Here is a 57,671-nt window from a genome sequence, read left to right on the forward strand (position 1 = left end):
ACAGCTCGTGTGAATAGCGCAGACGATGAGAAGGGCGCATGTTCTGGTTGATGCTTGCATGCTAGTCACCAGTGTGGTCGTACCTTGAAAGGGTGTTAGCGCTAGGCTTTATATCTCGCGTCGTGCAGGAAATCATGATCGCGCCACACCCACTAAGGCCGCCTCAACCTCACCGCCGAGCTGACGGCTGAGCACTCGCTCCAGCAGCGTTGTTCCGAAGCCCTTGCGGTCCGGCACGGCCACGGGGGGGCCGCCTTGCTCCATCCATTCGAACCGGATCTTGCTCTTCTCGACGTCCGCGGCAGGCAAGCTCCATGTGACATGAACGCGTCCCTGCGGACTGGAAAGTGCTCCATATTTCGCCGCGTTTGTCGTCAGCTCATGTACCGCCATCCCAACAGCCAGAGTGAGGTGGGAAGGCATGTCCAGGTCCGGCCCGGTCAGGATGCCGCGTGTGCCGGTCTGATCGTCATAAGGCTCGAGCTCACTGCGCAGAATATCCCGTAGCTGCACGCCCGCCATTTCGTTGTCGAACAAGAGTGTGTGGGTCTGTGCGAGGGACATGATCCTCTGGGTCAAGGAATCCCTGAAGTTCTGAATCGAGGGCGCGTTGCGGGCCGTGGAGTTCACCAAGGCCTGCACCGTGCTTAGTGTGTTCTTCACCCGGTGATGGAGCTCGCGCATGAGCAAGGCCTGCTGCTCCTCCAGACGCTTCTTCTCGCTCATGTCAGAGAACATGCCCAATGCACCCGAGACCTGCCCCAACTCGTCACGCAGGGCGCTGGTGGCGGCCAAGACGGGAATGGCCGCACCGTCCTTACGCCGAAAGCGGATCTCGAACTGCTCGAATTCGCCTGCAAGATTGCGGCCAACCCGCTCGCGGTGGTTCGGCTCATCCTCGGGGAAGGTGAACTCCAGCGCCGAACGCCCGATCATCTCGTCCGGGGTACAGCCCAGCATGGCCGCCATGCGGGCATTCACGAACTGCGTCCGAGCATCCACGCCGATCAACCAGATCCCATCATTGGCGGTCTCGACAATGGTGCGGAACCGCGCCTCGCTGGCACGCAGGGCCTCTTCGACGAGCTTGCGGTCATGGATGTCGGTGCTTGTCCCAAACCAAGCTGTGATGGCTCCTTCGGCATTCCGAACCGGAATGGCCCGGGTAAGGAACCAGCGATACTCACCGTCATTGCGACGGATGCGGGTCTCAATTTCGAAGTTGCATCCGCTCCGCAGCGCGGCGGTCCATGCCTCCATGCAGCAGGCCTGATCATCGGGATGGAGCACCAACTCGGGCCAGCAGCGGACATTCTGTTCGGGTGTGATGCCACAGAAGCTGAACCATTGATCGTTGACGAAGGTAATCGTGCCGTCGGGAGCCGCGATCCAGACGATGGTTGGGATCATGTTGGCAAGGGTACGGAAACGAGCCTCGCTTTCCTCAAGGAAGTCGCCGTGCTTCCGGAGCTGGGTGATCGGGCTGTCACGAGAGAGCAGAATGCTTGTCTGGCCGTCGATATGGGCGATCTTCTCTTCCGTTGCTGCAGTCGATGTGAAGCCCGGATCGGAAGTGAGCATCCCTGTCCGGTCATCGAGCTTTGAGGTGTCGATGACGCTCCGGCCGGTCAACCTTTCTTTAGCCGGTAGTCCGACGAGCTTGTTGTCGACGGTGCGCGGGCGGGAGATCATGGGCATCAATCTATCCTGTGCGAAGGCATGGATAGGGATTAGTTGCCCGTATGGCCCAGATCTAATATATTATTCTTAGCTTTACGATTAGAGAAACCTATCAATGGATCTGCGCCAGCTCCGGTACTTCGTCGCGACCGCGGAGGAACTGCATTTTGGCCGGGCTGCGGAGCGGGTCCACATCGCGCAGCCGGCCTTGAGCATCCAGATCAAGGCCCTGGAGGACATGCTGGGTGTCCAGCTCCTCAGCCGGACCAACCGGGTGGTGACCCTGACAGAGGCGGGCCGCCTTTTCCTCAAGGAGGCCCGCCGCACCCTTGAACAGGCGCAGCATGCCGCCGTCGTGGCCCGTCGGGCCGGACGCGGCGAGATCGGTCGCATCGAAATCGGCTACTCCGCAGACACGTCTTATTCCGGGGTACTGTCAGGAGTCCTGCGGCAGTACAAGCGACGGGTTCCCGACGTCGAACTCGGGCTCCACGAACTCCATCCGAGCACACAGATCGCACAGCTCCTGGAAGGTCGTATCCATATCGGGTTCATAGCCAACTTTGTTGACAGCCCTACCGGGAAGCTGCCGCCAGAACTGGATGCGATCCGCTTGGCGGAATGGCCGCTGAGGGTGGCGCTTCCAGCGGACCATCCTCTTGCGAAGCGGAGCCGAATTCCGCGAGAGGCACTCGCGGACGAACCGTTCATTGTCTACGTCGGATCAGACATTGAACAGGACCGCTCGTTGATCCAGATGGTGATCGGGTTCATGCCGCGTGTCGCATATGAAGTGCGGAGCGGGTTTTCTATCGTGAGCCTTGTCGGAGCCGGGTTGGGAGTGGCCATCGTTCCGTCGTCGGTCAGCTCGGTCAGCATCGGCGAGCACGTCGTCTACAGGCCCATCTCTGGCAACACGACGCAGGTCGGAACCGACGTCGTGTTCCGCCGGGACGCTGACGATCCAGCCGTGGTCAACTTCCTGGAGATCGTCCGGCCGGATCAGCATGATACCAAAGGAAAGCGACACCGGGGTGCCTGATGGGCTCTGAGAACCGATAGCAATCTGAGGGATTGCAGAATGTTACTCATTCCCTATCGGCAGCTTCGAAGCAGGAAGGAGAGCGGCCTCGAGGAAGGCCCAAGCCCGCCGACTACTGTCGGTCTTGCGGAAAGCTACAGCAATGTGACTGGCCTTTGATTCTGATTTGTTACGGAACTGAAACTGAAGTAATGGAGATAGCGGCGACGCTCTGTCTCCGTCGGTGCACTGCCCGATAAGAGTTCTCAGCACGATTTTTCTTGGGCAAGCCATGCTCAGGATTGGCTGAGAGACCCGACACTCGATGGAGCGGTCTGGAGAGTTTCTCCACAGCTGAACCTTGACAGCAAATTATGCCAGACAGCCTGTTGGATGATACTGGGCGGAGACTGGTGGCGAGTATGGGAATGGGTTGCATCCTCGTCTCTCCCGTGCATCAGCCTATCGCGTCAGCAATTCCTGTAACACTCCAGTGTAGGAATACCTTTCCGCTCTGCGACCTGTCCGTTCGCTATGAGCACCGTGAGGACATCCATCCCGCCGTCACGACACTCGGATGCACTATCATCCGCTTCAACCAGTGCAGTTGGCTATATGAGATGCACTTGCTCCGCCGCAAAAAATTCCTATTGCCAAGGGATGTCCCACCTGTGTTGCAAAGGCCGCCCCGGTTCTGCGAGAACCGAGGCAGTCGCGAGCCAGTGAAGCCGCTGCTGCAAGCAAGGAACCGTGCATCATTTCCTGTTTGTTAGCGGCATCGGTCGGTTGAGGACGAGGAGCGCTGATGAGAGGTTCCTGGGCTCGCGCCTCCACCAGAGTATCCGCTCCCGCTATTATAATAGCTGCTTCCGTTGATATAGTATCCGTTGTTGTTATAGTAGCTGTTCGCGCTCGATGCGGCCGCAGTTCCAGTGGCGGCCCCCGCCGCATACGCCCCCCAATCGTAGGGATAATAGTAGCCGCTCCCATAGGATCCGTACCGGCCCCCAAAGGACCCGTACCGCCCACCATAGGATCCGTACCTGCCACCATAATACGCGCCGGCAACGTCACCACCCCGGTTGACCGTGACGTTGCCGGAGCCGACCACGTTCCCAGAGCCCAAAGGACCGTGCGCCGCGACATTCCCGCCACGAACGGGGGCCACCACGTTCCCGGAGCTCACGGGACCGTGTGCGACTCCTTTCCCGGCCCGTACGGGTGCCCCGAGATTCCTGGAACCGACACGACCAGGCGGCCCGAAATTCCTGCCACGAACGGGTGCCGCGACTTTTCCCGGTCTGACAGGGCCGCGGATTGCGCCGCTGCTTGGTGGGCCGGGTGGGCGACCTCTCATCATTGGACCAGCCATCGGCGGACGTGGAAAGCCGCCCATCGGTGGGCCGCCCATTGGCGGGCCTGGAAAGGCAACGGCCATATCCGTCGCTGCGGTTACGGCAAGAAGACCCGCGAAAACCCGGATCAGATGCTTCATCACTGCCTCCTTTGCTATGCCAAGGCATGGAAAGAGTTAGGTGCCAGGTTAACATGGGTCCAATATATTGTTTTTTGACCTATAATATTCAGGACATATCAATGCACCGGCGTCCGCCTCAGTGTTTTGGCTGGATCGTCGAGGAGGTCATGTGAACTTGGCGGCCACGGGCACAGCCGCCGCGGGCGCTGTCATCAAGCAGTTCGGTTCTGATGGGGCCGTCTTCGCGATGGACATGAGAGCCGCCGCATGGTGGGCTTTCGCAGGCCAGATGTTCCAATGCAGACGACGCACTCGGCTCATCGATGCGCAGGTGCACCATCAGAAGGAATCATCCTACCCACGTCCCAGCCGAGACGTTGCTGCTCATCCAGGTGGGATGCGAACGGGGCCGGACGAACCAGGTTCAGCGAGAGGGCATCGAGGCACGGCGGCGTGATCGATGGAGATGCCGTGCTCGGCCATTCTCTCCTCAAGAGGATGCTGGGTGCTTTCTTCTTGGACGCGTGGGAACTCAAGAGGGCCTGATCGCTAGCCGTCTGGATCCTGTGCGAGCCATCAGGCATGGGAGCAGCGGTTCTCCCTATCGGATCAGGTCTGCGAGGGCATCCGCCACTGCCAGCGCGCCATGCTCGCGGATCCGAGCGAGCCTGGCGGCCCGCTCCACCTGCTCAAGACGGTAGAGGTAGGAATCGAACTCGAGCGGCAGAGCCGGGTCGCCCAGGTATTGAGGCTTCTCCCCTCGCTGAGAGTATTCCGCCCGTAGCTCCTGGCCGAGATGCTCTTGGACCGAATGGGGAAGCGGAGGCACATTGCTTCGCGACCGGGCATCGGTCCGAGGCAGCGACGTCTGGGATTTAGTCGTATCATTCATCATCTACTCGCCCCTGGTTCAATGTCTCGGGAGAGGATCGGTCGAGGAGATGGGCTCGTGCCCTGGCAAACGCAGCCGGCAAGATTGGAAGGAGACGACCCTCGGTCTCAACAGCGCGGCTCCTGTCCAAATTGCAAGGAGTTCGCGCTCTGAGCTGCAGAAATCGCCGATAGGCCGGGACGCAGCAGATGGTCTCGGCCAGATCGGGGGTCACTGCCGAAGGCCTATATTTAGCGGCAGTTATCACTCGCGGACGACGAGCGCTGATGAGAGGTGCCCGACCTCGTGCTTCTGCCAAAGGATCCGCTCCCACTGCTCGAGTACCCATCGTCGTTGCTAGAGTAGCTGTTCCCACTGCTGTAGTAACCGCTTCCGCTGTTGTAGTAGTTGTTCGCGCTTGAGGCGGCCGCGGCTCCGGTGGCGGCCCCTGTCGCATAGGCCCAGTAGGGATTGTAGTAGCCGCTCCCATAGGATCCGGACCGGCCGCCATAGAACGCGCTGGCATGGACGTTGACGCCGCGGTTGACCGTGACGTTGCCGGAGCCAACCACGTTCCCGGAGCCCATGGGACCGTGCGCCGCGACATTCCCGCCGCGAACGGGGGCCACCATGTTCCCCGATCCGACAGAGCCGCGGATTGCGCCGCCGTTAGGTGCGCCAGGCAGGCTGCCTCTCATCGGTGGGCCGCCGGTTGGCCCGCCCGATGGCGGGCGCGGCAAGCCACCCGACGGCGGACCCGGCAGCTGGGGCAGAGCCGGTTGGGCAACGGCCCCATCCGATGCTGCTGCGGTGGCGGCGAGAAGAGTCGCGAAAACCCATATCGAATGCTTCATCACTGCCTCCTTGGCTGTCCCGGGGCAACGGCCGGCATCAACTCGACCTGTTTCGCGTCGGCGGGCGGCTGGAAGGCGAACACGGAGTCGGACGGGTGAGCTTTGCTGTCCCAGTTGGTGAATTCGGCGACGAAACGCGGCTGACCGGGCAGCAACCGGTAGGTGACGATCAACCGACGCGGGATGGCCGCGTTAGTGTTCTCGACCCACAATTCCATCTCGGTGCCGGCCATCTGATGAAAGAACAGATGCCGGCACTCGACGCCGTCGATGGTGGCTGTTCCAACTTGCCAGCCGGCGACCACCTTGCGCAGGAGCGATTGGTCCGGTGACACACCAAAGAAGTTGACCAGCGGAAAATCGATGTTGAGCCTGTCGAGCACCTCGGTCAGCGCTGCCGGGATGCCTCCCGGAGCGGGCATCACCGAATACACCTTGCGGTCAGGCGAGAAGAGGGACACCGTCTTGCCGTCGTAGAACAGGTCGTTGGCTCCGTCATCGCCGGTCACCTGGATTTTGAGCCGGTCGGGACGGCGCACGAGAACCTTCATCGTATGGAAGATGTGCAGCGGCTGTCCGGATTCGTTCAGGTAGACCCTGGAGGTTTTTGCCGAGAATGAGAGCTCCGAAGCCGAGAGCGTCTTGTTCAGCGTCGCGAGGGCGGCGTCGGCGTCCTCGCTGAGCGCCGGCCGGACCGGGAGAGCCGGTTCCTGGGCGTGCGCGGTCGGCACCGTGGCCAATCCCACAAGAGCGCCCAGCGCGCTCATGAACAAGCTGGGAAAAATCCTTCGTAACATTGCGTATTTCCTGATCTGGATGGCGCCTTGGCGCCGGTGATACTTGTGTGTCTCAGGCTACCTCCTCACTCGATCGTGCGCGGGCTCTCGGATGTCCAAGAGGTTGAGTCCCGGGTGCTTTCGCAGAGCTGCCAGTAGTTTGCGTAACTACGGTGCAGGAACCGAGAAGCGGTCCGGACGCGCCAAGGCCCAAGAGTTCGCATAAAAGGGATGGTCGTTCCTTTTGCTGAGCAGTTCGCCGGGCTCAAGGTAAGGAAGCAGCTGCGAGAACAGCTTGATCTCAGACGAACTGATCCGCCGGGCCAAATGATGGGGCTTCAAGTCGGAGGGATGGTTCAACCCCGCTGAGGCAAGAAGCTCGGCGAGAGCATGCATCGTGTTGCTGTGAAAGTTGGCGACCCGCTGTGCCTTGTCAGGAACAACGAGAGCGCGTTGCCGCAAGGGGTCCTGAGTCGCGACACCGGTCGGGCATTTGTTGGTGTGGCAGCTTTGTGCCTGTATGCAGCCGACAGCGAACATGAAGCCCCGGGCAGAATTGACCCAGTCGGCCCCAATGCCAAGGGCACACGCAATATCGAATGCTGAGATGATCTTGCCGCTGACGCCGATCTTGATGCGGTCACGCAGCCCTGCTCCGACAAGAGTGTTGTGCACCAAGAGCAGGGCCTCACGCATAGGCACTCCTACGTGATCGGTGAACTCGAGTGGAGCTGCGCCCGTCCCGCCTTCCGCTCCATCAACGACGACAAAGTCTGGCACAATCCCGGTCTCAATCATCGCCTTTACGATTGCCATGAACTCCCAGGGGTGCCCGACAGCGAGTTTGAAACCAACGGGCTTCCCACCTGAGAGACTGCGGAGCTTCGCAACGAACAGCATCATCTCGACAGGTGTGCGGAAGCTGCTGTGGGCTGCGGGCGATATACATTCCTGGCCGACCGGGATCCCACGGGTCTGGGCAATTTCCGCACTCACCTTGTGCCCGGGCAGAATGCCGCCATGGCCCGGTTTAGCCCCCTGACTGAGCTTGATCTCGATCATCTTGACCTGATCGTCCGATGCCTGCTCCGAGAAGCGCTCTGGAGAGAAGCTGCCGTCCTCGTTGCGACAACCAAAGTACCCGCTGGCAATCTGCCAGATGAGGTTACCACCATAGCGTCGATGGTAGGGGCTGATACTCCCCTCGCCGGTATCGTGGGCGAATCCTCCGATCTTCGCGCCCTTGTTCAGGGCCATGATCGCATTGCCGCTGAGCGCCCCAAAGCTCATGGCCGAGATGTTGAGGATGGAACCCGAGTAGGGCATTACGCACTGATCGTTGCCAATGCTGATCCTGAATCCTGATGGGTCGGCCACCGGTTTCGGACGGATGGAGTGACCGATGAACTCATGGCCATCTGAGTAGCCATCCACAAGGGTCCCGAAGGGGCGCTGGTCCGGCTCGTTCTTTGCCCGGGCATAGACCAAGGATCGTTGGGTTCTTGAGAACGGCAGCTTTTCGAACTCGGTCTCAAGGAGATATTGCCTCAGTTCCGGTCGTACGGCTTCGATCAGAAAGCGAACATGCCCGATAATCGGATAATTACGCGTAATTGCATGCTTTTCTTGGAGCATGTCGTAGATGCCGAGCAGGGAGAGCAGGCCGAAGGCCGCGGCCAGGGTCAGGCTGGCGGGCTGCAGAACGAGCCCGAAGGCGGCGCCCGTCAGGATGACGCAGCCGGCCAATGGGGCGTAGCGGCCGGCAAGGGAAAGGTTGTGCATTCTGCGCATGACTTTATCTCTGCGGAGCGTTTCTTAGCCGCGTCGGGCTTCGGTCACGTAGTCGCGCTCCGTCGCGCCGGTATAGAGCTGGCGCGGGCGGCCGATGCGCTGGGACGGGTCCTCGATCATCTCGCTCCACTGGGCGATCCAGCCGACCGTGCGGGCGAGCGCGAACAGCACCGTGAACATCGAGGTCGGGAAGCCCATCGCCTTCAGCGTGATGCCCGAATAGAAATCGATGTTCGGATAGAGCTTCTTCTCGACGAAGTAATCGTCCTTCAGCGCGATCTGCTCGAGCTCCACGGCCACATCGAGGAGCGGATCGTCCTTGATGCCGAGCTCGTTGAGCACCTCGTGGGTGGTCTTCTGCATGATGCGGGCGCGCGGGTCGTAGTTCTTGTAGACCCGGTGGCCGAAGCCCATGAGACGGAACGGGTCGTTCTTGTCCTTGGCCTTCGCGATGTATTCCGGAATGCGGTCGGGCGTTCCGATCTCCTCAAGCATCTTCAGCGCCGCTTCGTTGGCGCCGCCATGGGCAGGCCCCCACAGGCAGGCGATGCCGGCCGCGATGCAGGCGAAGGGGTTCGCGCCCGAGGATCCGGCGAGCCGCACCGTCGAGGTCGAGGCGTTCTGCTCGTGATCGGCGTGCAGAATGAAGATCCGGTCGAGCGCCCGCGAGAGCACCGGGTTGACCTTGTACTCTTCCGCCGGCACCGCGAAGCACATGCGCAGGAAGTTGGAGGTATAGTCCAGATCGTTCTGCGGATACACGAAGGGCTGGCCGATGGAGTACTTGTAGGCCATGGCGGCGAGCGTCGGCATCTTGGCGATCATGCGCATCGACGCGACCATGCGCTGGTGCGGATCGGAGATGTCGGTCGAGTCGTGATAGAAGGCCGAGAGTGCGCCGACGCAGGCCACCATGATCGCCATCGGATGCGCGTCGCGGCGGAAGCCGGTGAAGAACCGGTGCATCTGGTCGTGCACCATGGTGTGGCGCGTGACGCGATAGTCGAAATCAGCCTTCTGGGCTGCGGTCGGCAGCTCTCCGTAGAGGAGCAGATAGCAGGTCTCGAGGAAGTCGCCGTGCTCGGCGAGCTGGTCGATGGGATAGCCGCGATAGAGCAGGATGCCGGCGTCGCCATCGATATAGGTGATCTTCGACTCGGTGGCGGCCGTCGAGGTAAAGCCGGGATCGTAGGTGAACATCCCGGTCTGGCCGTAGAGCTTGGAAATGTCGATGACGCTCGGGCCGATCGTGCCTTCTTTTACCGGCAGTTCCACGGACTTGTTGTCAACGGTGACTGTGCTGGAGGTCATGGGCATCAATCCATCCTGTGCAAAGGTATGGAGAGGGGGTAGCAGCGGGCATGCTCCTGGTCTAATATATTGTCTTGCAGGTTATGATATCGAAACGATATCGCTTCAAGTGCCAGCCCCGCACTGCCTCATGACTGCCCAAGGTGTGCAATGAGGAACCGGTTTGAGGACCGGACCCCGAGAATCGCAGTGGAGATCCGAACCGAGATCGTGTTCGCTGGAAAACCGGCGATCCAGCCGTGATCAACTTTCTGGAGGATGATCGAACGAGAAAAATGGATTCCCGTTTGGGATTGGTCCGATGCTCCCGTCCAGGAGGAGCGCATCGTGCGGAGTTCCAGTTCCATACGATGCATTAGGGCTGAACGCCTCGTACGAACTCTAAGACTTGCGTAGCATCAGGGCGTGAGAAGCGCGCGCCCTGGCTTACCCTTCCTGACGTGGTCGAAAGCCTCGGCTGCTTCTTCGAATGGCTTGAGGAGTCCGATGGGAAGGCTGACACAGTTCTGTTCGACAAGCCGGCTCAGTTCGGACAGTGCCGCCTCATCCGGACGGAAGACGGTCCATGCGTAATGCTTGATGCCTTTGGGCAGAGCGCTCCGGTGACGCTTTTTGTCAGAGATGGTCCTCAGCCCCCCGCGCACCCAGCCGAGTTCGTCGAAGTTTCGCAGCATCGGATGCACCGTCGTTGCATGACCGAGCGCGCGGTCGCGTAGGCAGCCGAGCAGCGAGAGATCATCGTCCCACGTAGCGAAGTTGAGCGTCGCATCAAACGAGCGGCCGAGTGAAGAAAACGGCTTCTTCGTGCAGTCGACCACATCGGCAGCCCCAGCGCCGATGCAGGCGTCGAAGGTAGAGGGCCGGGCGATCGCCGTGACCTTTGCGCCCCATTCGGACAGCATCTGCAACGCCAGCGTTCCGAGGCTCCCAGCGGCACCGTGGACCAGCACGCTCTTTTCGGACGCATTCTCCCGCGTGAGCCCCGCTCCGAAGGTTGCCAGCCACATCGTTACAAAGCAGTAGGGAAGCGCGGCGAGTGCAAGAAGATCCCGCTCTTCGGGTACAGGCAACAGGTAGTTCGCCTTGACCTGGACATGGCTGGCATGGGTCCCCTCCGCTGAGGTTGGCTTCACTCCGTAGACGCGATCGCCGACCTTGAACCTTGACACTCCAGTGCCCAGGGCCGTGACAGTGCCGGCAAGGTCGTTGCCGAGCACCATCGGAAACTTGCCGGCACCAAGAAGCGAGAGCAGCCGTCGGCCATAGCCTTGGGCGCGGTGCACGTCGATCGGATTGACTGAGGCTGCCGCTACGGCGACCCCGACCTCGTCGGCCGCGGGCTTTCGACGAGGGACCTGCCTCATCATGAATCCGCCGCGACCGCTGGGGTCGAGACACATCGCCGCGTTGGCTGTTGCCATGCTCATGACTTCGCCTCTTCACCAGTGGATGGGCTGATGGTCCCTTCCAGCACCTCCGACTTGAATGCATAGCGGTCGAGCGCCGATCGCAGCGCCGTTACTCCCGCATCGGTCCTGACTCGGATCACGTGTGCTCCCCGCGCATCCCGAACATGCTCGACTTCGGCAATGGTCGCGCCGGTGTTCAGCGCCTCGGCACGGACGACGGTCTCGATCTCAAGCTGCTGCAGCGCCGGCTTGAAGATCTTTCCGACACCTGTCATCGGCAGCGCCGGCACGACCTTCACCTGCTTGGGAACCGCAGCGCGTTCGGGGATGCTCGCCGTCGCAAAGTCGAGCAGCTCCTGGCCGGTGACCATCGTGCCGGGCTGCGTTTGTACATAGGCCACCGGGATTTCGCCCGCATAAGCGTCGGGGCGGGCGATTGCTGCGGCCAATGCAACAGCCGGATGCCGGAGCAAAGCATCCTCGATCAGTTTCGGATCGATGTTGTGTCCACTTCTGACGATAAGTTCCTTGCGCCGGCCCGAGAGCCAGAAACGTCCATCTTCGTCCTGCCGGCCGAGATCGCCGGTGTTGAGCCAAGGCTCCCCTTCGATGTCGATCCACACGTCCTTGTTGTGTTCGGCATCCAGATAGCCAGAGAAGACGTTTGGACCTTTGATCGCAAGTGTTCCGGTCTCGTGGATTTCCGCCATGCGCAGGAAACGCCCGTCATCGTCGAGGATGACAGCACGCATCTGCTGATAGGGAATGCGCATTCCAATTGAGCCTGCGCGCCGCTCGCCTTCCGGCAGGTTGACCGATGAAGCACAAGTGCCTTCGGTCAGTCCGTAGCCCTCAAGGATCTTGATTCCGGTCTTGGCCTCGAAGCTCTCGATCAGCTTGGCCGGCATGGGTGCTGCGCCACACAGCGCGAACTCAAGGCTCGAGACGTCGTTGTCCCCGATCGGCAGGTCGAGCAGTGGGGCATAGATCGTCGGCACTCCGGAGAACATTGAGACGCGGAAGCGGGAAACGATCTCCCAGAACCGTGTGATGAGCCCCTTGCCTCGGTAACCCTCGGGCGTACCGAGCACGACGTGATCGCCCTGCATCCACGGCAGTAGTCCGGTGACGATCTGCGCGTTGACATGGAAGAGCGGTAACCCGCAGAAAAAGGTGCGCTGTGTAGCGCTGGGGCCGAGGATCTGGGCGAGGGCCCAGGCATCAAAGACTTCGTTGCCGTGCGTGCGGGCCGCAATCTTGGGCAATCCTGTGGTTCCGCCGGTGCAGACATAGGACGAGCTCGAGGCTTGAGAGATTCCCCGCGGTGCGACGAGCCGATCCGACGGCTGTTCCTGCAGTGCCCGACGGAAGTCGACGATTTCGAGACCGGATGCAGGCGGCCTCGGCTCCCCGTCTCGGGGCGGACCCGCCGCGTCTCCCGCATATGGCGAGAGATCAACCCAGGCGACGACCCGAAGGTCCGGCAGCGTCTGAACATGCGGCGCGAGCTTCGTCCACAGATCCAGGCCGGGCGCAGGCGCCAAGGTCACCAGCACCCGCACGCGTGCGGCGCGCAACAGCTCCGCGATCAGGCTGGGCTCCAGCAGATGATTGATAGCGAATGCTACGCCGGCCGCTTCGCCTCCCCAGATCGTGAAGTGGGTTTCGGGCAGGTTTGGCAGCACGAAGGCGACCGGGTGGTCGGCACTAACGCCAAATGCATGAAACGCGTTTGCAACTCGGGTCACGTCGGCCAGCAATTCGGCATAGGTCCACGTGAATACGCGCTCAAAGCTATCGGGCGTCAGAAAGAAGGACAGTGCCCTGGCGTCGGGCGTGCGTTTGGCGGCGGCGGCGAGCGCCTCGTATGTCGTCTGAGGCAAGCCGCGGTCTGCGAGCGGCTGCGTCTCGATGGCTTCAATATCGGCGAGATTCCGGATCGGCATCGAACAGCTTTCCTATCCAGCAATGAAGAACAACGGATGAGGTCGCGGCAGCGCTAGCACCGTCAACGCTGCCACTTGCGGCTGGGCCTCGATAGGCTGTCCTTCAGGGCAAGCATCCGTCTGAAGCGTGCCCTGTCGTTGGCCGCTATCTTGAGCAGGTTCCACAGACGCCGCGCGGTCAGCCGGGCATCGATGAAATCATCCGGCAGGTCAGGCCCCCACTGGTAAAGCCCCTCTCGATCCATCAGGTGGTATCCAGGTGGTTGGTCTGCATCGAACAGGTCGCCATCGGCATAATGTTCGTGCTTCTGGCCCCACGGATCGCGCCAGTAGTCGAAAATCTGGCTCCCGAGGAGATGGCGGCCGACGCCCCAGGCATGCCTATAGCTGTTCGCCATCATCACCTGTTGGCCCATTTCCACCGCGTCGAGATCAATGACTTCGAATGCCACGTGATCGACCTTCGACTCCAAGCCCGTGGAAACGAAGAGGGTGTGATGGTCCGTGGGTTCAGCGCCACGATCCAAACGCATGAAGGAGCCGATCGGCGTACCGTCGGGCAGGCACATCACATCGGACGGGATGAAGCCGAATGTGTCTATGTACCAACGCACGCTTCGATCGAAGTCCGGCGTTTCCAGGACGAGGTGCCCGAGCTTCGTGACCTGCGGCGGCTCGAACTTCGGACGCTGGGTATCGTTGACGCGAACGATATGTGTTGGGGCATTGTGCTGGATCGGTGGACGGACCGGCAAAGGCGTGCTTGGCGTCATTCCATGCAAGACCTCCACCTCAATGCCTTGAGGATCGCGAAGCCGCACGACAAACCCGCCGCCCGGTCCGCCAGCACACTCCACGCGGCTGCCAAAAGCTTTGGCCAGCGTTTCGAGATTCTCCGCCTCCGAGACCGAAAGGCCGAGACCGAGGAAGCGGGCCCGAGGCCCGCGCGTTATCCGGTAGATATAGGGTTTCGGCCCGGCGCCCCGCATGAACAACTCGTTGTCACTCTTTTCAGCGCGAACCAGCCCGAAGTCGCAGAGGTAAGCCTCGGCTTTGTCGAGGTCGGGACGTTCAAAATGGGCAAATAGAAGTTCGTGTGCCTTCACCAGCGGAGAAGGACCGCGCGGCAACTCGATGCTGCCGGGGCCATGCTTGACTGTAGTTTGGAGAGACATCGGCAATTCCTTCCGGGCTAGGCTGCAATCCGACGGGCAGTCTCGCGGCTGCACGCGGCGAACATGTTCAGGACAGTCAGATCCCGCGTCTGCGGATCGAGGCGCGCGGCGATGAAGCGGTCGGGCCGGATGAGAAGCGCGCGGACGCCATGACGTTTCACCCACGCCGCAAAGGATGGGTCATCGCATCGTAGCGACGTTGCCGAGATGCGCTCATCGTGGCCGTTCAGGCAGACGAAGCGTGTGCCAAGAGCTTCGAGGATTGAGAGATCGCGCGGAGACAGCATGCTGATCGGATCGGCCCCGATACCGAGCGCCAGCCACTGGTGGCAGTCCTGAAACGTGTCCAACGGCGCCGCTCCCTGCGTTGATTGAACACAAGGTTGCGGCATCATCTGACCGATCAACGGATCCCTGGTTCCGGCGGTCAGCACGCTGCGGCCGATAGCGGGCGGCGGCAGCACGCCGCCACGACGGATGAAGGCCCGAAAACGGCGCGACATGTTGAGGCAGGCGAAGATGTAGTCCCGCGCCATGGCGACAACCCGGTTTGTCGGCATGATGACGAAGGCGAGACGGCGGGATACGTTGACTAATCGGCGCACCACGGGGGCTCGTTCGGCCTCGTAGCTATCGAGGAATGCGGTCGGCGCGAGCCCTTTGACGACATAGGCTATCTTCCAAGCGAGATTGACCGCATCTTTGATCCCGCTGTTCATGCCTTGGCCCGCGAAGGGCGGCATCAGATGAGCGGCGTCGCCGGCGAGGAACCCGCGATTGTTGCGCCAGCAATCCGCGACGCGGGCGTGAAAAGTATAGACCGCCTTCCGTTCGATCCGGAATGAACGGTGTCCAAAATTGTCGGCGATCAGCGAATGGATCCTGTCTTCCTCCAGCAACTCTTCCTGGCGCTCGTTAGGAAGACGCATGAATTCCCAGCGGACGCGATCACCAACGGCTGGGATTTCGACACGAGGGCGCCGCGGGTCACAGTGGAAGCTTATCTGCTTGACAGCGTGATCCTGTACAAGCGCATCGACGACGAGCCAGTGCTGCGCGAAGGTCGAGCCGACGAGTGTCGAACCAAGCATGTCGCGCACCTGGCTTGTGCCGCCGTCACACCCGACGATGAACTTCGCCCGAAGAGTGCGCATCCCATCCGGCGTCGACACCATTAAGACCACGTGATCACGATGTTGCTGCAGACCCGTTACCATGTGTTCGAACAACGCCCTGACGTTGGCGAACCTCGATAATCCATGAAACAGGACTCTCTCGAACTGCGGCTGATAGAAGATGCCCAAAGGGGAATGACCGTGAGACCCACGAGCGGGAAAATCCATTTCCATCAAGGTACGGCCGCGGGCATTGACGTGGCGAACATGCGGACTTTGGACGAGTTCGGGCGCGATCTCGTCGAGAAGACCGGCTATCGAGAAGGACCGCAACGTCTCGGCATCATAGGCAATGGCCCGCGGGATGCCGCGAAGACCTCCGCTGCCTTCGAGAAGAGCGACTTCCAAACCTGAAAGACCAAGCAGATTCGCCATCATCAGCCCGACGGGCCCTGCTCCGATAACGTCAACGTCGACCTCGGCCAACGGCGTTGGCTGGACGATAGGCTCCATTGTCATTTTTGTTTCCTCCCGCTGGCGTGTTAGCCGCCAGCAGATACTTGAACATGATAGTCAAAACGACTAGATGGTCAATATGAGATTGAACCCTACGGCATCGCGCGCCGCGGTTTGGTATGTTGGGACGCACGAGAGGACAACGGCGCGATCTATGGGCAGACGATCAAGGGAGGAAAATATGACTATTAATCTTGTACGATTCATGAAGCAGGACAGAGCGTGGTGGGGGGTTGCGTCGGGAGAGCAGATCACACCGCTCGCCGACAATTATCCCACCACTGCCGCCTTGATCGAACGGGGTGAAGACGATTGGCGTCAGGCACGCGAGCGGAAGCCGAGCGTCAGCATCAACGACATCCAGATCCTGTCGCCGATCACCACCCCGTGCCGGATTTATTGCCAGGGCGCGAACTACCGCCAGCACATGATTGAATCCGGTATGAATCCGGATGCTAAGCTGTTCAACATGTTCTTCACGAAGTCCGACGCTTCGATCGGTTCGGCATATGAGGCAGTCGCGCGACCGCCCCATGTGAAGCTGCTGGACTACGAGATCGAACTTGCACTGGTCTTCCGTCGGCCGATCTCCTCCGCAGTGACTATCACCCCGGACATGCTGGCCGACTATGTCTTCGCCGTCGCGATCGCGAACGACCTCAGCGCGCGCGATGTCCAGTTGCCGCAGACACAATTCTTCAAGGGAAAGAGCTATCGCGGCTTTTGTCCGATCGGCCCCTGGCTCACCGTTCTGGATAGAGAAGAGTTTCCCAGAATTGACGATCTGGAGCTCCAGCTCTCAGTAAACGGAACGGTGCGGCAGCGCGACAACACCTCCGCTCTCGTGTTCAAGCCTGCCGAGACGATTTCCGAATTGTCCACTTTCGCCAACATCGCTCCCGGGGATGTTCTCCTGACGGGCACGCCGAGCGGCTGTGCGCTTCGCGTCCCACCCCCGCCCTTGCGGCGCTTGCTGCAATTGCTGCCTGAGCGCAGGTTCTGGAAGATGTTTCTCAAGTCGCAGGGACGCCGGCCCGAGTATCTGAAACCCGGCGACCGCATCAACGCACGGATCTGGAGCCGCGATGGCTCACTCGATCTCGGCGAACAGATTACGGAGATTGTTGTCTGAGGGAATTGGGGGCTGCGAGATCAGGCGGCGCTGGCGGTCGTGCGCTTCGGCTGCGACGTCGAGCGCCCTGGTTTAGCCCGGGATGCGTCCTTTTGAGGGGGCGGCAAGTGCGCGAGAACGGATTTCGTCCGCCGGGCATCAAGACCGATTGCCCGCAGGATTGCGCCGATAGACGGGTTGCGATCTTGGGATGACAGCCTGCCTTGGCCGAGGGCGCGCATCAGCTGGAGAATGATCCCGACGACGATCTCGAGGTTGAGCTCGACAGAGGCCGCGCGGCGCGGCAAGCCCTTTGAGAGCTGCTGGAGGTCCTCGAGGAGGCGGCGGCGGACGACCTCGCCCCATTTGGGACTTGCCAACAAGAACTTTGAGGTAAGCGCCCCCCATCGAGCGTCGTCGAGAGCCTTGTCGATGAATGAGCTGCATCCGAACGCAATACGGAGTGCGGGGTCGTCGAGGGAGAGCCTGACTGGCTGCAGCAATTCGTCGAAAGACCTGACCAACTCCTCCGCGACCGCTGCATTCAGGGCGTCAAGTCCGGTGAAATGGACGTAGAATGTCCCCTTCGCGACCCCAGCCTCCCGGACCACGTCGTCGACGGTGACGGATTCCACCCCCTGCTTCGCATAAAGCGAGTTGGCAGCAGCGATGAGCTGAGCACGGGTTCTCGCGCGCTTCTCGCGCCCGATTTCGGCGCGGCGGATTGGATTGACTTTTGCCATAACTAACGAGGTCCCAAGGTCACATTGCACATAAGTCATATTGACGACAACGTCCAGACTGACCGTGACGGTCGCGATGCATTGCACAGGCGTCCGCCTTCTTCAGTCTTCATGATGACAATCGGATACCTGTTCGAAACTATTGCGTGGACCCGCTTTCTCGAACCTATCCGGACAATAACGCTCCTCACAGGCGACACTTTGAGGAGCAGTGCCCTTCTCTAGCAATTGTTGAGTCATGCATATGGCGTAGAAGCCAAAGTCAAAGCTGTATTCAGCTATTGCGGCGGTCTCTCCTTCGGTTCCTGAGGCCACGTTCTTGCTACGTACTCCGTTACCGTGTGTTTGAGAGCAGCTCTTGCTCCGGCCCTAAGATCGCAGGTCCAATACTCGCCTGCCGGCGAACTGAGCGCGGGCTTGCGCCGAAGCGATGTCGGAATGCTCGCGAGAACGCTGACACCTCGGCATAACCGAGGCTTGCGGCGATCTCTCCGATCGGCTGGCTGCCGCTCTCCAGAAGCGAGCGGGCGAGCCCAAATCGCTCATCGTCGCGCAGTTCGCTGAACGACAGGCCGCGCTCGGCAAGCGCCCGCTGCAAACTCCGCCGGGATATCCTGAGCCGCTCGGCGACGAAGGGAAGATCGGCCCGACCCAGGGCAATGCCGTCGCGGATGGCCATACGGATGGCGTCGCTGACATTGGTGGTGGCCGCCCCCCGCTCCGAGAGGTAATGGGCGTAAGTCGATAGCAGCGCGTGCAAGCGAGGATCAACATCCGCCTTCTCGGCGCGGAGATCGTCACGTCTAAACTCAATTGCGTTCACCGGCGCGTTGAACACGACGGGACACCCCAGAATTTCACGGTATCGTTCCGCACGCTTGGGCTCCGGCATGGCGTGGAGCACCCGAAGCGGTCGCCAGGATGGACCCCGGTGAGCTTGGAGCATCCGTACGAGATACGCGCTGGAGTGACCCGTGAACTGCGTGGCAGGGCCGACGTCCGCGATGATTGACCAGAGGAACGCCGGCGGCTCCCGGTCCTCCACCAGCTCAACCAGAACGCCTCCGACAAGAGATGGCAGTGTCCAGGCGAGGTCGCGGACCGCATCGCGAAAATAGCGCGCGTTCATCAAAAGATAGCCCGGGATGCCGGAGCGCAGTGCCCGGGTTCTCGCCCCCAGCCGGAGACCGAATAGCGGATCGCCGGTGAGGTGAGCTGCGACCTCAAAGTAGGCAACATATTTGCGGAACGCCGTTCTCTGCCCGGGGCGATCTATCACGGTGAGCGGAACATCGATTGCCTGGAAGACCGCTGCAGCGCCGCCGGGAGCGTGCCGTACCGCGTGGTCAAAGCCAGACCAAGCCATCCCATCGACCAATGCTTCCATTTTGAGTGTGGGCATGCCGCAATCTCTCGCCGGGGTCCTGGCGTATAATATCAGAAAATCGGCGCATTGAGACAACTCATGCGCCGTCGCCGATGAATTCCGGCCTGCCGTCGACAGGATCGATCCGAACAGCGGCCCAATGGGCTCGCCACCCTTCGGCAAAGGACAGGGGCATCGCCCTAATCATCGAGCGGCTGTGAGCACGGAACACGGGCATGGAGCAATGGCCCAGAGACGCTCCGGGTAGAACTAATAGACTACGCCACGGCGCATTCTGCCAACAACGTGGCGCATATTGGCAATTCCAGTCCGGACTTCGGTGCCATGCTTACGGCGAGACAATAGCTGCATCCGAACAGGGAAAGAGACCACAGGGTCCCGGGCAGCAAGTCAAACAACATAACTGCCAGCATTAAGGGAGTTTGGCACCATGCCTATATCAGGCAAATCCCTGGCGCGCGACGCAGCCGGCACGGCTCACCAAGCGGCGCCAACGAAGCTGATCGAGAGCACCCCGTCCGCCTATGGCTATCCTCTGCTGATCAAGCACCTGCTTCACACGCCGCTGCGGCACGCTCCGGACCAGGAGATCGTGTACCGCGACCTGGTGCGTTACGATTATCGGACGCTTGCGCAGCGGATCGGACGGCTTGCCAACGGTCTCGCCAGCCTGGGCGTTGGACCGGGCGACACGGTGGGCGTGCTCGACTGGGACAGCCACCGCTACCTGGAAGGTTACTTCGCCGTCCCGAGCATGGGCGCGGTGCTCCACATGGTGAACATCCGCCTGTCGCCGGAACAGATCCTCTACACGATCAATCACGCCGAGGATGACGTTCTCCTGGTCCACGCCGACTTCCTGCCGCTCATCGAGGGCCTCCGGGACCGGATCGAGCGGGTAAGAACGATCATCGTCATGGTCGACGAGGGCAACGTACCCGCCACCCCGCTCGAGATCGCCGCGGAGTACGAGGCGCTGCTCGCCTCCTCGTCCGCCGAGTATGACTTCCCCGACTTCGACGAGAACACCCGCGCCACGACCTTCTACACCACCGGCACGACCGGCCTGCCCAAGGGTGTGTATTTCAGCCATCGCCAGCTTGTCCTGCATACGCTCGCCACGGCGACGGCCCTCGGCACTGCGGCAGAGCAGGGGCGGCTCCATCGCAGCGACGTGTACATGCCGATCACGCCCATGTTCCACGTCCACGCATGGGGGCTGCCGTTCATCGCGACCATGCTGGGCATCAAGCAGGTCTATCCTGGCCGCTATGCTCCCGAAATGCTGCTCAAGCTGATTGAAACCGAGAAGGTGACGTTCTCCCACTGCATCCCGACCCTGCTCCACATGCTTCTCAATTGTCCGGCCAGCGCGAATGTCGACTTCCGGGGGCTGACGATGATCATCGGCGGCTCGGCCCTGCCCAAGGGTCTTGCCCAGGCCGCGCTCGATCGGGGAATCGACATCTACTCGGGTTACGGGATGTCCGAGACCTGTCCCGTCCTGACCTTGGCGCAGCTCACCCCCGCGATGCTCGAGGACCCGGCCGAGCGGCAGATCGACGTCCGGACCCGGACGGGATTGCCTCTCCCCCTGGTCGACCTGCGGGTCGTCGACCCCGAGATGAACGACGTCCCGCACGATGGCAAGTGCACCGGCGAAGTCGTGGTGCGGGCGCCCTGGCTGACGCAGGGCTACTTCAAAGACCCTGGAAATTCGGAGGCGCTCTGGCAGGGCGCTTACCTGCACACCAACGACGTCGGGTACATCGACCCAGCTGGATACTTGCAGATCACCGATCGGCTGAAGGACGTGATCAAAACCGGGGGCGAGTGGATTTCGTCTCTGGAGATCGAGGACATCCTTTCTCAGCATCCAAGCGTCAGCGAGGTCGCGGTCATCGGGGTGCCGGATACGAGATGGGGGGAGCGACCGCTCGCAATCATCGTCCCCAAGGCCGGCCACGAGCAAAGCCTCACCGAGAAGGTCGTCAAGGCCCACATCGCCGCGTACGCCGACAAGGGCATCATCTCCAAGTGGGCTGTGCCAGATCGAATCGTCTTCACGACCGCGATCACGCGAACGAGTGTCGGCAAGACCAACAAGAGGGCCCTGCGAGATCTTTACGCGCCGTAGTCGAGCCAAAGGCCGATGCCGAGGCGGTCTGCTCCTGCGCAAGAGCCTATGAAGTCAGCGCGCTTGTGGTGGAGCGCGCAATCATCGCCCTCAGTGCTTTCGTCTGAGGGCGATGTCCACCACCACGCAACAGAGGGCAGTGTCGTCGGACCAACGGATAAAAACACGAACGGAACTCCCGGGGTATGGGAGCGGGCCGTTCCCGATGACACCGTAGCCTTTTTCTCACGCACTGCCGGATCCGGTCTGGTTCGGGTGAAACAGGAAATGGAGGAAACGATGAGGTTGAGTTTTGTCTGTAGTGTTGTCATGGGGCTGGCCCTGACAGGAGCCGCCCATGCTCAGATATCCGTGAAGCTTGGAGTGTTGAACGACCGATCGGGGGTCTATTCCGACCTGACCGGTGAGGGCTCTGTCGTAGCGGCGCGCATGGCCGTTGAAGACTTCAAGGCTGCCGAGAAGGGGATCACGGTCGACATCGTCGCGGCGGACCATCAGAACAGGCCGGACATCGGCGCCAGCATTACCCGGCAATGGTACGATCAGGACGGCGTTGACGCCATCCTGGACGTCCCGACCTCGTCGGTGGCGCTCGCGGTCAATACCATCACGCGGGAGCGGAACAGGATATTCATCAACTCGGGCGGTGGCACCTCGGATCTGACTGGGCCGCAATGCTCCCCCAACACCGTTCACTGGACCTATGACACCTGGGCGCTGGCGAACGGTACCAGCACCGCAATGGTCCAGCGTGGAGCGGACACGTGGTTCTTCCTCACGGCGGATTATGCGTTCGGACATGCGCTCGAGCGTGACGCCGTGGCTAAGGTCACCAAGGCTGGCGGCAAGGTGCTCGGCACTGTCCGGCATCCCTTCCCCGGCCAGGATTTCGCGTCGTTCATCCTCCAGGCGCAGTCATCGGGAGCAAAGGTCATTGGGTTTGCGAATGCCGGCGGCGACTTCGTCAATGGGATGAAGCAGGCGGCCGAGTTCGGGGTCATCCAGGGCGGCCAGAAGCTCGCCGGGCTTCTGACCACGGTCATAGACGTTCACTCCCTTGGTCTTCAGACAGCTCAGGGCCTGGTGCTGACAGAGGGTTTCTACTGGGACATGAACGACCGGGCCCGGGCCTGGACGAAGCGCTTCGTCGACAAGAGCGGTGGCAAGATACCATCGATGGTTCATGCCGGGGTCTATGACGGGGTTCTTCACTATCTCAAGGCCGTCGAGGCCCTGAAGGACAAGGATGCGACGAAGGTCATAGCCAAAATGAAGGAGACGCCCACAGACGACCTGTTCGGAAAAGGCAGGATCCGTCCGGACGGCCGCAAGATCCATGACATGTACGTCTTCGAGGTCAAGAAACCGAGCGAATCCAAGGGTGAGTGGGATCTCTACAAGGTCATCGCCACAATTCCTGCCGAACAGGCCTTTCGCCCCATGAGCGAGGGTGGCTGTCCGCTCGTGAAGAGCTGATCGAAGCGCATCGGCGAGGGTGGCACCTCCACCCTCGCCGGTCCGCGACGCTGCTTCAGCTCCTTTGGGCCGCATGACAGCCGGAGAGCACTCGTTTTGGTCCTGTCATCGTGATGAGAGCCGGCCAGCAAGGTATCGGGAGAACAAGGAAATGGATCGATTTCGCAAGGAAGTGGCAGATTGGCTGGAGGTCAATTGTCCGGACGAGATGCGCCAGTCCAAACGCAGCGAGGCGGATACCTGCTGGGGCGGACGGCAATGGGCCTTTGCCTCCGAGGCGCAACGCTTTTGGCTGGAGCGCATGGCCGCGCGCGGTTGGACCGTCCCCACTTGGCCGCGCGAGTATGGCGGCGGAGGTTTGAGTCCCGAAGAGGCGGCCATCCTCCAGGAGGAAATGGACCGCATCGGGGCTCGTGCTCCGTTGGAAAATTTCGGCATCTCGATGCTCGGGCCGGCATTGCTCAAGTTCGGCAATGAGGCGCAGAAGCGCGAGCATCTCCCCAAAATCGCGCGGGGCGAGATTCGCTGGTGCCAAGGCTATTCCGAGCCCGGCGCCGGTTCGGACCTCGCGTCTCTGCGGACCCGTGCGGTCGACAACGGAGATCATTTTCTTGTCAACGGACAGAAGATCTGGACCTCCTACGCCGACAAAGCCGACTGGATCTTCTGTCTGGTCAGAACGGATCCGGATGCCAAGAAGCAGCAGGGCATCTCCTTCCTCTTGTTCGACATGGAGACCCCCGGCGTAACGGCGCGTCCTATCCGCCTGATCTCCGGCAAATCACCGTTTTGCGAGACCTTCCTGGAGGACGTGCGGGTACCGAAGGAAAACCTCGTGGGCGAGCTCAACCGCGGGTGGGATGTCGCAAAATATCTGCTCACCCACGAGCGCGAGATGATCGCCAGCGGCGGCAGCAATCTATTCGACGTTCATTTGTTGGACGATGCAGCCGCCAAGGCAGCGAGCAAGAACGGCGAGCTGCACGACAAGCTGCTTCGAGCCAGGATCGCCGAGGCTGCCGTTGACACTTATGCATTCGAAGCAACCAGGGAGCGCTACATTGCCGAGGCCAATGCGGGGCGGGAGATCGGCGCGCGCTCGGCTGTTCTGAAATACCAGGGAACCGAGCTGAACAAGCGCCGGCTTGCACTGCTGATGTCACTTGGCGGCGTCGACGCACTCGCCTGGGATGAAAACTTGGAGACCGACAGCGCAGCAGGACTGTGGCTGCGCAGCCGTGGCAATTCAATCGAGGGCGGCACCTCGGAGATCATGCTCGAGATCATCTCGAAGTCCATTCTTCAACTTCCTACCGCCTGAGGAGTGCAGCAATGAACCAGGAAGAACGAGAGATGCTGCAGGACAGCGCACGCAGCTTTATCTCGGAGTGCTCGCCTCTCGCATCGCTACGTGCAATCCGCGATGGCGCTGACATGCGTGGCTATCATCCAGAGTTCTGGCGGCAGGCCTGTGCGTTGGGGTGGTCAGGTATTACGGCGCCAGTCGCAAGCGGCGGCTCCGAACTCGGGGTCACAGGTGCCGGTATTGTCGCCAGAGAGATGGGGCGTCGACTGGTCTTGTCGTCGTTCATCTCGTCCTCCGTCATGTCGGTGATGGCCCTCTCAGGCGTTGAAGGAGTGGCCGAGGACCGGTTGGCGCGGATCGCGACCGGCGACGCGTCGGTCGCAGTAGCGGTCGAACATATCAGCATTCAACAAGGTCAGCGGCTGAAGGCCAGGCGCGGCAAAGACGGCTACAACCTGACTGGCACCCTTGCGGCTGTCCCGGACGGACACATTGCCGATGCCCTGTTTGTCGCCGCAACGGCCGATGATGAAGGCCAGGAGCCGTTGCTGTTCCTGGTTGAGGGAATACCCGAAGGGCTTATCCGCCAAGTGCGCAAGCTCGTCGACGGGCGACGTGTTTGCGACCTGCATCTTGAAGGAATTCCGGCCGGCGCGCCGCTCTCCTTGAAGAGCGGACAGGCCCCGAGGGAACTCGTCGAGCGTGTCCTCGACGCAGGTCGGATATGTGTAGCGGCTCGATTATGTGGAACGGCGGAGGCAGCTTTCGAGCGCACGCTCGACTATCTTAAGGAGCGCCAGCAGTTCGGCCGCCCCATCGGGTCCTTTCAGGCCCTCCAGCATCGGGCTGCGCACCTCCACTGCCAAATCGAGGACGCATGGTCTGCGACCTTGAAGGCGATGAGAGCCTTCGACGATGAGGCCACTGACCGGGCATTCACGACCGCTGTAGCCAAAGCGAAAGCCAGCGACGTGGCCTGTCGTGTCACGGCGGAATGCCTCCAACTGCATGGAGGTATTGGCATGACGGATGAATGCGACATCGGCCTTTATCTGAAATATGCGCATGTCGATGCGGAGTGGCTTGGAAGCGTCACCTTCCATACTGACCGTGTGGCACGTCATCTCGGCTACTAGAGCGACTTCTATCGCCGGAAAATGCTCCGCACGATTCGCTCAGCAAGGAAAGAAGCATCGGATGGACTCCGAAAAGTGCAAGTCCACTATTCTCATCCGAGACTCTAGGAGCGTTAAAGGAGGAGCACTTTGAAAAAACTGGAATCGCTCTTTTCTGTGCGGGGCAAAACCGCTCTGGTGACAGGCGGCGCGACCGGAATTGGCAGGATTTGCGCCGAGACGCTGGTGGCCGCGGGTGCACGAGTGCTGATCGCGTCCCGCAAGGCCGATCAGTGCCGGAAAGTGGCGGATGAACTGGCAGCCCAGGGCGCATGCGAGGGGTTCGGCGGCGATGTCGCGACGGAAGCCGGTGTCAACGCTCTGACCCAGGAGGTTCGCCAGCGCACGGAGCGCCTCGACATTCTGGTCAACAATGCCGGCACGACCTGGGGAGCTCCCTTCGAGAAGTTTGACTGGGCCGCCTGGGAAAAGGTGTTGTCAGTCAATCTCGTCGGGCTGTTCACCCTGACCCGCAACCTGATGCCGATGCTCATCGCTTCCGCAAAACCCGGCGATCCGTCGCGGGTCGTCAACATCGGTTCGATGACGGGGACTTTGCCTCTGGCTGACGGCGCCTATTCTTATGCGACATCGAAGGCTGCCGTGCATCACCTAACACGTATCCTAGCCAACGAATTCGCCGAACGCGGCGTCAATGTGAACACAATTGCCCCCGGTCCCTTCAATACGCGTATGACAGCCTTCGCGCTGGGAGAGGAACCGAAGCGCGAACATGCGGCTTCTACAGTTCCCGTGGGGCGCATTGGAGAGCCCCACGACCTCGCAGCCAGCATTCTCTATCTGTGCGGAGCAGGCGGAGGCTTCGTCACCGGCGCAATCCTGCCTCTCGATGGCGGCTTGTCGGTTCAGACTCGGAAGCACATGTTCCGGGAGGATGAAGCATGAGTGTGCAGACCAGCAGTCCGGTTCTGTCCAGGACAGTTGCGGAGATGCACGAACTGGTCGGCGCTTCAGTCGGCATCTCAAACTGGCTTTTGGTCGATCAGAGCCGCATCAACGGCTTCGCAGACGTTACCGAGGACCAGCAGTTCATTCACGTCGACCCGGAGGCTGCAGCGTCGGGGCCGTTCGGAGACACCATAGCGCATGGTTTCCTGTCGCTCTCCTTGCTTTCGCGGATGGCTGAGACGGGCCTCCCCAAGATCGACGGCGTGACGACCAGCCTAAACTATGGGTTCGATCGGATCCGGTTCCTCAACCCTGTCCCTTCGGGTTCGCGAATCCGGGCCAGGTTCACGCTCGACAAGGTCACGCCACGCGGCGGAGGGCAGACGCTGTTCCACTACACGGTAGAGGTCGAGATTGAGGGCAGTCATCGTCCGGCATTGGCCGCCGACTGGCTCGTGCTGACCATTTCACAGGAAAAGGAGGATTCAGAATGAGCGGCTTCCAAGGGAGGGTGGCGATCGTCACCGGCGCCGGGGCTGGGCTTGGGCGTAGCCATGCACTCGGGCTTGCAAAAGCGGGCGCCAAGGTTGTGGTCAGTGACATTTCCAGGGATGCTGCCGCGGCGGTGGCCGCAGAAATCACGGACATGGGTGCTGAGGCAATGGCGGCGGCGGCCGATGTCGCAAACGGGGATCAGGTGCGCGCGATGGTGGAGAAGGCCGTCGCTGCCTGGGGTCGGATCGACATCCTCGTCAACAATGCGGGCATCTTGCGTGACAAGAGTTTCGGCAAGCTCGATCCGGTCGATTTCGCGCTGGTCATGAAAGTGCATGTCATGGGCACCTTCAACTGCACCCAAGCTGTCTGGGATCAAATGCGGCAGCAAGGCTACGGCCGCATCCTGTTCACCTCATCGGCCTCTGGCCTGTACGGGAATTTCGGCCAAGCGAACTACGGTGCCGCGAAGGCGGCCATGGTCGGGCTGATGAATGTCCTGCACATCGAAGGTGCCAAATACGACATCCGCGTGAACACCCTGGCTCCGACGGCCGCGACCCAGATGACGGTCGGCCTTGTTTCGGACGAGGTCGCGGCGCTGCTTGCGCCAGAGACGGTCACGCCAGCGGTACTCTATCTGGTCAGCGAACAGGCGCCATCACGCATGATCATGGGCGCCGGGGCGGGCGTTTTCGCTGTCACGCATATCCGCGAGACCGAAGGCGTGTTTCTGCCGGAAGGGGAGCGAACTCCCGAGCGCATCGCTGCCCGGATCGCTGAAATCACTGACACGTCAGGCGAACGTATCCTCGATAGCGCATTCGACTAGACCAACAAATTCGCCACGATCGCCGCGCGGTCGCTGGCAGGCAACCCGATCGAGAAGGTGAAGTGACATGAGAGACGCCGTCATCGTATCCACTGCGCGCACGCCGATCGGCAAGGCCTATCGCGGCGCGTTCAACGACACGCAGGCTCAGGAACTTGGTGGCCATGTGATTGCTCACGCTGTGTCCCGCGCGGGTGTCGAACCAGGCGAAGTTGATGATGTTGTTATGGGCGCGGCGATCCAGCAGGGCTCGACGCACATGAACATCGCCCGGCAGGCAGCCATTCGTGCCGGCCTGCCGACATCTGTCGCAGGCATGTCCGTTGACCGCCAGTGCGCTTCCGGCCTCATGGCGATCGCCATAGCCGCCAAGCAGATCATTGCCGACGGCATGACAGTGACCGTCGGGGGCGGGGTGGAGTCGATCTCGCTCGTTCAGGCGCCGAAGATGAATGTCGACCGTTTCCAGGACCCGTGGCTGGTTCACCATCGGCCGGACCTGTACATGACGATGCTGGAGACCGCTGAAATCGTTGCTGAGCGGTACGGAGTCTCGCGAGAGCGTCAGGATGAGTTTTCCCTGCAGTCGCAGCAGCGCACCGCGACCGCCCAGAAGGCTGGTCGTTTTGATGCCGAGATCGTCCCGCTGAAGAGCATGATGAAGGTCATCGACAAGGCGACAGGCGCGGAGAGTCGCGTGGAAGTGACGCTCGACCGCGATGAGGGCAACCGCCCTGACACGACGCTCGAGGGTCTCAGTGCCCTTAAGCCGGTACTCAGTGGCGGCATGAAAGTCGCTCAGGGCAGATACATTACGGCGGGAAATGCCTCACAGCTGTCAGACGGCGCCTCGGCAAGCCTGCTCATGGAAGCCAGGGCGGCAGAAAAGCGAGGACTGCAGCCGCTCGGTATCTATCGTGGGATTGCGGTTGCCGGCTGCGATCCGGAGGAAATGGGGATCGGCCCGATCTTTGCCGTGCCGAAGCTGCTCAAGCAGCACGGATTGTCCGTCAAGGATATCGGCCTATGGGAATTGAACGAGGCATTTGCCGTTCAGGCTCTGTATTGCCGTGACAAACTGGGCATCGATCCCGAAATCTACAATGTCAATGGCGGTGGCATTTCCATCGGTCATCCCTACGGAATGTCGGGAGCGCGGCTCGTCGGTCACGCGCTCATCGAGGGCAAGCGGCGCGGTGCCCGCTACGTGGTCGTGACCATGTGCGTTGGCGGCGGCATGGGCGCGGCCGGCCTGTTCGAGATCTGCTGATGGCACCGTCAAGTTGTCTGACGTGTCATTCAACTTCGAACCCAGACTCCGTCTCATGCTCCGCACAGACCTCCGAGTGGCTTGCGGTTTTTGCTCAGGGTGAGAGGGTCACGACCGGCGCCAACTGTGACCCTCTGTTATAGCTATTTGTTTCGAATGTTCAGCCGGTTGCGCCTGCTCTGAGAGGGTCAACGTTTCCGAGCCGATTTACATTCGAGGACTGAGCCGCCCCACCGGAGGAGAAGGCCTTGTCTGACGTAACTGCCCCCAAGCCGAAGAAGCCTTCGGCGAAGATCATCATCACCTGCGCCGTGACCGGCGGCATTCACACGCCGACCATGTCGGATGCGCTGCCGTATCGCCCCGAGGACATTGCAAGGGAGGCAATCGCCGCCGCGGAGGCCGGGGCGTCCATCCTTCACCTCCATGCGCGCGATCCGAAGGATGGCCGGCCCACGCCGGACCCCAACGTGTTCATGCAGTTCCTGCCGCGTATCAAGCAATCGACGAACGCGATCATCAACATCACGACCGGCGGCGGGCTGAACATGACGGTCGAGGACCGCCTCGCGGCGCCGCTCGTCGCCAAGCCGGAGATGTGCTCGCTGAACATGGGCTCAATGAACTTCGGCATCTACCCGATGGCGGATCGCTACAAGGACTGGAAGTTCGACTGGGAGGAACCCTATCTCCGCCATACCGACGACTTCATCTTCCGCAACACCTTCCGCGACATTGAGCGCATCCTGAAGATGCTCGGCGAGGAGCACGGCACCCGCTTCGAGCACGAGTGCTACGATGTCGGCCATCTCTACAACGTGGCGCATTTCGTGGACCGGGGACTGCTCAAGCCGCCCTTCTTTGTGCAGATGATCTTCGGCATCCTGGGCGGGATCGGCGCTGACCTCGACAACCTGCTGTTCATGAAGCGCACCGCCGACAAGATCTTCGGTGATAACTATCAGTGGTCAGTGCTCGCCGCTGGGCGCCACCAGATGAACTTCGCGACTCAGGCCGCATTGCTGGGCGGAAGCGTGCGGGTCGGGCTCGAGGACAGCCTCTACATCGGCAAGGGCATGCTTGCCTCCTCCAACGCCGAGCAGGTGTCCAAGATCCGCCGCATCCTAGAGGAGCTCGGCCATGAGATCGCTACTCCGGACGAGGCGCGCGTCATGCTGGGCCTCAAGGGCGGTGACCGTGTCGACTTCTGAGAGGAGGTCCCAATGAGCTGGCAGCCCCAATCCGATCGGCGGCTTCTCGGTCAATCACTCGGACATCTCGTCCATTGGATATGATCTCCAGTGTCCGGAATGCATCATGGTCTCTCCCCCGAGCCGTACCCCTTGCGTCAGTCGGATCCATGACCGTTCTGGTATGATTGGCATCCGGACGCGCGGTCTGGGCGATGGGAGACTGTCGCCATGGCTCAGGCGATGAAAGTCGAGGAACAGACGAACCAACTCCTGGCGGCTGTGGCGCCGGAGGACTTTGCCTTCCTCGCACCTCACCTTGAACTCGTCGCGCTGACCCGTGGACAGGTGCTCTATGAGCCCGGTGACGTCATCCACTACGCCTACTTTCCGCACCGGGCCGTAATCTCGCTCGTGAATGTCCTGAATGATGGTCGGACCGTCGAGGTGGGGGTGTTCGGGCGCGGGGCCGTGATGGGCCTGCTGAGTGCGTCGACCACGCGGGAATCCTTTGGCCGCTATGTCGTGCAGATGTCCGGCTCCGCCTCGCGCATCCCCGTCGATCGCCTCGAGGAGGTGAGGAACGCCCGGCCCAAACTGCGGCAGTTGATTGCCGGCTATGGCAAGGTCCTGCTCGCACACACGTTCCAACTGCTGACCTGCAATGCCGTTCATCCGGTGGAAGCGCGCTGCTGCCGCTGGATCCTCATGCTGCACCTGCATCTCGGCCAGGACACGCTGCCGCTCACGCACGAGTTCCTGGCCGAGATGCTGGGGGTGCAACGCTCCACGGTGAGCGCCGTGACCAAAACCCTCCAGACCGCTGGGCTGATCCGGCAGAACCGCGGCAGCATCACTGTGACCGACTGGACCGGTCTCGAAGCGAGGACCTGCGAATGCTACGGCCGGATCCTGCACATTTATCGGCGTCTGCTGCGACCCACCCCTGACCTGCCACAGGATCGGTCTCAACCGTGATCGCCCTGATGGCCAAACCCTGCAGCCGCAAAAAGGGTCCGTCGCAAGTGGGCGTTTAAAGTTTTGGATCCGTGCGGTTGAGATGATGACCCGAGTAATTCGCAGGAGGATTTTATGGAACTGGATGCGGCGTCATCTGAGCATATTTGGAAGATACACGCTCCAGCGCATGGAAGTTGAGCAGAGCGCCAGTTTGCGGGATGTGTTCGGAACCGTGCGCTTGGTGCACAACTGGGGCCGGATCGGCATTAACGGGCAAGAGAAGGTTGAGGAATTCGCCGGCGAGGTCGAGGTCATTGTGAGCGCCATATTCAGCAATCAAAATGGCCCGGGGTATCCCGGGCCCCTTTAGCTGCTGTTGCTGCGGCGATCTTAGTAGGCGCCAAACTTGAAGTTCAGCTTGGCCCGGGCGACGAAGAAGTCCTGCTCGTCATCGTCGCGCGGGTGTTGTCATGTCTGGATGGCGCCCGTTTGGCAATGTGATTGTTGATGACGTTTGGGCCTAGCGGGGCGGGTGCGGTCATGTCTCCGGCCTTTAAGCGCGGTGCTGCATGACCACAGGCCCTGATGTTTTACGCTGAACCTGGTCCCTTTCACGTTATCGCGCTCGACTGGCGCAAGACAACACCACGGGTTTGCCAGTTCCGGCGGTCCATGTCCGCTTTGGCTTCACATCATCTCATCATCACCGTGCCAACTGGATGCCCCGAGGGGCGAATAATCTAAGCTGCCGTGTATGATGCCGTCGGCGCGGCAGCTCCCTTGTTCCCAGGCTGGTAAGCCGTGCTCCTGGCCATCACCGCCCAGGCGATCCGGGCGATCTTGTTGGCCAGCGCGACGGCCACCACCTCGAACGGCTTCTTGGCCAGAAGCGACCGGGCCCAGTCCGCCAAGACCGTCTTGGTCTTGCCGGACTTCATGCTGTAGAGCGCCGCGTGCGCTCCCACGACCAGCAGCTTGCGCAGATGCCGGTTGCCCATCTTGGAGATGGAGCCAAGCCGCGGCTTGCCGCCGGTTGAGTGCTGCCGCGGCACGAGGCCGAGATAGGCGGCAAACTCCCGACTGCCCTGGAACAGGCTGGCGTCCGGGATGCTGGAGGAGAGACAAGAGGCCACAATCGGGCCGATGCCCGGAATGCCGGCGAGCCTCGTGCTGACTGGATCGCTGCGGTGGGCCGCCAGAATGGCCTTGTCGAGCTTGGCAATCTGCGCCTCGATCTCCATCAGCATCGCTGCCAGAGGCTGGAGCGCTATCCGGGCCGTATCCGGCAGATCCGGGTTGGTCTCGTCCTGAAGATAGGCGATCAGCTGGCGCGTGTTGCGAGCGCCCTGCGCCACCACGATGCCCAGCTCTGCAAAGTGACCGCGCAGGGCATTGATCAAGGCCGTCCGCTGCCCGATCAGAAGATCGCGGGCTCCATGCAGCATGAGGGTGCTCTGCTGCTGCGGGCTCTTGACCGGGACGAAGCGCATCGACGGCCGTGTGACGGCTTCGCAGATCGCCGCCGCGTCCGCGGCATCATTCTTCTGTCGGCGCAGATAGGGTTTGACGTAGGCGGGCGGGATCAAGCGGACATCGTGCCCGAAGGCCATGAGCGTGCGCGCCCAGTGATGAGCGGTCGCGCAGGCCTCCAATCCGATCAGGCAAGGGGAAAGGGTTTTGAAGAAACCTGGAACCTGGCTGCGCCACAGCACCTTGCGCAGGACGATCTTTCCACTTCTGTCGACGCCGTGGACCTGGAAGACGTTCTTTGCGATATCATGGCCGATCGTGGCAATCTCTGGCATGATGAGGGGTTCCTCTCCGGTTCTTCAACATGTCTATTTTGGCACATCTGACGCTGGTGGAGGGCGCCATCCACGACATCACGTTAACTCGGACATGAGAGCGAGCGGTGTAGATAGCCCGGCATGAGCAAGCTCACCAGCTACAAACGCCATCGCTTCCCGCCTGAGATCATCGCCCATGCGGTCTGGTTGTACTTCCGGTTCCCGTTGAGCCTGCGGCTGGTCGAGGAGATGTTGCTCGAGCGCGGCATCGTCGTGTCCTATGAGACCGTCCGCCGGTGGACGCTGAAGTTCGGGCCGGCTTACGCCCGCCGCCTCAAGCGTAAGACGCCGAGCCGCCGCGACGTTTGGCATCTCGACGAAGTCGTGGTAACCATTGCCGGCCAGAAGCACTGGCTGTGGCGGGCTGTTGATCAGGACGGCTACGTGCTTGAGGAGATCCTTCAGGCACGCGGCAACACCAAGGCGGCCAAGCGCTTGCTGAAGCGTCTCTTGCGGAAGCAGGGCTGCCTACCCCGGCGGATGATCACCGATAAACTCGGCTCCTACGCTGCCGCCCGGCGCCAAATCATGCCAGCGGTCGAGCATCGCTCGCACAAGGGTTTGAATAATCGGGCGGAGAATTCTCATCTGCCCTTACGCCGACGAGAGCACGCGATGCAGGGCTTTCGATCCCCGGGAGGCCTGCAGAAGTTCGTGGCCGTCTTCTCCGCCGTTCGCAATCTCTTCGTTCCACCCCGTTCCCGACGCTCCGCTCTTGCCACCCATCTTCACCGCCTCAACGCCATGGCTGAGTGGAAAGCCGCGGCCTGTGTCACCGCTTGAGCCCATCAGGCAGCGGCATGTGCCTCATTGCGCCCAATGCCGGTTAACGTGACAACACCCCTTTGACTCACGCTATATTGGCGAGGGAAGTGGTGTCGATTTGCACTCGATCATTTGAATCTTCCAAACCGGTTCCGTGTCTCTGCACTTCACGTGACGGACCTGGCATCACGGACCCGAAAAAAATTTGCTGGGTGGAGGCCGCTCCCGAGTGGATCAGCGAGGCACGGCAGTTCGTAGTCAACATGGGACCGCATGTTCGTTTGCACTTCCTGTGAGACTCAGGAGGTTCTTTAGTCTCACAGGAAGTGCCTAAAGTGGCTGCCAAATCGCGCAATCCCATCATGAGTGCAAATCGGCACCAAGGACTACGGGTTCTCCAGGCTGAGCATGGAGGAGCGCCGGTGCGCCGGCCACCACGAGCCGTCCGCGCCTTGCGTCACCCGCAAGTGCTGGAGCGACTCACCAATCACGAAGGGTCTCTGCTTTCGATCTTGCCGTAGATGGGCGTGAGTGAGAGCGGAGTCCGACGGAAAGCGGACCTCTCAGACACCGTGGGACCATCGAGTGAAGGGTGGAGACATCGCGGCTGGACGCGTGTCCGCAGATGGAAAGCAAGGTCCGCGGCTCCGGGCGTCCGCGTCCAGCGTGGTTCCGAGCGATTCTGCCGGTTCGAACCTCGCTCTGAGAGTTGGACGTGCTCCCCACCCCGGGATATCGGCAACTAACTGACGCATGCGCGCCGTCCCGCACCATCGCGCACGGTTTGTCCGCGGGCCCGCCGCGAGTCGCTAGTGGCCCTGGTACCGCGCGGGCCGTTTCCCCAGAAAGGCCATGACCCCTTCGCGGAAGTCGTGGCTCCGGCCCGCCTCCGCTTGGAGCCGCGCCTCAAGCGCGAGCTGCTCGTCGATCCGGTTGTCGAGGCCCCGGCGCAGCGCCTGTTTGGCCAGCCGATAGGCGGTCGTCGGCCCCGCAGCAAGATGGATGGCGCGGGCCTGGACCGTGGCGGCGAGGTCGGCATCGGGAACCGCCTCCCAGATCATCCCCCACGCCGCGGCCTGCTCAGCGGTGATCGGCTCGGCAAAAAGCACCGCGCCCATCGCCCTGGCGAAGCTCACCTGACGCGGCAGCCAATAGGTGCCGCCCGCATCGGGGATCAGCCCGATGCGGGCGAACGCCTGGACGAAGACCGCTGAATGCGCCGCGATGACCACGTCCGCCGCCAGGGCCAGGTTCGCCCCGGCGCCCGCCGCCGGTCCGTTGACCGCGGCGATGGTCGGCACTGGGCAGTCGTAGAGCGCGTTCAGCATCGGCTCGTACTCCTCGCGCAGGACGCGCTCGAAGTCGGCGGCATCCAGGCTTTTCGCGTCGCCGAGATCCTGGCCGGAGCAGAAGCCGCGCCCCGCGCCGGTCAGCACGATCACCCGTGCCTCCGCGCTCGCCTCTGTCACGGCCGCCGCAATCTCGCGCCGCATCGTGGCGTTCAGCCCGTTCATGACCTCGGGGCGGTTGAGGGTGATGGTGGCGATGCCACCTTCCTGGCTGAGCAGAATTGTCTGGTAGCTCATCGGGGCCTTCCTGGAAAACCGTTGCGGGGAGGAGGCGCCTAGACGGCGTCGAGGCTCATCGGCGCGCCGTTCAGAATCCAGCCGCCGTCGGCCGGCAGGATCGCGCCGCTTACGTAGCGCGCCGCGTCCGAGCCGAGGAAGAGGCAGGCGGCGGCGACATCGTCGGGGTTGCCCATGCGCCGCAGCGGCACGCTCGCCGCTGTCCGGTCCCGCGCCTCGGGGGTAGGCGCCAGCCGGGCCATGCCCTCGGTGCCCGCGATCGGGCCGGGAATGACGCCGTTGACCCGCAGGCCCTCGGGACCCCACTCGATGGCGAGGCAGCGCGTGAGCATGTCGACGCCGGCCTTGGCGGCGCAGACGTGAACCTGGTGCGACATCGCCACCTGCGCCTGCGGCGCGGAAATGTTGATGACGCTGCCGCCGGGACGGCGCAGCAACGGATAGGCCGCCTTCATCACGTGGAAGGTCCCAAGCAAGTCGATGTCGATGACCGCCTTGAACCCGTTCGGGCTGATGTCCTTGGCGAGTGCCGGGAAATTGCCGGCAGCCCCTGACACCAGCACGTCGATCGGGCCGGCCGCCTCGGTGAAGGCGGCCAGTGCCGTGGCCACCGCTGTGTGGTCGCGAACGTCGAACACGTAGCCGAGCGCTGGCTCCGCCCCCGAGAGCTCGGCCACGGCGGCGTCCACCTTCGCCTGGCTCCGGCTTCCCACGCCGATCCGGCCGCCGGCCGCGGCGAAGGCCTTGGCGATGCCAAGGTTGATCCCGCTGGTGCCGCCCGCGACGAAAATGTTCCGGCCGGTGTAGTCAAATGTTGCGTTCATGACTTCGCGCTCCATCGATGCACGGTCGAACCGTGTCTTCCTCCCAAGAAACAAGGGGCGGGCGTCGGTGCCGTCGGCAAGGACGCACGCTGCTCGAGTTTGCGACCCTTAAGAAGACTGGAGCGCTGCGCCAAGCTCGGGAGGACTTGGAATCGGTCCGCCACCAGTCCGTAATCAGCAACCTGGAAGATCGTGCCTCCTCGTGCTTGTTGATGGCGACGAGCCGCTTGTCAGTCCCTCGCACGCGCGACGGATCCGCCTGGGGAGCGCTCTCCTGCCTTCGGGCTGGATCTGCCACCGGGAGCACACCTGGGCCGGACTTTACTCAGGCTGAATGCCAGCCGCCTTCACGATATCGGCCCACTTCCGGGTTTCCGAGACCACGAACGCCTTCAGCTCCTCCGGCGTGCTCGACTCGGGCTCGCTGCCGGCCGCGTAGAACTGCTCCTGGACTGCCTTATCGGAGAGAGCCTCGGTGAATGCCGCGTGCAGTTTCTCGACGATCGGCTTCGGCGTCTTCGCCGGCACGAACGCTGCGGACCACGCGGAGAGATCGTAGCCCGGCACGCCCGCCTCGGTCATCGTCGGGAGCTCAGGTGCGAGCTTGCTCCGCTGCGCGGCCGAGATCGCAAGACCTTTCACCGTGCCGGCCTTGATCTGAGGCAAAGTGGTCCAGATGTCGGCAAATACCAGCGAGATCTGCCCGCCGAGAATGTCAGTGATCGCCTGCGGGGTGCTGCGATAGGGCACGTTGAGAATATCGATGCCGCCAAGGGTTTTCAGCATCTCGCCGGCGATCCGGGATGAGCTGTTACCGCTGCCGAACGTGAGCTTGCCAGGGTTGGCCTTCGCGTAAGCGAGCAGTTCTTGGACGTTGCTTGCCGGGACCGACGGGTTGGCGATCAACGCCAGGCCGACCGTGCCGAGCTTCGTGATCGGCTCGAAGTCGGCGACTGCGTCATAGGGCACCTTCTTCAGCATGCTCTGATTGGCGGCATGGGTCGTGTTCGTGGTGATCAAGACGGTGTAGCCATCCGGCGCTGCCCTCGCGACGTTCTGGGCGGCGATCACGCCACTCGCTCCCGCCATGTTCTCGACGATGATCGGCTGGCCGAGCGTCTCGGACATCTTCGACCCGAGGATGCGCGCCACTGAATCGGTGGCGCTGCCGGCCGCAAAGGGAACGATGAACTTGATCACCCGCGTCGGATAATTCTGCGCGGTCGCGCTTAGCGGGACCGCCGCTAGGCTGAGCGCTGCCAAGCAGGCGCCGATGAAAGTCTTTTTCCTCATGGTTCTTGCCTCTCGTAAAGGTTATTCGGCTGCGGGTCCAACAGATGTGGGATCGACAAGGCGCGCGAGGAGCGCCGCATCGAGCCGCCCCGTCGCGGCAAGGAGCAGGAACGACAGGGACTTGCCGGGCCCGTCGAGGCCGAGGCTCGCGTTGACGCCGCCTTCGAGCATGGCGTCGAGCACGAAGTTGAAGGCCGCGAGCCCGTAAGAACGTCAATCTCGCCGCCGATTGCGCGGGCGGCCGCGACGGTCGCCGCCGTAGCGGATCGGAGGGCGCCGTTCTCGTGCTCGGCGATGATGAGGACGGCCATGGTCAGCTCACCCTCGCTTCGTTGCGGAGCTCTTGGACGAGGGTCGCGACGTCGGGGACGAGGACGCCCGCCTGCCGCTTCGCTGGTTCCTCGACCCTCAAGGTGACGAGCCGCGGCGCCATGTCGACTCTGACCGGTCATTTCGAAATGCTCGGTATCTGCCTGTTGATTTTCGAGATCGTGTGGACCTTCACCTGGTGAGCCCACGGTCCATCGATCGTCCGCAGATTCTGGGCCACCAGATGCGCCAAGCCAAGCTCGTCACTAAGCTGCGGGACGGCCGCGCCAAAATTGAACGACAGGTTGGTGACAAGAACGTCGTCACCGTGGAATACGAGGCTATTCGACCAGAGAAAGCCTATGGGTGTACCGTCGCGATCGATGCCGCCGAAGTCGCCGAGCTTGGCAATCACTTGGCCCTGCGTCGGCTCGAGCACAAGAATCTCGTTGGACTGGTTGCACGCGATCCAGAGGTTGTCGTGCTCGTCAATGATCAGACCGTCGGGCCCGCCGCCGACGCGGTGGACGAAGACTTCAGGCGTGCCGGGTTCAAGCGTCGAGCCAGTCACCGGTATCTTGACAATGGTGTCGTTCGCCGTATTGGCGACGAACAACGCCGTCTTCTTAGTATTGAACGCCAGACCATTCGCGCCGATCCCTGGTGGTAGCCTCATCGGCTTGAGCAGTAGGCTTTTGACCCACTCCACCGCTTCGCCGCCGCCTGGTCCGACTTTCCAGATGATGCCCTGGTGGGCATCGGTCACGTACACGTTGCCGGCGGTGTCGAACATCATCCCGTCGAGGCGCGCGTCCTTGCCCGTGACCGTCATGAACACGGATGAGGCACCCGTTTCGGGATCGGCGCTCAGGACCTTCGCGTCCTTGTAATCGATCACGAGCAACTTGCCGGTCTGCGGGTGGAAGCCAAGGTCGAGCAATAACCTGCTCGAGCCCTTGATCTGGACAGTCCGCAGGTGCTTGCCCTGTGGGTCGAACACAAGGAGCGTTCCCTCACTCGTCTTGGGTTTGTTCACCGCCACCGTGACGACATAGACGTTGCCGTCGCGGTCCATGGCGATCCCCTCGGGATGCGCCTCACCCGGGGGCAACGTGGCGAATGTCTCGACCTTGCCGCGCTCCCAGGCCTTTGCGGCGAGCGGCGTCGCCAGCAACGCTGGTAAGAGCAGCATCGTCCAGACTCTGTTCATCGTCATGTCGCTCTCTATCGAAGTTCATGCGGGAAGCTCGGGCAGCAAGTTTTCGGGCACCTCGACCGGCATGTCGAGCAGCATCTGCGCCATGCCCTTGCCGAGCGGATCGTTGCGCAACGAGGCCATGCCGCCGCCGCCCAGCGCGTGCTCGCAGACCAGGTTGATGGCATGGATGCCGGGCAGCTCGTAACGGTGGACGGGCCCCTGCACGAGGTGCCGGAGGTACTCCTTGACGCGTTCGGGCGTTACCTGCTCCATGAGCACCGCCAGCAGTTCCGGACGGCGCGCGATCAGGCCGATGTTGGAGCTATCGCCCTTGTCGCCGCTGCGCCCCCACGCAATCTGCACGAGCGGCACGGTCTTGCGCGGCCTGGCGGGCAGCGCGCCTGCGGCGCTCGCCAGCGGTTCCGGCGCGACCTGCGGTTTGGCTGGCGGCAGCTGCACCGCGAAGGTCGTGTCGCCGATCATGACCGTCGGTTCGACCTGCTCCTTCGGCAAGAGAAAGGCGAACTGCCGCAGCACGGGCGCCACCGAGGGGCGGCCGCCCACGCCGGTCGTGCCCGGCGACCAGGAGGTGCCGGGTGCGGCGAACTCGCGGCTGAACATCACCAGCGCCTGCCGATCGGCATGCGTCACGGTCAGGCGCAGCACGACTTCGCGCGTCGGCAAGGGCTGGGCATGCGGCCCATAGGCGGACTCCGTGCCGAGCAGCTCGACATGGGTGGCCAGGAAATCCGCGGCGCCAGCTTCGCGCAGCAGCCAGCGGCCGCGCTCGATCAGCGCCTCGCCCGTGCGTTTCGCCTTCGCGGCGGCGTCAACCCCAACGATGGTGAGCTGCGCGGACAGCTTGAAGCCCACTGCGGCCGTCGCGCTGACCTTGTAGGTGCCGGTGGGTGGGCGCCCGCGGGCGCCGGTCACGAGCACCCGATGCAGCCCGGCCTGTTCCATCCGCACCTGGCGGAAGTCGCAGGTCACGTCCGGCAGCAGATAGCTGGCCGGATCGCCGATTTCGTAAAGCAGTTGCTCACCGACGGTCGCGGGCGTGACGAGCCCGCCGGTCTCGGGCGGTTTGGTAAGGATGAAGCTGCCGTCTTCGTGGCATTCGACGATCGGATAGCCGATGTTGGCCCAGTCAGGGACTGCGGCCCAGTCGGTGTGCAAACCGCCCGTGGCCTGGCAGCCGCATTCGATGATGTGGCCGGCGAGGCTGCCCGCGGCAAGCCGGTCGAAGTCGTCGGCCGGCCAGCTGAATTCGTGCAACAGCACGCCCAGGGTCACCGCGCTGTCGACGCAGCGGCCGGTGATGACGATGTCGGCGCCCGCGTCCAGCGCCCGCGCGATCGGCAGCGCCCCCAGGTAGGCATTGGCGGTCACCAGTTTTTCGGGCAGGGGATCGCCGCTGGACATGTCGACCGCGCCGGCTGCTCGCATCGCGGGGGCGAGCGCGAGCACGTCGTCGCCTGTCACGATCGCGATGCGCACCGGCACCCCGAGCTCGTCGGCGAGGGCCTGCACTGCTGCAGCGCAGCCCCTGGGGTTCACGCCGCCGGCGTTGCTGACGATGCGAATGCCCTGCGCGACGGCCTGCCTCAGCACCGAGCGCAGCGCCACCGCGACGAAGTCGGTCGCGTAGCCTTCCTCCGGGCGCTTCATGCGCGCGCCCGCGAGGATCGACATGGTCAGCTCGGCGAGGTAGTCGAACACCAGATAGTCGATGCTGCCCTCGCGCACCAGTTGCACTGGCCCCAGGCTGCTGTCGCCCCAGAAGCCCGAGGCGCCGCCGATGCGGACAACCTTGCCCGACGTCGCGTTCATTGCTTGGTCCATTGCGGTTTTCTCCTTTCATTAAATGCGGCCAAGCCCTCGCGCGCGTCCTGCGTCATCGCCAGCAGGCCGATCTGGCCTTCGGCGAACGCGATCGCCTCCTCGAAGGACATCGAGCGCATCGCCTTCATCGCATACAGGCCACGCCGCAGCGCGGTGGGCGAGTTGGACAGCAGGCGCGACAGCAGGCGCTCAAGCGCGCCGTCGAGGTCTTCCGCCACCTCGTTGACCAGGCCGATTTCACGGGCCCGCGCGGCGTCGATCGGGTCGCCCGTCAGGCACAACTGCGCGAGGCAGCGCTGCGGCACCTGGGCCTGCAGCACCGCGAGCACCTGCATCGGGAACACGCCGACCTTGGCCTCGGGCAGGCCGAAGATCGCGCGCGGGGCGGCGATGGCGAGGTCGCACATCGCGAGTAGGCCCATGCCGCCGGCCATGCATGCGCCGTTGACCCGGGCGACGAGCGGCACGTCGAGCGTGCGCGCCGTGCGCAGCAGGTCGGCATAAGCGTTGGTCGGCGTGGCGTAGTCGAACGCGAAGGCATCCGCGCCCAGGTCGGCGCCGGCGCAGAACGCCTCGTCCCCGGCGCCAGTGAGCACTATGGCGCGGATCGCCTTATCCGCCTTCACGCCATCCAAGGCTTGCCGCAAGGCGCCGATCACTTCCGCGTTGAGCGCATTTCGGCGCTCCGGGCGGTCGATGGTGAGCACCAGCCGGCCGTCCTGCCGGCTGACATTGACAACGTTCGTCATGGTGCAGATTCCCTTTCTTTCGGTGCCGCCGTCGCTTGCGTCACGCCAGTCTCGATCATCCCGCGGATCTGCTGCGGGGAGTAGCCGGCCTCGGCCAGTACCTCCGCGCTGTGCTCGCCCAGCAGCGGCGGCGGACGCAACGGCGGCAGCGGCGTTTGCGGCCACTCGCTGGGCACGGCCATGGTCCGCAGCACGCCCTCGGTGGGATGCTCGAGTTGCTGGAAGAACCCGATGTCCTGCAGGTGCGGATCGTCGAGCAGAGACTCGAAGGTATGCGCCGGCAATACCGGGATGCCGAGCGGCTGCAGCAGCTCGCGCCATTGCTGCGTGGTCTTCGTTTTCAGATTGTCGGCGAGGATCTCGTACAGCGCTTCGATATGCTGCGTGCGCGATTCGCCATCGGCAAACCGCGGGTCGGTCTCGAAGCGCTCGGCTTCGCCGACCGCGCGCATGAAGGCTTTCCACTGTTCGTCGGTGTAGACGACGCAGCACACCAAGCCGTCCTTGGTGGCGTACGGCCGCCGCTGCGGGTTGAGCAGCCGTGGATAGCCGAAGCCGCCGCGCGGCGGAACGAAGGTGTGGCCGTAGAGATGATCGCCCAGCATCATCTGCGCGGTGGTCTCGAACATCGGCACGTCCACCGCCTGCCCGCAGCCCGTGCGTTCGCGCGCGAGCAGCGCGGCGCAGATCACGCCGAAGGCGTACAGGCCCGTCGCCCGGTCCGAGAGGTTAAGCGGGGCATAGCGCGGCACGTCGGAACCGGCCCGCACGCTGGCCTCGGGGATCGCGACGGCCGCCTGAATCGAGTCGTCGAAGGCGCGCGAGTCCGCATAGCGGCCGCGCTGGCTGAAACCGAAGGTGCCGACATAGACGATGCGCGGGTTCACCAGCCGCACCGCCTCGTAATCCAGCCCGAGGCGCTGCATCGCCTGCGGCCGCACGTTGTAGACCAGCGCGTCGGCGCCTTCCGCGAGCTTCAGCAGCGCTTCCTTGCCGGCAGGCGTCTTCAGGTCCAGGACCACGCTGCGCTTGTTGCGGTTCAGGTTGAGGAATAGCGGGCCGGCCCCCGCACGCCCGCCAGGACCGGTGGCGCGCAGCATGTCGCCGCCGGGCGGCTCCACCTTGATCACGTCGGCCCCCAGGTCGGCCAGCATCTGCGTGGCCGACGGTCCCATGACGACTTCGGTGATGTCGATGATGCGCAGGCCCGCCAGCGGACCGCCGTGGCTTGAGTTGTTCTTCATCCTTGCTGTGCACCTTTATCAGTAGAGGAAGGAACCGTCCTTTAGATCAGGCAGCCCCAACGCGCGCCGGGCCGCCGAGAAGAGCAGGGCGGCCCCGCGCTTCCTTTTGACGGTCAGGAATGGATCACTCGGCGCTGCCGCCCCGGATGTAGCCCACCGGTCCGATGCCAAGCTTCGCCGCGATGGTCTCGATCGCGTACTGGATCGAGGTCGCGTCATTGAGCCCGTGGAACGTGCCGTCCTCGTTGAAGCTGACTTGCGCGCCTTCGATCCAGGCGATGGTGATGGTGTCCTCGGTGTTGTCCTCGGGGGTGTAGAAGGTGTGCACCGAGCCGCCGGGTTCGTACAGGTAGGAGCCCGCCGTCTGCGGCTGGTCGGGGTACTCGCGATACATCCAGCAGCCCTGGATCGTCCACACCTGCGCCGTGCCGGTGTGGTAGTGAATCGGCAGGGAGCAACCGGGTTCGACGATGGCCATAAAGACCCACTCTCCGCGTTCCGGGTCCAGGCGCAGCGGCCTGATGTGGATGCCTGGGAAGACGTCCTTGATCAGCGGGATCTGCTCGATGTTGACGGTCAGGAGCTTGTCCTGCGGCAGGGCGGGAAGCGGCAGCGGGGCACCACTGGATGTGGTGGGCTGCGTAAGAAGTCTTGCGGTCATGAGCCGCTCCTTTCACTGGCGGGTACTGAAGCAGTGCCTGGAAGCCGCCCTTTGATGAAGAAGCCGGACGCGGGCCGTTCCGGCGCGCAGCGCAGGGAGGCGGCGGCCCCGCGTGGAAGGAAAAGGAAGTCGCCCGGGGCGAGACCGAAGTCCTGCCCGCCGGCACGCGCGTCGATCCGTCCGTCTTCGACGTAGAGAACCTGCTCGGCGTCAGGCTCCGTCGTGCAGGCCGATGCGCTGCCGGCAGGCATCCGCAGCGCCGAGATATCAACCCAGCGCGCGCCGACCGTCTCGCGGTCGATGAGGGGAATCGTGCCGGTGGCGGCGTCGCCGGCGGCAAGCACGCGGACCTCGCCGCGAGCGGGTCCGGCGGCAGCGCCGTTGGGTTCCGTGATCGTGTGGGCCGGGTTCTCGCAATAAGGCGGCGCATAGACGACCAGCAGTCGCCCGGGCTGGTCGCTGGTCACGCGAAACGAATGGAACACGCCTGCCGGCACGTAGGCCCAGGTCCCGGCACCCAGCGCTTCCACACGGCCCTCCGCCTCCGACTCACCGGTTCCGTCGATCATGTAGGCGCATTGCTCCAGGTGGGGATGTGCATGCGGCCGCGCGCCCTGCGATTTCACGATCGTGCCGACCAGCACTTCGAGCACCGTCGCGCCGACGGTCTCAGGACCGATCACGCGCACGTTGGAGGTGCCGGTGTGGTTGGCCGGCGCGTAGGCGGCCAGATCGGCCGCCCGGATGACGGTAGGGAGTGTCTTCATTCCGGCTAGATTCCTGCGATCTGGATAGTAACTTATCCGTCTAAATGTCTAATGTTAGAACTTTAGGCATGACGAGCAGCTGCGTCAAGTACGAATTGGGTGTGACCGCAGAGAACGTCGCCAAGCGGTGCGCGATCTCGCGCACCCGGCAGGACGAGTTCGCAGTCGCTTCACAGCGGACGGCGGAGGAGGTGCCGCTCCGGGTTACCCGGAGGTTCGAACGAGAGCTTTCAGCCCCGCTTGCGCTCGCGGACGGGCTGCGGTTGAGGTTCGGCGATCCCGGGCACGATCTTCAAGGCGGACACGGGGACGTCGATCTCTGAGACGTAGCGGTCGCCTCGATACCAGGTGACACCGGCGTACAGCACGTTGCCTTTGCCGTCGACCAAGAGGCGCAGCATTTTCGCGACGGGAGAGGCAAACGGGATCTTCAGCATCTCGCACAGAGGAAAATCCGCGGGCATCACGGTCAGGCGCTGCCGCAAACGCTTGCAATGCGCGCCCAGTTCGTCGAGCACTGCGGCGAGCAGTTTCCTCTTCCTAGCGATGTTCCTGGGCAGCGATTCAAAGACCGGCGTCGGCACATAGATTTCGGCGTAGCAGAACGGCTCGCCGGAATAGGTGTGCAGCTTGCGGACGTACACGTATTCGTCGGCCGACCGGTCACCTGGCCCGAGCAGCTCTTGCGGGACCAGGGTGCTGCGCCGGACTTCGAGTATCTCGAAGGCAAGCGCCTGCGGCACGGCGAAGGGATCATTGATCGCCGGTTGGAGGTCGCCCGTGGCGGCGGGCAGCGCGGTCACGTGGGTGCCGACGCCACGCTGGCTGCGGATCAGCCCTTCCTTGGAAAGCAGCTCGTACGCCTGCCTGACGGTGACGACGGCGACGCCCAGGTCGCCCGCGAGTTGCGTGATCGGCGGCAGCTGCGTGCCGAGCGGGTACTCGCCCTTCGCAATCCGGTGCCTCAGCAGGGAAGCCAAACGCTGATATTGCGCAACGCCGCGTTCGGCCCCCAGTTCAGGCCACTCGGTTCTACTAGGTCGCACATCCGCCATGGCCGCTCCTCTTAAATACCTAACATTCGAATTATATATCAGGACCGCCGATGGGGACCAAGCTTCAAATCGGCGTCTTCAAGTTAACAAGGTGGTTATCGGGACATGGGCAGATGTGAGGGATGAAACCATCCCACCATCCTCGTTATGCCAGCTACCGCTACCTGCTGAAGTGATCAGCCACGCGGTGTGTTAACATCGTCAACTTAATGGCTTGAGGGTAGTGCGCCTCTCAAGCGTCAAATCAGTTGGCTCTCGCGACGCCCGTCACCTCTGCCCAAGCTCGGACGGCATGAGGAAGATAACACCGGCTGGACGGCCGCCGGTGGTGTCGAGTGGGCCCTGCCGGTGAACTGGTTCGGCTCCTCAGCCGTCACCCTTGGCCTGGAAGGCCTGTGGGTTAGCCTCGATGAAGACGATGACAACAACGGCATCATCAGGACCTTCACCCCGGCCGGGGGAGCCCCCGTCGATGTGTCGCTGCCGCGCGACGATGACGAGCAGGACTTCTTCGTCGCCCGGGCCAAGCTGAACTTCAAGTTTGGCGCCTACTAAGATCGCCGCAGCAACAGCAGCTAAAGGGGCCCGGGATACCCCGGGCCATTTTGATTGCTGAATATGGCGCTCACAATGACCTCGACCTCGCCGGCGAATTCCTCAACCTTCTCTTGCCCGTTAATGCCGATCCGGCCCCAGTTGTGCACCAAGCGCACGGTTCCGAACACATCCCGCAAACTGGCGCTCTGCTCAACTTCCATGCGCTGGAGCGTGTATCTTCCAAATATGCTCAGATGACGCCGCATCCAGTTCCATAAAATCCTCCTGCGAATTACTCGGGTCATCATCTCAACCGCACGGATCCAAAACTTTAAACGCCCACTTGCGACGGACCCTTTTTGCGGCTGCAGGGTTTGGCCATCAGGGCGATCACGGTTGAGACCGATCCTGTGGCAGGTCAGGGGTGGGTCGCAGCAGACGCCGATAAATGTGCAGGATCCGGCCGTAGCATTCGCAGGTCCTCGCTTCGAGACCGGTCCAGTCGGTCACAGTGATGCTGCCGCGGTTCTGCCGGATCAGCCCAGCGGTCTGGAGGGTTTTGGTCACGGCGCTCACCGTGGAGCGTTGCACCCCCAGCATCTCGGCCAGGAACTCGTGCGTGAGCGGCAGCGTGTCCTGGCCGAGATGCAGGTGCAGCATGAGGATCCAGCGGCAGCAGCGCGCTTCCACCGGATGAACGGCATTGCAGGTCAGCAGTTGGAACGTGTGTGCGAGCAGGACCTTGCCATAGCCGGCAATCAACTGCCGCAGTTTGGGCCGGGCGTTCCTCACCTCCTCGAGGCGATCGACGGGGATGCGCGAGGCGGAGCCGGACATCTGCACGACATAGCGGCCAAAGGATTCCCGCGTGGTCGACGCACTCAGCAGGCCCATCACGGCCCCGCGCCCGAACACCCCCACCTCGACGGTCCGACCATCATTCAGGACATTCACGAGCGAGATTACGGCCCGGTGCGGAAAGTAGGCGTAGTGGATGACGTCACCGGGCTCATAGAGCACCTGTCCACGGGTCAGCGCGACGAGTTCAAGGTGAGGTGCGAGGAAGGCAAAGTCCTCCGGCGCCACAGCCGCCAGGAGTTGGTTCGTCTGTTCCTCGACTTTCATCGCCTGAGCCATGGCGACAGTCTCCCATCGCCCAGACCGCGCGTCCGGATGCCAATCATACCAGAACGGTCATGGATCCGACTGACGCAAGGGGTACGGCTCGGGGGAGAGACCATGATGCATTCCGGACACTGGAGATCATATCCAATGGACGAGATGTCCGAGTGATTGACCGAGAAGCCGCCGATCGGATTGGGGCTGCCAGCTCATTCTTCCCTCGGGTGATGATTTGCTTAGAAAAATTCTGCTTCGAGCTCCATGAGCGCTCTTGCCTTATTTGTGATTGACGCCTCAAGACCGATGGTCTGCGGGAGCATGCGCTCCGCAAAGAACTGAGCGACAGCAATTTTCCGTCGGTGGAACGGCGTGAATTCCTCGGCAGTCAAGGACTTCGCAGCCATTCTCGTCCACATCCAACCGAAGGAAACCAGCACAAACAGGCGCAGGTAATCGGTCGCAGCGGCGCCGATCTCTGCGGAGTTGTCCGCGTGCGACAACAAATACTCAGTTGCTCGCTCGAGCCGGCCGAGAGCCTCGGCCGTTGGCTCGGCGATTGAATTGGCACCTGGGACCGCGGTTTCCAGATCCACTTTCATGCTTGCAAAAAAGCGCGTCGCGAGCTTGCCACCTTCGATCGGCAGCTTGCGGCCGGCAAGATCCATGGCTTGTACACCGTTGGTGCCTTCGTAGATCTGGGTGATGCGGGCATCGCGGACATATTGTTCCATCCCCCACTCCCGGATGTAGCCATGGCCGCCGAAGACTTGCTGGGACAGAACGGCAGTCTCGAAGCCGAAGTCGGTGAAGGCCGCCTTGACCACCGGCGTCAGGAGGGCCACGAGCCCATTCGCATCCCGACGAGCCGTCTCCTCTGGGTGACGAGATGCGATATCCATCTGTATGGCGGTCCAGGTCGCCAGGGCGCGGGCGGCATCGGCGAAGGCACGTCCGGACAGCAGCATCTTGCGCACATCAGGGTGTTCGATGATTGGCACTGGTGCACGCGCACCGTCGAGCGAGCGACCCTGTAAGCGCTCCCGGGCATACGCGACTGCTTTCTGATTTGCGGCTTCGGAGATGCCAAGACCCTGAATGCCGACAAAAAGCCGCTCGGCGTTCATCATGGTGAACATGGCGTTCAGACCGCGCCCGGGCTCTCCGACGAGCCAGCCGGTGGCATCGTCATAGTTCATAACGCAGGTCGGCTGGGCATGGATACCCATCTTGTGTTCGAGCGATCCGACGGACAGGCTGTTGCGATTCCCAAGGCTGCCGTCATCCTTGACAAGGAATTTCGGCACCAAGAACAGGCTGATACCCTTCACACCCTTCGGCGCGTCGGGCAAGCGGGCGAGGACCAGATGGATGATGTTGCCGCCAAAATCATGATCGCCGGAGGAAATAAAGATCTTCGTGCTTTTGATCCTATAGGAACCATCACCAGCCGGTTCAGCCCGTGAGGAAAGGAGGCCGAGATCCGTGCCGGCGGAGGCTTCCGTCAGGGCCATCGCACCAGTCCATTCGCCGGAGATCATCTTTGGCAGATACTTGGCCTTCAGCTCGTCGGTGGCGTAATGGGCGATCGCCTCGACAGCGCCGCGAGTGAGACCGGGAAAGAGGCCGAAGGACATGTTGGCGGAGGAGAGCATTTCATCGAACAGGACTTGCAAGACACGCGGCAGGCCCTGGCCCCCGAACTGCGGGTCGCCGGAGAGGCCACCCCAGCCAGCCTCGACGAAGGCTTTGTAGGCTTCGGGAAAGCCTCTCGGAGTTGCAACGAGGCCATGTTCAAGCTTGCACCCCTCCTCATCTCCGGTGCGGTTCAGGGGCTCCAGGATATCGGCGCAAAACTTGCCGCCCTCCTCGAGAATGCTTACTGCGAGCTCGGCATTAACTTCCTCATAGCCGGGCAATGCCGCCATCTGCGCGTCGAAATCGAAAACGTCTGACAGCAGGAAGCGCATGTCGTCGACGGGTGGATTGTACCGTGTCATGGAATTCACTCTCGGTGTCAGTTACGCAGTGGCTTGCCGGTCGCAAGCATGTGCTTCATGCGTTCGATGGTTGCGGCCGTGCTGAGGAGGTCAAGGAAGGCCTCCTTTTCGAGCGCCGTCACGTCGTCCTCGCTCAAGGGTCTCAGCGGGTCGGCCGACGCTCCGCCGGTCAAGACACCGATCAAAGCCTCTCCGACCACAAGGTCATGAGCGGTTGCGCGTCCAGCCAAGGCTTCGCCTTCGAGAATATTGCGGATGGCCGCGGCGCCGGATGGGCCTGAAAGCGCCAGCAGGGGCGGTTGCGGAGCAACATAGTTTTCAGCGAGATCAAGAGCCTTGCGTTTAGCGTCCACAAGCAGTCGATCACGGTTCATGGTGATGCCATCGTCTGCTCTGAGGAAACCGATCGCGCGAGCGTTATGGGCGCTGGTCGAAACCATAGCCGGTGCAATCCGGTTAAACGCTGCTATTGCAGGAGCGACAGGGCCATGCGGCACGTCAGCCGAACTGATGAAGCGCAACAGAAGCTCCTTGCAGCCACCCCAGCCTGGAACAACACCTACGCGGGTCTCGACGAGCCCGATGGACAGTTCTGAATGGGCTTGGATGGCATCGCAATGCAGAAGGATCTCACAGCCGCCGCCGAGGGCGAGGCCGGATGCTGCGCCCACCACTGGAAAGGGAGCATATTTGAGGCTCTTGAACGTACTATGGCCCTTATCAACGAGGGCACTGATTACCGCGCGCCCACCCTCTGCGGTTTCGAGAACGACCCGCAGGTCAGCACCCGTGCTGAAGTTGCTGGCGTCGCTGCCGATCACCAGGGCCTTGAAGTGTCGTGCAGTGCACTCCACCGCCTTGCCAATTGCATCGAGCACGCCGATGTTAAAGGTGTTCATCTTCGTGCAGAATTCCAGGCATGCCACGCCATCCCCGAGATCCCAGAGATTTGCCCCTTCGTAGGTCTCGACAGGAGTGGTGGTAAGGCGCAGGTCCGAAAAGGCAATGACGCCTTCACCGCGCGTGACGAACTTCTTGGACCCGTCGGGTAGCAGGCACGTGCGCTTGCCGTTGTTGATAGAATAAAAGCCACCCTTGGATGCCGCTAACGCGAGATAGCTGGGAACGGCGAGGCCACGAGCCTTGAGCCGGGTTAGCAGCCAATCCGGGCCAAGCCTGTCGATCAGTTCAAAAGGCCCTTCTTTCCAGCCGTAGCCCGAGCGCATCGCCGCATCGACGGCGTCAGGGCGATCGGCGATCTCGGGAACGAGAGAGGCGGCATAGGCAAGCGACTTCTCCATGACAATCGCCGCATACTGCCCACCAACGGCCGGGTGTTCCATCAGCGCACGCGGGTCGCCCTTTGAGCCCTCGAGGCTTTCGGGTATGATCTGTTTTTGAGGGCGGTATGTGCCGGTCGCAAGATCGGTGACGTCGCGCGTTTTGCGGTCGGCAGACAGGCGCATGAAGCCGGCACCGCTCTTCCGACCAATGCGGGTTTCAGCGATCATCCGGGAAATCAGCGGCGGTTCTGCGTCGTAGCCGTGGATTGCGTCGCTCTCCGGGAGGGCGTTCTGCAGACTTCGCAAGATAGTCGGCATAAGGTCGATGCCGACCAGATCGAGCAAGCCAAAGATGCCGGTAGATGGAATGCCGAAGGGCGTGCTGATGATGGTGTCCGCCTCCTCGACATCAAGACCGCGACCGATCGCCTCGTTCTGGGCCGCGACCATCCAGAAATTGCCAATACGATTGCCAATGAAGCCGGGCGTATCCTTACAGATCACGACGTCTTTGCCGAGATTGCGATCGCAAAAATCGTGAATGATCGCCGCAACAGACGCCTTGGTGTGTAAACCGCCGACCAACTCCAGCAGTCGCATGCGGCGCGGCGGATTGAAGAAATGGGTGATCAGGAAATCGGCACAAAAGCTTTCGGGCAGGCCCGCCGTCAGTGCTGCCAGCGGGATTGTCGAAGTATTGGACGACACGATGGAACCCGGCTTGCGCACTGCATCGATTGCTCTGTAGAGCGCCTGCTTGACCTCAAGACGTTCCGCGACCACTTCGATGATCCAATCGACGTCGGAAAGCAGATCTAAATCGTCCACGGTAGAGCCAGTCCGGATACGCGCAGCGAAAGACGGGTCCATGAAGCCCCCTGCTTTGAGTTGGCGCGTCACGCCGGTAGCTGCGGTCTCGGCATCCAGGTCGAGCAAGACAACGTTCACGCCGGCATTGGTGAGGTGACTGGCAATCCCCGAGCCCATGACGCCCGCGCCGATTACCGCAGCTCTGGTGATCGTTGTCATTATGCAGCCTCCAGCACCATGGCGATCCCTTGCCCGCCGCCGATGCACTGGGTGGCAAGGCCGTAACGTCCGCCGTCACGCTTCAGAAGGCTGGAGGCCTTACCGACGAGACGCGCGCCTGTGGCTCCCAGCGGGTGTCCGAGAGCGATGGCGCCTCCGTCCCGGTTGAGCGATGCCGGATCAATGCCGAGTTCCCGGCAACAGGCGAGAACCTGCACAGCGAAGGCCTCGTTCATTTCAATCACATCCAGGTCAGAGGCAGAGATGTCGGCACGCTTCAAGGCCTTGCCGGTTGCCTCCACCGGCCCGATGCCCATGATGTCAGGAGCGCAGCCGGAGATTGCATAGCCGGCGATCCGCGCAAGCGGCTTGAGGTTGTGCTTGTGCACAAAGTCTTCAGAGCAGACCAAGGTCGCGGTCGCCCCATCAGTGAGCGGTGAGGAGTTGCCAGCGGTGACCGAGCCGTCAGCCTTGAAGGCTGCTTTCAGCTGGCCGAGCTTTGCCGCGCTGGTGTCGGCGCGCACGCATCCGTCCCTGTCGACGGGGCCAATAGGTGTGACTTCAGCATTGAGGCGCCCGGCCGCCTGGGCGGCCGCCGCCTTCTCCTGGCTTGCCAGGGCGTAGGCATCCTGTTCATCGCGGCTGATACCATATTGCGACGCCAGATTCTCGGCCGTCAGGCCCATGTTGAGGAAGGCGGCGCGCTGGCGAGCCGTCCAGTCGGGGTTCGGCATGGGATTGAAGCCCATCATTGGCACCCGCGTCATGGACTCGACGCCACCCGCAATAAAGGCATCGCCAGCGCCCATGGCGATCGCTCCAGCGGCCATTTGGATCGCTTGCATGGATGATCCGCACCACCGATTGACGGTAGAGCCTCCAACCGAGAGCGGCAGACCAGCGATCAGCGCCACACAGCGGGCGATGTTCAGCCCCTGCTCACCCTCAGGAAACGCGCAGCCGAGATTGATATCCTCGATTTGTGAAGGATCGACCCCTGCGCGGGCGATCAGGGCGGAGATGACGTTGCCTGCGAGATCATCCGGGCGAGTCGCGGCGAGCGGCCCCTTGTATGCTGGCGTGAAAGGCGACCGCACATAGTCGACAATATAGGCTTGGGTCATGTGAGTGCTCCTTGGCCGGCGGTCCCGGGTCGCGACCCAGCCGGCATTTTGTTTCGAATTTAGTTTACATCTGTACCAAACGATTGTTACATAGCGCAAGCCTGGATATTACCTACTATCGTCTAGGTGGCGACTATTTATTCGCTCTGCGTATTTGGCGATTAGGGCAGGGATCGTCTAAAGTCGCGCCTTGCGAGAGGAGCACGAACAAGTTCTTGTATGAGGACGAAGGTAAACTGTGTGGGATATTGCTGTGACTAAGACATCCACATCGCGCTTGCGGGGTGCAAGAGGTAGACTCACGGAGAAGCTCTTTGTGAGTGAGCGCGAAAGAGAGATCCTCGAGGCGGCTGCAGTCCTATTCGCGGAGAGAGGATATGCTGCGACCTCCGTGCGTGACATCGGAGAGCGCGTCGGACTCCTTGGTGGCTCCCTGTATCACTACATCAAGTCCAAGGAAGCGCTGTTCGTGAAGGTGCACGATGTCGCACTCCAAACTGCTGAAGACCGCATTCGCGATGCGATCGACAAAGCCGAAGGACCGTGGGAGCGACTTGAGACAGCCTGTGTGACGTTTCTTGAAATTCAGCTTGATCCCAACTCGATCACTATGCCGCTGATGAGCGATTTCCAATCAGTTCCGACCGAAGTCCGGGAGCGGTTGATTGTGAAGCGCGACGCTTTCGAAAAAATCTTCATTGCGCTGATCGCAGACTTGCCGCTCGACAAGAAGCTTGATCGACATGTTTATCGCCTCCTGCTGCTAACACTTCTCAATAGTGTTAGCAGTTGGTACCGGGAGGGAAGGCTGACCCCTGAAGAAATTGGGAAGCAAATCTCTTTGATCTTTAGGCATTGATTTTTCGACGAGGCGCTGAGCGGTTCCAGTGTACTTCACTGTGAGGATTGCGTCCGGAACTGTTCGTGTTAGCTCGAGTATCCAATGGCAAAGAACTCTTCTATTGAGCGAGTGGTCTCATAAGAACAAAGGTGTAGATCGATGAAGCTTCTGGTCTGTGTGAAGCGTGTTGTGGACTACAACGTGAAGATCCGTGTGAAGGGCGACGGGAGCGGGGTCGAACTGGCCAACGTCAAGATGTCGATGAACCCGTTCGACGAGATCGCCGTCGAGGAGGCGGTGCGCCTGAAGGAACAGGGCAAGGCCACCGAGATCGTCGCCGTCTCCATCGGCCCGCAACAGGCGGGCGAGACCCTTCGCACGGCGCTCGCCATGGGGGCCGACCGCGGCATCCTGGTCAAGACCGACGCTGTCGTCGAGCCGCTGGCGGTGGCCAAGATCCTGGCCCAGGTGGTCGCGCAGGAGAAGCCCGACCTCGTCATCATGGGCAAGCAGGCCATCGACGACGATGCCAACCAGACCGGCCAGATGCTGGCCGCCCTGCTCGGCTGGCCGCAGGGCACGTTCGCCTTCAAGGTCGCTGTCGGCGAGGGCTCCATCGACGTCACCCGCGAGGTCGATGGTGGGCTGCAGACGGTGGCCTTGAAGCTGCCGGCCATCGTCACCACGGACCTGCGCCTCAACGAGCCGCGCTATGCCAGCTTGCCCAACATCATGAAGGCCAAGAAGAAGCCGCTCGACGAGACGAGCCCGGAGACGCTCGGCGTCGACGTGGCCCCGCGCCTGAAGGTGCTCAAGACCGCCGAGCCCGGCGGGCGCAAGGCCGGCGTCAAGGTGGCGTCGGTGGCCGAACTGGTCCAGAAGCTCAAAGTCGAAGCCGGCGTGCTCTAAGGAGATCCAACGATGACCACCCTGCTGATCGCCGAGCACGACAACGCTCACCTGAAGGATGCCACCCACAAGGCGCTCTCCGCCGCCACGGCGCTCGGTGCGCCGGTGCATGTGCTGGTCGCCGGCGCCAACGCCAAGGCGGCCGCGGAAGCCGCATCGAAGCTCGCGGGCGTGGAGAAGGTGCTCCTCGCCGACAGCGCTCCTTACGAGCACCAGCTCGCCGAGCCGGTTGCGGCGCTGATCGTGTCGCTGGCGGGCTCCTACGACGCCCTGGTGGCGCCGGCGACCACCACCGGCAAGAACGTGATGCCGCGCGTCGCCGCGCTGCTCGACGTGATGCAGGTCTCCGACATCACCAAGGTGGTCTCGCCCGACACCTTCGAGCGGCCGATCTATGCCGGCAACGCCATCCAGACGGTGCAGGCAACCGACGCCAAGAAGGTGATCACCGTGCGCACCGCCGCCTTCCCGGCAGCGGCCGAGGGCGGCTCGGCTGCCATCGAGACGGTGAATGCGGCCGACGATCCGGGCACATCGTCCTTCAAGGGCGAGGAGATCGCGCAATCCGACCGGCCCGAGCTGACCTCGGCCCGGATCATCATTTCGGGCGGACGCTCGCTCGGAAGCTCCGAGAACTTCACCAAGTACATCGAGCCGATCGCCGACAAGCTCGGGGCGGCGATGGGCGCTTCCCGCGCGGCGGTGGATGCCGGCTATGCGCCGAACGACTGGCAGGTCGGCCAGACCGGCAAGGTGGTGGCGCCCGATCTCTACATCGCGGTCGGGATTTCAGGGGCCATTCAGCATCTGGCCGGCATGAAGGATTCCAAGGTGATCGTGGCCATCAACAAGGATGAGGAGGCCCCGATCTTCCAGGTGGCCGATTACGGCCTCGTCGGCGACCTCTTCACAATCCTCCCGGAACTGAAGGAGGAGTTGACCAAAGCCGCAGTCGGGCAGGCGTCTTAAGGCTGGGCGGAGAGCACCGATGTCCGTTCTGCCCGCCCGTGAATCGATGGAGTCCGACGTCGGCGGCGCGCCCCGCAGGCCTAGCGTTAACTCATTCCAGTCAGCAGTCAAAGGCGCCAAGTAAGTCAAACCGAAAGGAACGCAAAGGCATGTTCCAAGTACCACGTAAGCAGTGCTCGCCGACCACGCCGCAAATCAGACCCGAGTAAACTACAAAAAGGACGTTGGACGATGAAGATTGGGGCTCTGAAAGAGATCTTTGCGGGCGAGGCGCGGGTGGCGCTGACGCCGGATTCGGCGCTGGCGCTGCATAAGCTCGGGCATGCCTGCGTGATCGAGGCGGGGGCAGGGAAGAAGGCGGGCTTTCCGGACGCCGCCTATGCTGCGGCCGGCGTCGCGGTCGTTCCCTCCGGTCAGGCGCTGTTCGAGGCGGCCGACGTGGTGGTGAAGGTGCGCCCGCCGATGGAGGAGGAGATCGGTCATCTGCGCCAGGGCCAGACCTTGATCTCGTTCGTCTGGCCGGCCCAGAACGAGGATCTGCTGGAGCAGGCAAAGGCCCGGGGCGCCACGCTCATCGCCATGGACATGGTGCCGCGCATCTCGCGCGCCCAGAAGATGGATGCGCTCTCCTCGATGGCCAACATCGCCGGTTACCGCGCCGTGATCGAGGCTGGCAACGCCTTCGGCCGCTTCTTCACCGGCCAGGTCACCGCCGCCGGCAAGGTGCCGCCGGCCAAGGTGCTGGTGGTCGGCGCCGGCGTCGCCGGGCTCGCCGCCATCGGCACGGCGACCGCGCTCGGCGCCATCACCTATGCCTTCGATGTGCGGCCCGAGGTCGCCGAGCAGATCGCGTCGATGGGCGCGCAGTTCGTCTTCCTGGAGTTCGAGGAGGCGCAGGACGGCGCCGCCACCGGCGGCTATGCCGCGCCCTCGAGCCCGGAGTTCCGCGAGAAGCAACTGGCCAAGTTCCGCGAACTCGCGCCGGAGATCGACATCGTCATCACCACGGCCCTCATTCCCGGCCGGCCGGCCCCGAAGCTGTGGACGGCCGACATGGTGGCCGTGATGAAGCCGGGCTCGGTGATCGTCGATCTCGCGGCCGAACGCGGCGGCAACTGCGACCTGACCGTGCCGGACGAGACGATCGTGACGGAGAACGGCGTCACCGTCGTCGGCACCACGGATTTCCCGAGCCGCATGGCCGCCCAGGCCTCCACCCTCTACAGTAACAACATCCGCCACATGCTGGCCGACCTGACGCCGAACAAGGACGGCGTCATCCACCACAACATGGACGACGACGTCATCCGTGGGTCCACGGTCACGCACCAGGGCGCGATCACCTATCCGCCGCCGCCGCCCAAGGTGCCGGCGATCGCCGCCAGGCCGAAGGAGAAGGTCAAGGAGCTGACCCCGGAGGAGAAGCGGGCGCAGGAGGCGGACGCCTTCAGGGCGCAGACCCGCACTCAGGTGGGGCTGCTCGTCGCGGGCGGCCTGCTGATCGCGCTGGTGGGCGCCTATGCGCCGGCGAGCTTCATGGCGCACTTCATCGTATTTGCCCTGGCGTGCTTCGTCGGCTTCCAGGTGATCTGGAGCGTCAGCCATTCCCTGCACACGCCGCTGATGGCGGTGACCAACGCCATCTCCGGCATCGTGGTGCTGGGAGCGCTCTTGCAGGTCGGCTCCGGCCACTGGCTGGTGGTGGCGCTGGCGGCGCTGTCGTTCCTGATCGGCACCATCAACATCGTCGGCGGCTTCCTGGTCACGCGCCGGATGCTGGCCATGTTCCAGAAGTCGTGAGGATCGTCCGATGAACTTTGGCCTTGTCTCTGCCGCCTATGTGGCGGCCGCTATCCTGTTCATCCTGTCGCTCGGTGGCCTGTCGGGCCAGGAGAGCGCCAAGCGCGCCGTCTGGTACGGCATGGCCGGCATGGCGCTCGCCGTGGGAGCGACTGTGTTCGGTCCGGGTGTCGGCAACTACGCGGTCATTGCCGCCATGCTGGTAATCGGATCGGCCATCGGCTGGACCGTGGCCAGGACGGTCGCGATGACCGAGATGCCGCAGCTGGTGGCGGCGCTGCACTCCTTTGTCGGTCTGGCGGCCGTGTTCATCGGCATCAACGCCGACCTCGAGCTTGCCCGCGTGCTCGCCATGGACGAAGCCGCGCGGAGTGCGCTGACCGGCTTTGCCGGGGTGCTGGCGCACAAGACCGGCGTGGAGATCGCGATCCTGAGGGTCGAGGTCTTTCTCGGCGTGTTCATCGGCGCGGTGACGTTTACCGGCTCGGTGATCGCGTTTGGCAAGCTCGCCGGCAAGGTCGACGGCAAGGCAAAGAAGCTGCCCGGCGGGCACGGGCTCAATGCTGCGGCGGTCCTGGCCTCGCTCGTTCTCCTGGTGCTGTACATGCAGGGCGCCGGCATCTGGACGCTGGTGGCGATGACGCTGCTGGCGTTCTTCATCGGCTATCACCTGATCATGGGCATCGGCGGGGCCGACATGCCGGTGGTGGTCTCGATGCTCAACTCGTATTCGGGCTGGGCGGCGGCGGCGATCGGCTTCACCCTCGGTAACGACCTCCTGATCGTCACGGGCGCCCTGGTCGGCTCCTCGGGTGCGATCCTGAGCTACATCATGTGCAAGGCGATGAACCGCAGCTTCATCAGCGTCATCCTCGGCGGCTTCGGCGCCACGACGGGCCCGGTGATGGCGATCGCCGGCGAGCAGATCGCAATCGATGCTGATGGCGTGGCGGCGGCGCTCGAGGAGGCCGACAGTGTCGTCATCGT

Annotated in this window: 49 protein-coding genes and 3 pseudogenes (1 of these 52 only partly in view); 21 read left to right on the forward strand and 31 right to left on the reverse strand. The window is 62.5% G+C overall.

Features of this window, described 5'->3' with window-relative positions; genetic code table 11:
* Positions 1–132 precede the first annotated feature (132 nt).
* Positions 133–1,698: a PAS domain S-box protein gene (locus BB934_RS37260; RefSeq protein WP_099514756.1), complete on the reverse strand. Its 1,566-nt coding sequence runs from the start codon at positions 1,696–1,698 to the stop codon at positions 133–135.
* Between the two features lie 97 nt (positions 1,699–1,795).
* Here BB934_RS37260 and BB934_RS37265 point away from each other — a divergent pair, with 97 nt between their 5' ends.
* Positions 1,796–2,722 (forward strand): LysR substrate-binding domain-containing protein, encoded by a 927-nt coding sequence (locus BB934_RS37265; protein WP_099514757.1) that lies wholly within the window; start codon positions 1,796–1,798, stop codon positions 2,720–2,722.
* 2,057 nt (positions 2,723–4,779) lie between these two features.
* Here the strand turns inward: BB934_RS37265 and BB934_RS37270 are convergent.
* The 9 genes from BB934_RS37270 to BB934_RS37315 form a co-directional block, all read right to left on the reverse strand.
* Positions 4,780–5,007 (reverse strand): hypothetical protein, encoded by a 228-nt coding sequence (locus BB934_RS37270; protein ID WP_237050564.1) that lies wholly within the window; start codon positions 5,005–5,007, stop codon positions 4,780–4,782.
* A gap of 293 nt (positions 5,008–5,300) precedes the next feature.
* Positions 5,301–5,903 (reverse strand): hypothetical protein, encoded by a 603-nt coding sequence (locus BB934_RS37275; RefSeq protein ID WP_099514758.1) that lies wholly within the window; start codon positions 5,901–5,903, stop codon positions 5,301–5,303.
* Positions 5,903–6,670 carry a DUF2092 domain-containing protein gene (locus tag BB934_RS37280; protein WP_157934561.1) on the reverse strand — a complete coding sequence of 256 codons (768 nt, stop codon included), beginning with the start codon at positions 6,668–6,670 and terminating at the stop codon, positions 5,903–5,905. Before BB934_RS37280 ends, BB934_RS37275 begins: the two co-directional genes overlap by 1 nt.
* 177 nt (positions 6,671–6,847) lie before the next feature.
* Entirely contained in the window at positions 6,848–8,461 is a 1,614-nt protein-coding gene (locus tag BB934_RS37285) for an FMN-binding glutamate synthase family protein (protein WP_418294819.1), read from the reverse strand.
* Between the two features lie 33 nt (positions 8,462–8,494).
* Positions 8,495–9,787: a citrate synthase gene (gene gltA / locus BB934_RS37290; protein WP_099514761.1), complete on the reverse strand. Its 1,293-nt coding sequence runs from the start codon at positions 9,785–9,787 to the stop codon at positions 8,495–8,497.
* A 392-nt stretch (positions 9,788–10,179) separates the two neighbouring features.
* Positions 10,180–11,208 (reverse strand): alcohol dehydrogenase catalytic domain-containing protein, encoded by a 1,029-nt coding sequence (locus BB934_RS37300; RefSeq protein ID WP_099514763.1) that lies wholly within the window; start codon positions 11,206–11,208, stop codon positions 10,180–10,182.
* The gene (locus BB934_RS37305) at positions 11,205–13,136 is read right to left on the reverse strand and encodes an acyl-CoA synthetase (protein ID WP_099514764.1); all 1,932 of its coding nucleotides are present in this window, start codon (positions 13,134–13,136) and stop codon (positions 11,205–11,207) included. Before BB934_RS37305 ends, BB934_RS37300 begins: the two co-directional genes overlap by 4 nt.
* 62 nt (positions 13,137–13,198) lie before the next feature.
* Entirely contained in the window at positions 13,199–14,311 is a 1,113-nt protein-coding gene (locus BB934_RS37310; RefSeq protein WP_099514765.1) for a VOC family protein, read from the reverse strand.
* Positions 14,312–14,328: 17 nt separating this feature from the next.
* A complete protein-coding gene (locus tag BB934_RS37315) occupies positions 14,329–15,945 on the reverse strand; it encodes a bifunctional 3-(3-hydroxy-phenyl)propionate/3-hydroxycinnamic acid hydroxylase (protein ID WP_099514766.1) in 1,617 nt (538 codons plus the stop codon).
* A gap of 178 nt (positions 15,946–16,123) precedes the next feature.
* Here BB934_RS37315 and BB934_RS37320 point away from each other — a divergent pair, with 178 nt between their 5' ends.
* On the forward strand, positions 16,124–17,074 hold the full coding sequence (locus BB934_RS37320) for a fumarylacetoacetate hydrolase family protein (RefSeq protein WP_099514767.1): 951 nt from the start codon (positions 16,124–16,126) through the stop codon (positions 17,072–17,074).
* Between the two features lie 20 nt (positions 17,075–17,094).
* Here the strand turns inward: BB934_RS37320 and BB934_RS37325 are convergent, their stop codons facing one another.
* A complete protein-coding gene (locus tag BB934_RS37325; protein WP_099514878.1) occupies positions 17,095–17,796 on the reverse strand; it encodes a TetR/AcrR family transcriptional regulator in 702 nt (233 codons plus the stop codon).
* A 334-nt stretch (positions 17,797–18,130) separates the two neighbouring features.
* A complete protein-coding gene (locus BB934_RS37330) occupies positions 18,131–19,198 on the reverse strand; it encodes an AraC family transcriptional regulator (protein WP_099514768.1) in 1,068 nt (355 codons plus the stop codon).
* A gap of 415 nt (positions 19,199–19,613) precedes the next feature.
* Between BB934_RS37330 and BB934_RS37335 the strand changes: the two genes are divergently transcribed.
* The 11 genes from BB934_RS37335 (at position 19,614) to BB934_RS37385 (ending at position 31,303) form a co-directional block, all read left to right on the forward strand.
* Positions 19,614–21,320 (forward strand): fatty acid--CoA ligase, encoded by a 1,707-nt coding sequence (locus BB934_RS37335; protein ID WP_099514769.1) that lies wholly within the window; start codon positions 19,614–19,616, stop codon positions 21,318–21,320.
* A gap of 279 nt (positions 21,321–21,599) precedes the next feature.
* Entirely contained in the window at positions 21,600–22,796 is a 1,197-nt protein-coding gene (locus tag BB934_RS37340) for an ABC transporter substrate-binding protein (protein WP_418294807.1), read from the forward strand.
* A gap of 151 nt (positions 22,797–22,947) precedes the next feature.
* Complete coding sequence (locus tag BB934_RS37345) at positions 22,948–24,117, forward strand: acyl-CoA dehydrogenase family protein (RefSeq protein ID WP_099514771.1); 1,170 nt, start codon at positions 22,948–22,950, stop codon at positions 24,115–24,117.
* Positions 24,118–24,128: 11 nt separating this feature from the next.
* Positions 24,129–25,238 carry an acyl-CoA dehydrogenase family protein gene (locus BB934_RS37350; RefSeq protein WP_099514772.1) on the forward strand — a complete coding sequence of 370 codons (1,110 nt, stop codon included), beginning with the start codon at positions 24,129–24,131 and terminating at the stop codon, positions 25,236–25,238.
* A 129-nt stretch (positions 25,239–25,367) separates the two neighbouring features.
* A complete protein-coding gene (locus BB934_RS37355) occupies positions 25,368–26,183 on the forward strand; it encodes an SDR family oxidoreductase (RefSeq protein ID WP_099514773.1) in 816 nt (271 codons plus the stop codon).
* Between the two features lie 44 nt (positions 26,184–26,227).
* Positions 26,228–26,680 carry a MaoC family dehydratase gene (locus BB934_RS37360; protein WP_237050565.1) on the forward strand — a complete coding sequence of 151 codons (453 nt, stop codon included), beginning with the start codon at positions 26,228–26,230 and terminating at the stop codon, positions 26,678–26,680.
* A complete protein-coding gene (locus BB934_RS37365) occupies positions 26,677–27,513 on the forward strand; it encodes an SDR family NAD(P)-dependent oxidoreductase (RefSeq protein WP_099514775.1) in 837 nt (278 codons plus the stop codon). Before BB934_RS37360 ends, BB934_RS37365 begins: the two co-directional genes overlap by 4 nt.
* Before the next feature lie 67 nt (positions 27,514–27,580).
* Positions 27,581–28,783, forward strand: coding sequence for an acetyl-CoA C-acyltransferase (locus tag BB934_RS37370; protein ID WP_099514776.1), 1,203 nt, complete (start codon positions 27,581–27,583; stop codon positions 28,781–28,783).
* Positions 28,784–29,031: 248 nt separating this feature from the next.
* Positions 29,032–29,994 (forward strand): 3,5-dioxohexanoate:acetyl-CoA acetone transferase, encoded by a 963-nt coding sequence (kce, locus tag BB934_RS37375; protein ID WP_099514777.1) that lies wholly within the window; start codon positions 29,032–29,034, stop codon positions 29,992–29,994.
* Positions 29,995–30,204: 210 nt separating this feature from the next.
* Positions 30,205–30,951 (forward strand): Crp/Fnr family transcriptional regulator, encoded by a 747-nt coding sequence (locus BB934_RS37380; RefSeq protein WP_099514778.1) that lies wholly within the window; start codon positions 30,205–30,207, stop codon positions 30,949–30,951.
* Positions 30,952–31,120: 169 nt separating this feature from the next.
* Entirely contained in the window at positions 31,121–31,303 is a 183-nt protein-coding gene (locus tag BB934_RS37385; protein ID WP_237050566.1) for a WGR domain-containing protein, read from the forward strand.
* Positions 31,304–31,673: 370 nt separating this feature from the next.
* On the opposite strand, the gene BB934_RS37390 is transcribed toward BB934_RS37385, so the two are convergent.
* The gene (locus BB934_RS37390; protein WP_099514779.1) at positions 31,674–32,738 is read right to left on the reverse strand and encodes an IS110 family RNA-guided transposase; all 1,065 of its coding nucleotides are present in this window, start codon (positions 32,736–32,738) and stop codon (positions 31,674–31,676) included.
* Positions 32,739–32,861: 123 nt separating this feature from the next.
* Between BB934_RS37390 and BB934_RS37395 the strand changes: the two genes are divergently transcribed.
* Positions 32,862–33,563, forward strand: a complete 702-nt coding sequence (locus BB934_RS37395; protein ID WP_099514780.1) for an IS6 family transposase — start codon at positions 32,862–32,864, stop codon at positions 33,561–33,563.
* A 791-nt stretch (positions 33,564–34,354) separates the two neighbouring features.
* On the opposite strand, the gene BB934_RS37400 is transcribed toward BB934_RS37395, so the two are convergent.
* The 12 genes and pseudogenes from BB934_RS37400 to BB934_RS37450 all read right to left on the reverse strand — a co-directional run bounded on the left by BB934_RS37400 (position 34,355) and on the right by BB934_RS37450 (position 44,018).
* Positions 34,355–35,131 (reverse strand): enoyl-CoA hydratase-related protein, encoded by a 777-nt coding sequence (locus BB934_RS37400; protein WP_099514781.1) that lies wholly within the window; start codon positions 35,129–35,131, stop codon positions 34,355–34,357.
* A 38-nt stretch (positions 35,132–35,169) separates the two neighbouring features.
* Entirely contained in the window at positions 35,170–35,955 is a 786-nt protein-coding gene (locus BB934_RS37405) for an SDR family oxidoreductase (protein ID WP_099514879.1), read from the reverse strand.
* A 107-nt stretch (positions 35,956–36,062) separates the two neighbouring features.
* A pseudogene (locus BB934_RS51255) lies at positions 36,063–36,184 on the reverse strand (electron transfer flavoprotein subunit alpha/FixB family protein); the annotation flags it as partial.
* 92 nt (positions 36,185–36,276) lie between these two features.
* Entirely contained in the window at positions 36,277–37,248 is a 972-nt protein-coding gene (locus BB934_RS37410; protein WP_099514782.1) for a Bug family tripartite tricarboxylate transporter substrate binding protein, read from the reverse strand.
* 21 nt (positions 37,249–37,269) lie between these two features.
* A pseudogene (locus BB934_RS47895) lies at positions 37,270–37,440 on the reverse strand (AtuA-related protein); the annotation flags it as partial.
* 121 nt (positions 37,441–37,561) lie between these two features.
* Positions 37,562–37,687: pseudogene (locus tag BB934_RS49705) on the reverse strand (electron transfer flavoprotein subunit beta/FixA family protein); the annotation flags it as partial.
* A gap of 9 nt (positions 37,688–37,696) precedes the next feature.
* On the reverse strand, positions 37,697–38,731 hold the full coding sequence (locus tag BB934_RS37425) for an SMP-30/gluconolactonase/LRE family protein (protein ID WP_237050567.1): 1,035 nt from the start codon (positions 38,729–38,731) through the stop codon (positions 37,697–37,699).
* 60 nt (positions 38,732–38,791) lie between these two features.
* Complete coding sequence (locus BB934_RS37430; RefSeq protein WP_237050568.1) at positions 38,792–40,585, reverse strand: acyclic terpene utilization AtuA family protein; 1,794 nt, start codon at positions 40,583–40,585, stop codon at positions 38,792–38,794.
* Positions 40,582–41,346 (reverse strand): enoyl-CoA hydratase-related protein, encoded by a 765-nt coding sequence (locus tag BB934_RS37435; RefSeq protein WP_099514784.1) that lies wholly within the window; start codon positions 41,344–41,346, stop codon positions 40,582–40,584. The genes BB934_RS37430 and BB934_RS37435 overlap by 4 nt, the downstream gene beginning before the upstream one ends.
* The gene (locus BB934_RS37440) at positions 41,343–42,590 is read right to left on the reverse strand and encodes a CaiB/BaiF CoA transferase family protein (protein WP_099514785.1); all 1,248 of its coding nucleotides are present in this window, start codon (positions 42,588–42,590) and stop codon (positions 41,343–41,345) included. The genes BB934_RS37435 and BB934_RS37440 overlap by 4 nt, the downstream gene beginning before the upstream one ends.
* 124 nt (positions 42,591–42,714) lie before the next feature.
* Positions 42,715–43,251, reverse strand: coding sequence for a 2,4'-dihydroxyacetophenone dioxygenase family protein (locus BB934_RS37445; RefSeq protein ID WP_099514786.1), 537 nt, complete (start codon positions 43,249–43,251; stop codon positions 42,715–42,717).
* Positions 43,248–44,018 (reverse strand): cupin domain-containing protein, encoded by a 771-nt coding sequence (locus BB934_RS37450; protein WP_099514787.1) that lies wholly within the window; start codon positions 44,016–44,018, stop codon positions 43,248–43,250. Before BB934_RS37450 ends, BB934_RS37445 begins: the two co-directional genes overlap by 4 nt.
* 68 nt (positions 44,019–44,086) lie before the next feature.
* Here BB934_RS37450 and BB934_RS51260 point away from each other — a divergent pair, with 68 nt between their 5' ends.
* The gene (locus BB934_RS51260; RefSeq protein WP_418294808.1) at positions 44,087–44,341 is read left to right on the forward strand and encodes a thiolase family protein; all 255 of its coding nucleotides are present in this window, start codon (positions 44,087–44,089) and stop codon (positions 44,339–44,341) included.
* Here BB934_RS51260 and BB934_RS37460 read toward each other — a convergent pair.
* Positions 44,249–45,073: a GntR family transcriptional regulator gene (locus tag BB934_RS37460; protein ID WP_099514789.1), complete on the reverse strand. Its 825-nt coding sequence runs from the start codon at positions 45,071–45,073 to the stop codon at positions 44,249–44,251. The two genes, BB934_RS51260 and BB934_RS37460, sit on opposite strands and share 93 nt — an antisense overlap.
* A 348-nt stretch (positions 45,074–45,421) precedes the next feature.
* Here BB934_RS37460 and BB934_RS37465 point away from each other — a divergent pair, with 348 nt between their 5' ends.
* Positions 45,422–45,628 (forward strand): hypothetical protein, encoded by a 207-nt coding sequence (locus BB934_RS37465; protein WP_099514790.1) that lies wholly within the window; start codon positions 45,422–45,424, stop codon positions 45,626–45,628.
* A gap of 20 nt (positions 45,629–45,648) precedes the next feature.
* Here the strand turns inward: BB934_RS37465 and BB934_RS37470 are convergent, their stop codons facing one another.
* The 5 genes from BB934_RS37470 to BB934_RS37490 form a co-directional block, all read right to left on the reverse strand.
* The gene (locus BB934_RS37470; RefSeq protein ID WP_237050566.1) at positions 45,649–45,831 is read right to left on the reverse strand and encodes a WGR domain-containing protein; all 183 of its coding nucleotides are present in this window, start codon (positions 45,829–45,831) and stop codon (positions 45,649–45,651) included.
* Between the two features lie 169 nt (positions 45,832–46,000).
* Complete coding sequence (locus BB934_RS37475) at positions 46,001–46,747, reverse strand: Crp/Fnr family transcriptional regulator (RefSeq protein WP_099514778.1); 747 nt, start codon at positions 46,745–46,747, stop codon at positions 46,001–46,003.
* A 221-nt stretch (positions 46,748–46,968) separates the two neighbouring features.
* Entirely contained in the window at positions 46,969–48,729 is a 1,761-nt protein-coding gene (locus tag BB934_RS37480; RefSeq protein ID WP_099514791.1) for an acyl-CoA dehydrogenase C-terminal domain-containing protein, read from the reverse strand.
* A gap of 17 nt (positions 48,730–48,746) precedes the next feature.
* Positions 48,747–51,041 (reverse strand): 3-hydroxyacyl-CoA dehydrogenase/enoyl-CoA hydratase family protein, encoded by a 2,295-nt coding sequence (locus BB934_RS37485; RefSeq protein ID WP_099514792.1) that lies wholly within the window; start codon positions 51,039–51,041, stop codon positions 48,747–48,749.
* Positions 51,041–52,165, reverse strand: coding sequence for a thiolase family protein (locus tag BB934_RS37490; protein WP_099514793.1), 1,125 nt, complete (start codon positions 52,163–52,165; stop codon positions 51,041–51,043). The genes BB934_RS37485 and BB934_RS37490 overlap by 1 nt, the downstream gene beginning before the upstream one ends.
* A gap of 316 nt (positions 52,166–52,481) precedes the next feature.
* On the opposite strand from BB934_RS37490, the gene BB934_RS37495 reads away from it, so the two are divergent.
* From BB934_RS37495 to BB934_RS37515, 5 genes are all read left to right on the forward strand, one after another.
* Positions 52,482–53,024, forward strand: a complete 543-nt coding sequence (locus BB934_RS37495) for a TetR/AcrR family transcriptional regulator (RefSeq protein WP_099514794.1) — start codon at positions 52,482–52,484, stop codon at positions 53,022–53,024.
* Positions 53,025–53,165: 141 nt separating this feature from the next.
* Complete coding sequence (locus BB934_RS37500; RefSeq protein ID WP_099509422.1) at positions 53,166–53,915, forward strand: electron transfer flavoprotein subunit beta/FixA family protein; 750 nt, start codon at positions 53,166–53,168, stop codon at positions 53,913–53,915.
* A gap of 12 nt (positions 53,916–53,927) precedes the next feature.
* Positions 53,928–54,884 carry an electron transfer flavoprotein subunit alpha/FixB family protein gene (locus tag BB934_RS37505; RefSeq protein ID WP_099514795.1) on the forward strand — a complete coding sequence of 319 codons (957 nt, stop codon included), beginning with the start codon at positions 53,928–53,930 and terminating at the stop codon, positions 54,882–54,884.
* A 231-nt stretch (positions 54,885–55,115) separates the two neighbouring features.
* Complete coding sequence (locus tag BB934_RS37510) at positions 55,116–56,684, forward strand: Re/Si-specific NAD(P)(+) transhydrogenase subunit alpha (protein WP_099514796.1); 1,569 nt, start codon at positions 55,116–55,118, stop codon at positions 56,682–56,684.
* A gap of 10 nt (positions 56,685–56,694) precedes the next feature.
* Positions 56,695–57,671, forward strand: partial view of an NAD(P)(+) transhydrogenase (Re/Si-specific) subunit beta gene (locus BB934_RS37515; protein WP_099514797.1) — the 5' portion only. 454 nt of this gene lie beyond the right edge of the window; the window shows 977 of its 1,431 coding nt (coding positions 1–977); it begins with the start codon at positions 56,695–56,697; its stop codon lies beyond the right edge, outside the window.

Source organism: Microvirga ossetica (genome assembly GCF_002741015.1).
In the GTDB taxonomy this organism is placed as follows: Bacteria; Pseudomonadota; Alphaproteobacteria; order Rhizobiales; family Beijerinckiaceae; genus Microvirga; species Microvirga ossetica.

What these genes read in the sequence shown, in the direction of transcription:
- BB934_RS37260 (WP_099514756.1), bottom strand. Translation starts at nt 1,698, where the DNA reads ATGCCCATGATCTCCCGCCCGCGCACCGTCGACAACAAGCTCGTCGGA.
- BB934_RS37265 (WP_099514757.1), top strand. Translation starts at nt 1,796, where the DNA reads ATGGATCTGCGCCAGCTCCGGTACTTCGTCGCGACCGCGGAGGAACTG.
- BB934_RS37275 (WP_099514758.1), bottom strand. Translation starts at nt 5,903, where the DNA reads ATGAAGCATTCGATATGGGTTTTCGCGACTCTTCTCGCCGCCACCGCA.
- BB934_RS37280 (WP_157934561.1), bottom strand. Translation starts at nt 6,670, where the DNA reads ATGAGCGCGCTGGGCGCTCTTGTGGGATTGGCCACGGTGCCGACCGCG.
- BB934_RS37285 (WP_418294819.1), bottom strand. Translation starts at nt 8,461, where the DNA reads ATGCACAACCTTTCCCTTGCCGGCCGCTACGCCCCATTGGCCGGCTGC.
- gltA (WP_099514761.1), bottom strand. Translation starts at nt 9,787, where the DNA reads ATGCCCATGACCTCCAGCACAGTCACCGTTGACAACAAGTCCGTGGAA.
- BB934_RS37300 (WP_099514763.1), bottom strand. Translation starts at nt 11,208, where the DNA reads ATGAGCATGGCAACAGCCAACGCGGCGATGTGTCTCGACCCCAGCGGT.
- BB934_RS37305 (WP_099514764.1), bottom strand. Translation starts at nt 13,136, where the DNA reads ATGCCGATCCGGAATCTCGCCGATATTGAAGCCATCGAGACGCAGCCG.
- BB934_RS37310 (WP_099514765.1), bottom strand. Translation starts at nt 14,311, where the DNA reads ATGTCTCTCCAAACTACAGTCAAGCATGGCCCCGGCAGCATCGAGTTG.
- BB934_RS37315 (WP_099514766.1), bottom strand. Translation starts at nt 15,945, where the DNA reads ATGACAATGGAGCCTATCGTCCAGCCAACGCCGTTGGCCGAGGTCGAC.
- BB934_RS37320 (WP_099514767.1), top strand. Translation starts at nt 16,124, where the DNA reads ATGACTATTAATCTTGTACGATTCATGAAGCAGGACAGAGCGTGGTGG.
- BB934_RS37325 (WP_099514878.1), bottom strand. Translation starts at nt 17,796, where the DNA reads ATGGCAAAAGTCAATCCAATCCGCCGCGCCGAAATCGGGCGCGAGAAG.
- BB934_RS37330 (WP_099514768.1), bottom strand. Translation starts at nt 19,198, where the DNA reads ATGCCCACACTCAAAATGGAAGCATTGGTCGATGGGATGGCTTGGTCT.
- BB934_RS37335 (WP_099514769.1), top strand. Translation starts at nt 19,614, where the DNA reads ATGCCTATATCAGGCAAATCCCTGGCGCGCGACGCAGCCGGCACGGCT.
- BB934_RS37340 (WP_418294807.1), top strand. Translation starts at nt 21,600, where the DNA reads ATGAGGTTGAGTTTTGTCTGTAGTGTTGTCATGGGGCTGGCCCTGACA.
- BB934_RS37345 (WP_099514771.1), top strand. Translation starts at nt 22,948, where the DNA reads ATGGATCGATTTCGCAAGGAAGTGGCAGATTGGCTGGAGGTCAATTGT.
- BB934_RS37350 (WP_099514772.1), top strand. Translation starts at nt 24,129, where the DNA reads ATGAACCAGGAAGAACGAGAGATGCTGCAGGACAGCGCACGCAGCTTT.
- BB934_RS37360 (WP_237050565.1), top strand. Translation starts at nt 26,228, where the DNA reads ATGCACGAACTGGTCGGCGCTTCAGTCGGCATCTCAAACTGGCTTTTG.
- BB934_RS37365 (WP_099514775.1), top strand. Translation starts at nt 26,677, where the DNA reads ATGAGCGGCTTCCAAGGGAGGGTGGCGATCGTCACCGGCGCCGGGGCT.
- BB934_RS37370 (WP_099514776.1), top strand. Translation starts at nt 27,581, where the DNA reads ATGAGAGACGCCGTCATCGTATCCACTGCGCGCACGCCGATCGGCAAG.
- BB934_RS37380 (WP_099514778.1), top strand. Translation starts at nt 30,205, where the DNA reads ATGGCTCAGGCGATGAAAGTCGAGGAACAGACGAACCAACTCCTGGCG.
- BB934_RS37385 (WP_237050566.1), top strand. Translation starts at nt 31,121, where the DNA reads ATGGAAGTTGAGCAGAGCGCCAGTTTGCGGGATGTGTTCGGAACCGTG.
- BB934_RS37390 (WP_099514779.1), bottom strand. Translation starts at nt 32,738, where the DNA reads ATGCCAGAGATTGCCACGATCGGCCATGATATCGCAAAGAACGTCTTC.
- BB934_RS37395 (WP_099514780.1), top strand. Translation starts at nt 32,862, where the DNA reads ATGAGCAAGCTCACCAGCTACAAACGCCATCGCTTCCCGCCTGAGATC.
- BB934_RS37400 (WP_099514781.1), bottom strand. Translation starts at nt 35,131, where the DNA reads ATGAGCTACCAGACAATTCTGCTCAGCCAGGAAGGTGGCATCGCCACC.
- BB934_RS37405 (WP_099514879.1), bottom strand. Translation starts at nt 35,955, where the DNA reads ATGAACGCAACATTTGACTACACCGGCCGGAACATTTTCGTCGCGGGC.
- BB934_RS37410 (WP_099514782.1), bottom strand. Translation starts at nt 37,248, where the DNA reads ATGAGGAAAAAGACTTTCATCGGCGCCTGCTTGGCAGCGCTCAGCCTA.
- BB934_RS37430 (WP_237050568.1), bottom strand. Translation starts at nt 40,585, where the DNA reads ATGAACGCGACGTCGGGCAAGGTTGTCCGCATCGGCGGCGCCTCGGGC.
- BB934_RS37435 (WP_099514784.1), bottom strand. Translation starts at nt 41,346, where the DNA reads ATGACGAACGTTGTCAATGTCAGCCGGCAGGACGGCCGGCTGGTGCTC.
- BB934_RS37440 (WP_099514785.1), bottom strand. Translation starts at nt 42,590, where the DNA reads ATGAAGAACAACTCAAGCCACGGCGGTCCGCTGGCGGGCCTGCGCATC.
- BB934_RS37445 (WP_099514786.1), bottom strand. Translation starts at nt 43,251, where the DNA reads ATGACCGCAAGACTTCTTACGCAGCCCACCACATCCAGTGGTGCCCCG.
- BB934_RS37450 (WP_099514787.1), bottom strand. Translation starts at nt 44,018, where the DNA reads ATGAAGACACTCCCTACCGTCATCCGGGCGGCCGATCTGGCCGCCTAC.
- BB934_RS51260 (WP_418294808.1), top strand. Translation starts at nt 44,087, where the DNA reads ATGACGAGCAGCTGCGTCAAGTACGAATTGGGTGTGACCGCAGAGAAC.
- BB934_RS37460 (WP_099514789.1), bottom strand. Translation starts at nt 45,073, where the DNA reads ATGGCGGATGTGCGACCTAGTAGAACCGAGTGGCCTGAACTGGGGGCC.
- BB934_RS37470 (WP_237050566.1), bottom strand. Translation starts at nt 45,831, where the DNA reads ATGGAAGTTGAGCAGAGCGCCAGTTTGCGGGATGTGTTCGGAACCGTG.
- BB934_RS37475 (WP_099514778.1), bottom strand. Translation starts at nt 46,747, where the DNA reads ATGGCTCAGGCGATGAAAGTCGAGGAACAGACGAACCAACTCCTGGCG.
- BB934_RS37480 (WP_099514791.1), bottom strand. Translation starts at nt 48,729, where the DNA reads ATGACACGGTACAATCCACCCGTCGACGACATGCGCTTCCTGCTGTCA.
- BB934_RS37485 (WP_099514792.1), bottom strand. Translation starts at nt 51,041, where the DNA reads ATGACAACGATCACCAGAGCTGCGGTAATCGGCGCGGGCGTCATGGGC.
- BB934_RS37490 (WP_099514793.1), bottom strand. Translation starts at nt 52,165, where the DNA reads ATGACCCAAGCCTATATTGTCGACTATGTGCGGTCGCCTTTCACGCCA.
- BB934_RS37500 (WP_099509422.1), top strand. Translation starts at nt 53,166, where the DNA reads ATGAAGCTTCTGGTCTGTGTGAAGCGTGTTGTGGACTACAACGTGAAG.
- BB934_RS37505 (WP_099514795.1), top strand. Translation starts at nt 53,928, where the DNA reads ATGACCACCCTGCTGATCGCCGAGCACGACAACGCTCACCTGAAGGAT.
- BB934_RS37510 (WP_099514796.1), top strand. Translation starts at nt 55,116, where the DNA reads ATGAAGATTGGGGCTCTGAAAGAGATCTTTGCGGGCGAGGCGCGGGTG.